Source organism: Halalkalibacterium halodurans, from assembly GCF_005671335.1.
In the GTDB taxonomy this organism is placed as follows: Bacteria; Bacillota; Bacilli; order Bacillales; family Bacillaceae_D; genus Halalkalibacterium; species Halalkalibacterium halodurans.
In genome coordinates, this window is record NZ_CP040441.1 from 3,688,312 (window position 1) to 3,745,982 (window position 57,671).

Annotated in this window: 55 protein-coding genes (2 of these 55 only partly in view); 3 read left to right on the forward strand and 52 right to left on the reverse strand. The window is 44.6% G+C overall.

The genetic code is table 11. From position 1 onward, the window contains the following. The 12 genes from smpB to rpoN form a co-directional block, all read right to left on the reverse strand. On the reverse strand, window positions 1-175 hold the start of the coding sequence (smpB, locus tag FED51_RS18075) for an SsrA-binding protein SmpB (protein WP_041820891.1). The gene continues 290 nt to the left of window position 1, outside the view; the window shows 175 of its 465 coding nt (coding positions 1-175); its start codon is at window positions 173-175; its stop codon lies off the left edge, out of view. 119 nt (window positions 176-294) lie between these two features. Beyond that, entirely contained in the window at window positions 295-2,610 is a 2,316-nt protein-coding gene (gene rnr, locus FED51_RS18080) for a ribonuclease R (RefSeq protein ID WP_053430312.1), read from the reverse strand. 63 nt (window positions 2,611-2,673) lie between these two features. Further along, window positions 2,674-3,420, reverse strand: a complete 747-nt coding sequence (locus FED51_RS18085; protein WP_053430311.1) for an alpha/beta hydrolase — start codon at window positions 3,418-3,420, stop codon at window positions 2,674-2,676. Between the two features lie 145 nt (window positions 3,421-3,565). After that, on the reverse strand, window positions 3,566-3,796 hold the full coding sequence (gene secG / locus FED51_RS18090; protein ID WP_010899684.1) for a preprotein translocase subunit SecG: 231 nt from the start codon (window positions 3,794-3,796) through the stop codon (window positions 3,566-3,568). Window positions 3,797-3,985: 189 nt separating this feature from the next. After that, on the reverse strand, window positions 3,986-5,275 hold the full coding sequence (eno, locus tag FED51_RS18095; RefSeq protein WP_053430310.1) for a phosphopyruvate hydratase: 1,290 nt from the start codon (window positions 5,273-5,275) through the stop codon (window positions 3,986-3,988). A gap of 94 nt (window positions 5,276-5,369) precedes the next feature. Further along, window positions 5,370-6,902 carry a 2,3-bisphosphoglycerate-independent phosphoglycerate mutase gene (gene gpmI, locus FED51_RS18100; RefSeq protein ID WP_053430309.1) on the reverse strand — a complete coding sequence of 511 codons (1,533 nt, stop codon included), beginning with the start codon at window positions 6,900-6,902 and terminating at the stop codon, window positions 5,370-5,372. Continuing rightward, on the reverse strand, window positions 6,899-7,654 hold the full coding sequence (tpiA, locus tag FED51_RS18105) for a triose-phosphate isomerase (protein ID WP_053430308.1): 756 nt from the start codon (window positions 7,652-7,654) through the stop codon (window positions 6,899-6,901). The genes gpmI and tpiA overlap by 4 nt, the downstream gene beginning before the upstream one ends. Window positions 7,655-7,675: 21 nt before the next feature. Next, window positions 7,676-8,860, reverse strand: coding sequence for a phosphoglycerate kinase (locus FED51_RS18110; RefSeq protein ID WP_053430307.1), 1,185 nt, complete (start codon window positions 8,858-8,860; stop codon window positions 7,676-7,678). A 107-nt stretch (window positions 8,861-8,967) separates the two neighbouring features. Further along, a complete protein-coding gene (gene gap, locus FED51_RS18115) occupies window positions 8,968-9,975 on the reverse strand; it encodes a type I glyceraldehyde-3-phosphate dehydrogenase (RefSeq protein ID WP_053430306.1) in 1,008 nt (335 codons plus the stop codon). Window positions 9,976-10,050: 75 nt separating this feature from the next. Continuing rightward, entirely contained in the window at window positions 10,051-11,070 is a 1,020-nt protein-coding gene (locus FED51_RS18120) for a sugar-binding domain-containing protein (RefSeq protein WP_053430305.1), read from the reverse strand. Window positions 11,071-11,224: 154 nt separating this feature from the next. Beyond that, the gene (locus FED51_RS18125) at window positions 11,225-11,470 is read right to left on the reverse strand and encodes a glutaredoxin family protein (protein WP_083445449.1); all 246 of its coding nucleotides are present in this window, start codon (window positions 11,468-11,470) and stop codon (window positions 11,225-11,227) included. Between the two features lie 14 nt (window positions 11,471-11,484). After that, on the reverse strand, window positions 11,485-12,822 hold the full coding sequence (gene rpoN, locus FED51_RS18130) for an RNA polymerase factor sigma-54 (RefSeq protein ID WP_010899692.1): 1,338 nt from the start codon (window positions 12,820-12,822) through the stop codon (window positions 11,485-11,487). Window positions 12,823-13,187: 365 nt separating this feature from the next. Between rpoN and clpP the strand changes: the two genes are divergently transcribed. Together clpP and FED51_RS18140 are read left to right on the forward strand one after the other, a co-directional pair. Further along, window positions 13,188-13,772: an ATP-dependent Clp endopeptidase proteolytic subunit ClpP gene (clpP, locus tag FED51_RS18135; protein WP_010899693.1), complete on the forward strand. Its 585-nt coding sequence runs from the start codon at window positions 13,188-13,190 to the stop codon at window positions 13,770-13,772. A 308-nt stretch (window positions 13,773-14,080) separates the two neighbouring features. Continuing rightward, on the forward strand, window positions 14,081-15,649 hold the full coding sequence (locus FED51_RS18140; protein WP_138090473.1) for an IS1182 family transposase: 1,569 nt from the start codon (window positions 14,081-14,083) through the stop codon (window positions 15,647-15,649). 121 nt (window positions 15,650-15,770) lie between these two features. Here FED51_RS18140 and FED51_RS18145 read toward each other — a convergent pair whose 3' ends face one another. The 30 genes from FED51_RS18145 to uvrB form a co-directional block, all read right to left on the reverse strand. Next, entirely contained in the window at window positions 15,771-16,025 is a 255-nt protein-coding gene (locus FED51_RS18145; protein WP_053430304.1) for an HPr family phosphocarrier protein, read from the reverse strand. Between the two features lie 40 nt (window positions 16,026-16,065). Continuing rightward, the gene (gene whiA / locus FED51_RS18150; protein WP_053430303.1) at window positions 16,066-17,028 is read right to left on the reverse strand and encodes a DNA-binding protein WhiA; all 963 of its coding nucleotides are present in this window, start codon (window positions 17,026-17,028) and stop codon (window positions 16,066-16,068) included. Between the two features lie 63 nt (window positions 17,029-17,091). Continuing rightward, entirely contained in the window at window positions 17,092-18,060 is a 969-nt protein-coding gene (locus FED51_RS18155; RefSeq protein WP_053430302.1) for a gluconeogenesis factor YvcK family protein, read from the reverse strand. A 1-nt stretch (window position 18,061) separates the two neighbouring features. After that, window positions 18,062-18,949, reverse strand: a complete 888-nt coding sequence (gene rapZ, locus FED51_RS18160; protein ID WP_053430301.1) for an RNase adapter RapZ — start codon at window positions 18,947-18,949, stop codon at window positions 18,062-18,064. Between the two features lie 3 nt (window positions 18,950-18,952). Beyond that, entirely contained in the window at window positions 18,953-19,432 is a 480-nt protein-coding gene (locus FED51_RS18165) for an 8-oxo-dGTP diphosphatase (protein ID WP_053430300.1), read from the reverse strand. A 199-nt stretch (window positions 19,433-19,631) separates the two neighbouring features. Beyond that, complete coding sequence (locus FED51_RS18170; protein ID WP_138090576.1) at window positions 19,632-20,849, reverse strand: ISL3-like element IS651 family transposase; 1,218 nt, start codon at window positions 20,847-20,849, stop codon at window positions 19,632-19,634. A 284-nt stretch (window positions 20,850-21,133) separates the two neighbouring features. Beyond that, window positions 21,134-22,081 (reverse strand): thioredoxin-disulfide reductase, encoded by a 948-nt coding sequence (gene trxB / locus FED51_RS18175; RefSeq protein WP_010899699.1) that lies wholly within the window; start codon window positions 22,079-22,081, stop codon window positions 21,134-21,136. 75 nt (window positions 22,082-22,156) lie between these two features. After that, the gene (locus FED51_RS18180; RefSeq protein WP_053430299.1) at window positions 22,157-23,233 is read right to left on the reverse strand and encodes a tetratricopeptide repeat protein; all 1,077 of its coding nucleotides are present in this window, start codon (window positions 23,231-23,233) and stop codon (window positions 22,157-22,159) included. Between the two features lie 248 nt (window positions 23,234-23,481). Beyond that, entirely contained in the window at window positions 23,482-24,537 is a 1,056-nt protein-coding gene (locus FED51_RS18185) for a DUF871 domain-containing protein (protein ID WP_053430298.1), read from the reverse strand. A gap of 17 nt (window positions 24,538-24,554) precedes the next feature. Further along, window positions 24,555-25,916 (reverse strand): PTS transporter subunit EIIC, encoded by a 1,362-nt coding sequence (locus FED51_RS18190; RefSeq protein ID WP_053430297.1) that lies wholly within the window; start codon window positions 25,914-25,916, stop codon window positions 24,555-24,557. A 21-nt stretch (window positions 25,917-25,937) separates the two neighbouring features. After that, entirely contained in the window at window positions 25,938-26,834 is an 897-nt protein-coding gene (murQ, locus tag FED51_RS18195; protein ID WP_010899703.1) for an N-acetylmuramic acid 6-phosphate etherase, read from the reverse strand. A gap of 976 nt (window positions 26,835-27,810) precedes the next feature. Next, window positions 27,811-28,665: a MurR/RpiR family transcriptional regulator gene (locus FED51_RS18200; protein WP_010899704.1), complete on the reverse strand. Its 855-nt coding sequence runs from the start codon at window positions 28,663-28,665 to the stop codon at window positions 27,811-27,813. Window positions 28,666-28,913: 248 nt separating this feature from the next. Beyond that, entirely contained in the window at window positions 28,914-29,549 is a 636-nt protein-coding gene (gene hisIE, locus FED51_RS18205; protein ID WP_053430296.1) for a bifunctional phosphoribosyl-AMP cyclohydrolase/phosphoribosyl-ATP diphosphatase HisIE, read from the reverse strand. After that, window positions 29,546-30,304 carry an imidazole glycerol phosphate synthase subunit HisF gene (hisF, locus tag FED51_RS18210; RefSeq protein ID WP_053430295.1) on the reverse strand — a complete coding sequence of 253 codons (759 nt, stop codon included), beginning with the start codon at window positions 30,302-30,304 and terminating at the stop codon, window positions 29,546-29,548. Before hisF ends, hisIE begins: the two co-directional genes overlap by 4 nt. After that, on the reverse strand, window positions 30,304-31,038 hold the full coding sequence (gene hisA, locus FED51_RS18215; protein ID WP_010899707.1) for a 1-(5-phosphoribosyl)-5-[(5-phosphoribosylamino)methylideneamino]imidazole-4-carboxamide isomerase: 735 nt from the start codon (window positions 31,036-31,038) through the stop codon (window positions 30,304-30,306). The genes hisF and hisA overlap by 1 nt, the downstream gene beginning before the upstream one ends. Continuing rightward, on the reverse strand, window positions 31,031-31,675 hold the full coding sequence (hisH, locus tag FED51_RS18220; RefSeq protein ID WP_010899708.1) for an imidazole glycerol phosphate synthase subunit HisH: 645 nt from the start codon (window positions 31,673-31,675) through the stop codon (window positions 31,031-31,033). The genes hisA and hisH overlap by 8 nt, the downstream gene beginning before the upstream one ends. After that, the gene (hisB, locus tag FED51_RS18225) at window positions 31,676-32,260 is read right to left on the reverse strand and encodes an imidazoleglycerol-phosphate dehydratase HisB (RefSeq protein ID WP_053430294.1); all 585 of its coding nucleotides are present in this window, start codon (window positions 32,258-32,260) and stop codon (window positions 31,676-31,678) included. Further along, window positions 32,257-33,531 carry a histidinol dehydrogenase gene (hisD, locus tag FED51_RS18230; protein WP_053430293.1) on the reverse strand — a complete coding sequence of 425 codons (1,275 nt, stop codon included), beginning with the start codon at window positions 33,529-33,531 and terminating at the stop codon, window positions 32,257-32,259. The genes hisB and hisD overlap by 4 nt, the downstream gene beginning before the upstream one ends. After that, the gene (gene hisG / locus FED51_RS18235; protein WP_010899711.1) at window positions 33,528-34,166 is read right to left on the reverse strand and encodes an ATP phosphoribosyltransferase; all 639 of its coding nucleotides are present in this window, start codon (window positions 34,164-34,166) and stop codon (window positions 33,528-33,530) included. Before hisG ends, hisD begins: the two co-directional genes overlap by 4 nt. Next, complete coding sequence (locus FED51_RS18240; protein WP_010899712.1) at window positions 34,163-35,356, reverse strand: ATP phosphoribosyltransferase regulatory subunit; 1,194 nt, start codon at window positions 35,354-35,356, stop codon at window positions 34,163-34,165. The genes hisG and FED51_RS18240 overlap by 4 nt, the downstream gene beginning before the upstream one ends. 224 nt (window positions 35,357-35,580) lie before the next feature. Continuing rightward, the gene (locus FED51_RS18245; protein WP_010899714.1) at window positions 35,581-36,081 is read right to left on the reverse strand and encodes an acyltransferase; all 501 of its coding nucleotides are present in this window, start codon (window positions 36,079-36,081) and stop codon (window positions 35,581-35,583) included. Continuing rightward, the gene (gene ppaX, locus FED51_RS18250; RefSeq protein WP_010899715.1) at window positions 36,078-36,725 is read right to left on the reverse strand and encodes a pyrophosphatase PpaX; all 648 of its coding nucleotides are present in this window, start codon (window positions 36,723-36,725) and stop codon (window positions 36,078-36,080) included. The genes FED51_RS18245 and ppaX overlap by 4 nt, the downstream gene beginning before the upstream one ends. After that, window positions 36,715-37,668 carry a nucleoside recognition domain-containing protein gene (locus FED51_RS18255; RefSeq protein WP_010899716.1) on the reverse strand — a complete coding sequence of 318 codons (954 nt, stop codon included), beginning with the start codon at window positions 37,666-37,668 and terminating at the stop codon, window positions 36,715-36,717. The genes ppaX and FED51_RS18255 overlap by 11 nt, the downstream gene beginning before the upstream one ends. 27 nt (window positions 37,669-37,695) lie before the next feature. Further along, entirely contained in the window at window positions 37,696-38,565 is an 870-nt protein-coding gene (gene lgt / locus FED51_RS18260) for a prolipoprotein diacylglyceryl transferase (RefSeq protein ID WP_053430292.1), read from the reverse strand. A 19-nt stretch (window positions 38,566-38,584) separates the two neighbouring features. Beyond that, complete coding sequence (hprK, locus tag FED51_RS18265; RefSeq protein WP_010899718.1) at window positions 38,585-39,517, reverse strand: HPr(Ser) kinase/phosphatase; 933 nt, start codon at window positions 39,515-39,517, stop codon at window positions 38,585-38,587. 264 nt (window positions 39,518-39,781) lie between these two features. Further along, window positions 39,782-40,141 carry a phage holin family protein gene (locus FED51_RS18270; protein WP_175414339.1) on the reverse strand — a complete coding sequence of 120 codons (360 nt, stop codon included), beginning with the start codon at window positions 40,139-40,141 and terminating at the stop codon, window positions 39,782-39,784. Window positions 40,142-40,143: 2 nt separating this feature from the next. Then, the gene (locus FED51_RS18275; protein WP_010899720.1) at window positions 40,144-40,341 is read right to left on the reverse strand and encodes a PspC domain-containing protein; all 198 of its coding nucleotides are present in this window, start codon (window positions 40,339-40,341) and stop codon (window positions 40,144-40,146) included. A 17-nt stretch (window positions 40,342-40,358) separates the two neighbouring features. Beyond that, entirely contained in the window at window positions 40,359-41,453 is a 1,095-nt protein-coding gene (locus tag FED51_RS18280) for a DUF4097 family beta strand repeat-containing protein (protein ID WP_053430290.1), read from the reverse strand. 92 nt (window positions 41,454-41,545) lie between these two features. Then, window positions 41,546-44,419, reverse strand: coding sequence for an excinuclease ABC subunit UvrA (gene uvrA, locus FED51_RS18285; RefSeq protein ID WP_053430289.1), 2,874 nt, complete (start codon window positions 44,417-44,419; stop codon window positions 41,546-41,548). Between the two features lie 6 nt (window positions 44,420-44,425). Further along, window positions 44,426-46,408, reverse strand: coding sequence for an excinuclease ABC subunit UvrB (gene uvrB, locus FED51_RS18290; protein ID WP_138090926.1), 1,983 nt, complete (start codon window positions 46,406-46,408; stop codon window positions 44,426-44,428). Between the two features lie 201 nt (window positions 46,409-46,609). On the opposite strand from uvrB, the gene FED51_RS18295 reads away from it, so the two are divergent. Next, window positions 46,610-47,173: a class D sortase gene (locus tag FED51_RS18295; RefSeq protein ID WP_010899724.1), complete on the forward strand. Its 564-nt coding sequence runs from the start codon at window positions 46,610-46,612 to the stop codon at window positions 47,171-47,173. A gap of 57 nt (window positions 47,174-47,230) precedes the next feature. On the opposite strand, the gene FED51_RS18300 is transcribed toward FED51_RS18295, so the two are convergent. The 10 genes from FED51_RS18300 to secA all read right to left on the reverse strand — a co-directional run. After that, a complete protein-coding gene (locus tag FED51_RS18300) occupies window positions 47,231-47,455 on the reverse strand; it encodes a DUF2198 family protein (RefSeq protein WP_010899725.1) in 225 nt (74 codons plus the stop codon). A gap of 58 nt (window positions 47,456-47,513) precedes the next feature. Continuing rightward, complete coding sequence (locus FED51_RS18305; protein WP_233443927.1) at window positions 47,514-48,704, reverse strand: PDZ domain-containing protein; 1,191 nt, start codon at window positions 48,702-48,704, stop codon at window positions 47,514-47,516. Window positions 48,705-48,932: 228 nt separating this feature from the next. Continuing rightward, window positions 48,933-50,381 carry a S41 family peptidase gene (locus FED51_RS18310; protein WP_459554161.1) on the reverse strand — a complete coding sequence of 483 codons (1,449 nt, stop codon included), beginning with the start codon at window positions 50,379-50,381 and terminating at the stop codon, window positions 48,933-48,935. 221 nt (window positions 50,382-50,602) lie between these two features. Beyond that, a complete protein-coding gene (locus tag FED51_RS18315; RefSeq protein WP_138090932.1) occupies window positions 50,603-51,943 on the reverse strand; it encodes a murein hydrolase activator EnvC family protein in 1,341 nt (446 codons plus the stop codon). A 33-nt stretch (window positions 51,944-51,976) separates the two neighbouring features. Continuing rightward, the gene (ftsX, locus tag FED51_RS18320; protein WP_138090935.1) at window positions 51,977-52,873 is read right to left on the reverse strand and encodes a permease-like cell division protein FtsX; all 897 of its coding nucleotides are present in this window, start codon (window positions 52,871-52,873) and stop codon (window positions 51,977-51,979) included. Further along, window positions 52,863-53,549: a cell division ATP-binding protein FtsE gene (gene ftsE, locus FED51_RS18325; protein WP_175414358.1), complete on the reverse strand. Its 687-nt coding sequence runs from the start codon at window positions 53,547-53,549 to the stop codon at window positions 52,863-52,865. The genes ftsX and ftsE overlap by 11 nt, the downstream gene beginning before the upstream one ends. A gap of 578 nt (window positions 53,550-54,127) precedes the next feature. After that, entirely contained in the window at window positions 54,128-54,463 is a 336-nt protein-coding gene (locus tag FED51_RS18330) for a c-type cytochrome (protein ID WP_134229436.1), read from the reverse strand. 61 nt (window positions 54,464-54,524) lie between these two features. Next, window positions 54,525-55,397: a YitT family protein gene (locus tag FED51_RS18335; protein WP_053431917.1), complete on the reverse strand. Its 873-nt coding sequence runs from the start codon at window positions 55,395-55,397 to the stop codon at window positions 54,525-54,527. A 386-nt stretch (window positions 55,398-55,783) separates the two neighbouring features. Beyond that, window positions 55,784-56,885, reverse strand: a protein-coding gene (gene prfB / locus FED51_RS18340) for a peptide chain release factor 2 (protein ID WP_138090938.1) whose coding sequence is annotated in 2 segments (ribosomal slippage) — window positions 55,784-56,812 and window positions 56,814-56,885 — 1,101 coding nt in all. Because the reading frame shifts where the segments join, the coding sequence is not laid out codon by codon here. 40 nt (window positions 56,886-56,925) lie between these two features. After that, window positions 56,926-57,671, reverse strand: partial view of a preprotein translocase subunit SecA gene (gene secA, locus FED51_RS18345; protein WP_053430283.1) — the end only. The gene runs 1,771 nt beyond the window's last position; only the last 746 of its 2,517 coding nucleotides appear in the window; the start codon falls outside the window, past its right edge — the gene reads right to left on this strand; its stop codon occupies window positions 56,926-56,928.

The following is a 57,671-nucleotide window of genomic DNA, read 5'->3' on the forward strand; positions in this document are numbered from 1 at the left end:
ACACTTCTCCGTTCGACACTCGTGCAAACGAGTCTTTTAAGTTCGCACGACCCGCACGAATGGACTTAATTTCCGTTCCTTGTAGCACCATGCCAGCTTCAAACGTTTCCTCAATGAAATAATCGTGGCGCGCCTTTTTATTTTGCGCGATTACTTTTCCTTCCGTTTCACCCATGACATTCACACCTTTTTGCCTTTCCATCTCATTACTTTATCATAGCAAGCGTGGGGGATGAAATCAACCAACAAGAGGTCAACAATGGCAGAACCGTCCGCCTGTCAACCTCTTGTTCTTTAGCGTTTGCGCTTTTTTCCTTTTTTCCGCTTGGCGCTTGGAGCATTTTCATAAAATGCTTTTTTCTTCTTTTTCTTTTTCGGCTTGCTGCCATCGAGAGCTAAGGCTCCTCGGTTCTCTTTTTTCTTACGCTTTCCGCCTTCGATGACTTTTGGACGACTTTTGTCAGGACGCTGTTTGCGCGGCTTCATGCCGACGATTTCAAAATCAATCGAGGCTTCCTCAACGTTGACATTAATGACACGGACCTCGATTTCATCCCCGATCCGAAACACATTGCCGGAACGTTCACCGATCATCGCATAATGCTTTTCATCGTAACGGTAATAATCATCGGTCAAATAGCTTACGTGAACGAGCCCTTCAATCGTATTTTCCAGCTCCACGAAAATTCCGAAATTCGTCACTCCGCTAATAATACCCGTAAAGGTTTCACCGATTTTATCTTCCATGAATTGCGCCTTTTTCACATCGTCTGTTTCTCGCTCAGCATCGACGGCTCGTCGTTCCATTTCTGAACAATGACGGGCAATCTCAGGAAGCCTTTCACGCCATTTCTCTTGCGTTTCTTCGTCCACATTCCCTTTGATTAAATATTCTCGGATGAGGCGATGGACGATCAAGTCAGGGTAACGGCGAATAGGCGACGTAAAGTGAGTATAAAACTCGGTTGAAAGTCCAAAATGGCCAAGGCTTGTCGGATCGTATTTTGCTTGCTGCATTGAGCGGAGCATGACTGTGCTAATGACTTGCTCCTCTGGTTCGCCGCGAACTTCTTCTAACAGCTTTTGCAGTGCCCGAGGGTGAACCGTATTTGCCGTTCCTCTGACAACATATCCGAAATTCGTAATGAACTCAAGGAAGCGCCCTAGCTTTTCGCTATCTGGATCTTCATGAATTCGATACATAAACGGCAGCTTGAGCCAATGGAAATGTTCAGCAACCGTCTCGTTTGCTGCAAGCATGAACTCTTCAATGAGCTTTTCCGCTACGCCGCGCTCTCTAATGACGACATCTGATGGTTTTCCTTCTTCATCCACTAGCACTTTTGCTTCTTTAAAGTCAAAATCGATCGCCCCACGGCCGAACCGCTTTTTACGTAAGATCGCGGCAAGCTCCTCCATGTCCTCAAACATAGGGACGAGCGGCTCGTAGCGGTTGCGAAGCTCCTCCTCTTTTTCAACGAGAATCTTGTTTACATCATGGTACGTCATTCGTTCATTTGTGCGAATCACGCTTTGAAATATTTCGTGATTGACGACTTGCCCATCACGGGTGATTTCCATCTCGCATGACAAGGTGAGACGATCGACCTGGGGATTTAAACTACAAATCCCGTTAGACAATCGGTGCGGAATCATCGGAATGACACGGTCCACAAGATAGACACTCGTCCCTCGCTCAGCCGCTTCTAGATCGATCGGTGACTTTTCTTTCACATAATAGCTCACATCGGCAATGTGAACACCTAGCTTAAAATTGCCGTTTTCTAACCGGCTCACATGAACAGCATCATCCAAATCTTTCGCATCAGCACCATCGATCGTCACAAGCGGCTCGTCACGTAAATCGCGGCGGTTTTTAATCTCATTCTCGTCAATTTCGTCAGGGATGTTTTGCGCTTGTTGTAGCACCTCTTCCGGGAATGCTTGCGGGATGCCATATTTATAAATGATCGATAAAATATCCATGCCAGGGTCATTTTTATGACCGAGAATGCTGATAACTTCCCCTTCGGCACTCATGCGCCCCTCTGGATATTTCGTAATCTTCACAATGACTTTGTGACCGTCCACAAGGCCTTGCGCTTCAGGGTTTACAATTAAAATGTCGTTCGGAATCCGTTTGTCGTCGGCTACGACAAGGCCGTACGTTTGGTGGTCAACATACGTACCGATCACTTCGCTTACGCCCCGCTCTAAAATGCGGATCACCTTTCCCTCAGGGCGGGTTCCTGTTGAATGAGGATGAAGGCGCACGATCACTCGGTCCCCATTCATGGCACTTTCTAAATCCACATGCGAGACGTAAACATCGGAGTGTCCTTCTTCTTCTGGGATGACGAACGCAAATCCTTTAGCATGCCCTTGGACGACTCCTCTAAGTAAATTCATCTTTTCAGGGACACCGTAGCGATTGCTCCTCGTTCGAACGAGGAGACCTTTTTCCTCCATTTCATTTAAAACCTGTACTAACTCTTTAAACTCTTGAGCGTCTTCTAAGTTTAACGCTTCTTCTAGCTCGTTGACAGATAGCGGCTTCTCAGCTTGTTCACGAAAGAACGTCAACAGTTGCTGCGCTTTTTGTTCATTCATAGCAAATCTCCTTTCTTTCTATAACAGCTTGATGTGAAGCTTCTTCTATCCGTCTATAGCCCTTTACTCGGACCAATTCAGCCCTTCTAAAAAGCGATACACATCTTCATGTAGCTGTTCTTTTTCTTTATCTAACGTAATTACATGCGTTGAGTCCTCATACCATTTGAGAGACTTCTCGTCCGATTCCACAGTATCGTGGATCACATTGGCGCTTTCAACATCGATCATTTCATCATGACGTGCTTGGACGACGAACACAGGGGCATAGATGTGATCGAGGTGATCTCTTACATCCTCAATGAGCTGCTTCAAGCCAAATAATGTCGTCTGGGGTGCTGACTTGAATCGCTGCATTTCCTCCTCAATTTGCTCATCGCTCTTTTTTTCCCGTCGTTTGTATTCCTCTGCATACTCAAGCACACCTTTATAGATAGCATCATCGGTTTTAGGTCGCATGGGAGCACACATTGGGACAATCCCCTTCACTGGTAGAGTGTATCCAATTTTCAATGAAAACACTCCACCAAGTGAAAGACCGCATACAGCAATTTCTTCATATCCTTGTTCCTTTAAGTGTTGGTAGCCTGCTTCAACATCTTTCCACCAATCATTAGGTCCGGTTTGAATGAGCTCTTCTGGTGGCACTCCATGTCCTTTATATAAAGGAGCATGACACGTGTAGCCTTTTTCTTGCAAATAGCGACCAAGCATGCGGACATCGGCGGTTGTGCCTGTAAATCCGTGCAATAAAAGGACGGCACGCGTTCCTCCTTCAAATGTAAATGGCTTTGGTGCGACGAGCTTCATCTCCATCTTCCTTTCTCTATTCTCAGATGTCATTGTTTATTAGGTTTCCACAAAAGACCGTCGGTAAAACGTGGTCCATGTACCCTATTTTACCTGTACAAAATCCATGAAGAAAGCAGTAGGCTTAGCAACCTACTGCTTTAAATTACATAAAGTATGCAACTGCAATGGTTAGCACGAAAAACAACACCGCTAGCACGACCGTAGCACGAGCAAGAAATGCATCAATCCCGCGTGCCTTCTGTTTCCCTACTAATTGCTCTGCTCCCCCGGAAATGGCGCCAGATAATCCGGCACTTCTTCCTGACTGCAACAACACTACAGCAATTAGTGAGATCGAGACAATAATCAATAAAACAAACGCGACCGTTTGCACCTTTTACACACCTCCACAAGCACATATGCGCTTCTATAAATGTACCACAAAGGGTTAGAATTGACAAACAGCTTCTTTACATGAGTCAAAACTGACGGTAAGCCAGCGGTGAGACACCTTGACCAAAAGGGCGAGAGTCAAACGAAAAACCACCCGCTTTGTGGCAGATGGTTCTCGCTTTAAACGTTATTACTTTTTCAGGTTGTAGAACGATTGAAGACCGTTAAATTGTGCTAAATTGCCAAGCTCATCTTCAATGCGTAGAAGTTGATTGTACTTCGCCACACGGTCTGTACGGGACGGAGCACCTGTTTTGATTTGGCCTGCGTTTGTCGCAACAGCAATGTCAGCGATCGTGCTATCTTCTGTTTCACCAGAGCGGTGAGAGATAACAGCTGTGTAGCCCGCGCGTTTTGCCATTTCAATCGCATCGAACGTTTCCGTTAATGTACCGATTTGGTTCACTTTGATTAGGATCGAGTTGCCGACCCCTTGCTCGATTCCTTGGGCAAGCTTTTTCGTGTTTGTTACGAACAAGTCGTCACCGACAAGCTGGACTTTGTCGCCAAGACGGTCTGTAAGCATTTTATGTCCTTCCCAATCGTTCTCATCAAGGCCGTCTTCGATGGAGATGATTGGATATTTAGCAACAAGCTCTTCATAGAAGGCAACCATTTCTTCAGAAGAAAGAACTTTTCCTTCGCCAGAAAGGTGGTACTTTCCATCTTCTTTGTTGTAAAGCTCAGAAGAGGCAACGTCCATTGCAAGCTTCACTTGCTCTCCTGGAGTGTAACCAGCTTGCTCGATCGCTTCGATGATCGTTTGCAACGCTTCTTCATTCGAAGAAAGGTTTGGCGCGAAACCACCTTCGTCACCAACAGCTGTGTTGTAGCCTTTTGACTTAAGAACTTTTTTCAAGCTGTGGAAAATTTCCGTCCCTGTACGAAGCGCTTCTTTAAAGCTTTCCGCACCGACTGGCATGATCATAAATTCTTGAATATCGACGTTGTTATCTGCGTGCTCTCCACCATTGATGATGTTCATCATTGGCACAGGAAGCTGTTTTGCGTTAAATCCGCCGAGGTATACATAAAGCGGAAGGTCGAGAGCATTCGCTGCCGCACGAGCAACCGCCATGGATACTCCAAGAATGGCATTCGCGCCAAGTTTTCCTTTATTTTCTGTTCCATCAAGCTCAATCATATGTTGATCGATCCCGATTTGATCAAGAGCGTCGAAGCCAATAAGTTCAGGTGCAATGACCTCGTTCACGTTCTCAACGGCTTTTAAGACACCTTTTCCTAAAAAGCGCTCTCCACCATCGCGAAGCTCAACAGCTTCGTACTCACCAGTCGAAGCACCACTTGGGACAAGGGCACGTCCCATTGCACCAGATTCTAAGTAAACCTCCACTTCAACCGTCGGGTTTCCACGGGAATCTAATACTTCACGAGCGTATACATCAGTAATGATTGTCATCTCAAATCCATCTCCTTTTTGCTATTCTTCTTTATTAATCATACAAGGTTACGGGATGGAAACCCTGCCCCTTGATCGAACCTTAAACAAACGTTTACTTAATTAATGTTTTTCCTGTCATTTCGGCTGGTTGTTTTCCGCCAAGGAGGTGGAGAACCGTGGGAGAAAGATCGGCTAAAATCCCATCTTCACGCAAGTTCAATCCTTCCTCTGTTACGATGACCGGCACTTTGTTGGTCGTGTGCGCCGTCATGGGCTTCCCTTCCAATGTGACGACCTCGTCTGCGTTTCCGTGATCAGCGGTAATGACAGCTGCACCACCTTTAGCTAGAATCGCGTCCACGACCTTCCCTAAGCACTCATCGACTGCTTCTACCGCTTTAATTGTCGGCTCAAGCATACCAGAATGTCCAACCATATCAGGATTCGCAAAGTTTAAAATGATTACATCGTGCTTGTCCGCCTCAATTTCGTTTAACAAAGCGTCCGTCACTTCATAGGCACTCATTTCCGGTTTTAAGTCATAGGTTGCCACTTTCGGAGAATCGATTAAAATTCGCTCTTCTCCTGGGAACGGCTCCTCTCGTCCACCGCTAAAGAAGAAGGTGACGTGCGGATATTTTTCCGTTTCCGCAATCCGCAGTTGTTTGTAATTTTGCTGGGCCAACACTTCACCAAGCGTATTATCCAAGTTGGTCGGCTTAAATGCCACGTCTCCTTGAACCGTCTCGCTGAAATGAGTCAGACATACATAGTATACATTTTGCGGAAGTTTTTCACCACGATCAAATCCACGGAAATCTTTATTCGTAAACACTTGTGACATTTGGATGGCCCGGTCTGGACGAAAGTTGAAGAAAATAATTGCATCATCATCTTCAATCGTCGCTACTGGAGAGCCATCTTCGTTCGTAATGACAGAAGGGATAACAAACTCATCGTGAATCGAGTTTTCATAGCTGTCCTTAATGACGTCAAGAGCTGATGAATAAGCTGGTCCTTCGCCATATACCATCGCCCGATACGATTTTTCCACACGATCCCAGCGCTTGTCGCGATCCATCGCATAATAACGGCCATGTAGAGTGGCAAGCTCACCGACACCGAGCTCCTTCATTTTCGCTTCTAGGTCAACGAGATACGTTTCTGCTGAGGTTGGACCAACATCACGACCATCTAAGAAACCATGGATGTACACCCGTTCCACCTGCTCTCTTTTCGCAAGTTCAAGCAGTGCATATAAATGGTTAATGTGACTATGAATGCCTCCATCTGACACAAGGCCATAAATGTGAAGACTAGACCCTTTTTCCTTCACGTGGTTCATCGCATTTAAAAACGTTTCATTTTCGAAAAATTCGCCTTCGCGGATGGAAAGGTTGACACGAGTTAAGCTTTGGTAAACAATCCGGCCGGCACCGATGTTTAAGTGACCGACTTCGGAGTTCCCCATTTGCCCTTCCGGTAAGCCGACCGCTTCACCATCGGCCTTTAATAATGCGTGTGGATACTGATTCCAATAGCGATCAAAGTTCGGCTTATTCGCTTGAGCCACCGCGTTTCCTTTCGCCTCGTCGCGCATCGCAAAGCCATCTAAAATGATCAATGCAACGGGTTTCTTGCTCATTTTACAGCCTCCAACAGTTGAAGGAATGATTGCGGGTCTAAGCTAGCACCACCTACAAGGGCGCCATCAATATCTGATTGGGCCATGTATTCAGCAATGTTTGCTGGTTTTACACTTCCTCCGTATTGAATGCGAACTGCGTCAGCGGCTTCTTGGGAGAACTTCTCTGTCACAACTTTACGAATGTACGAGCAAACATCATTTGCATCCTCAGCGGAAGACGACTTTCCTGTTCCGATCGCCCAAACAGGCTCATATGCGATCACAGTTGCTTTTACTTGCTCGTCTGTTAAGCCTTCCAAGCCTTTTTCCACTTGGGTTTTTACGACATCATATGTTTGATTCGCCTCGCGCTCTTCTAGCGTCTCACCAACACATACGATCGGCGTTAAGCCATGGGCAAACGCAGCATGCGTCTTTTTATTTACGAGCTCATCCGTTTCAGCAAACATGTCACGACGCTCGGAATGTCCAAGAATCACATAGTCTACTTTCATGTCAGATAGGGCGACAGGGCTAATTTCGCCAGTAAACGCTCCACTTTCTTCAAAATGCATGTTTTGCGCACCGATGCGAAGCTCTGTTCCTTCTGCTTTTTGTACAAGTCCTTCGAGGAATAAAGCTGGTGAACAAACGACGGAATCGACTTTATCGCTTGAAGGGATCGCCCCTTTTACTTCTTCCACGAATGCTTTTGCCTCACCTACGGTTTTATTCATCTTCCAGTTTCCTGCAATGATCGGTTTTCTCATTGTGGCTCACCTCTCGTCCCTTTATTTATCGTTTAACGCTACAACGCCAGGTAAAGCTTTCCCTTCCATAAACTCAAGAGATGCTCCACCACCTGTTGAGATATGGCTCATCTGGTTAGCTAAACCGAACTTTTCTACAGCGGCCGCCGAATCTCCACCGCCGATGACAGAATACGTATCGTTTGCATCAGCAAGCGCTTCAGCAACAGCTTTCGTGCCACCAGCAAAAGCATCCAGCTCAAATACACCCATTGGCCCGTTCCAAATGACGAGCTTTGAGGATTGAATGACATTGCGGTAGGTCTCGCGCGTTTTTGGACCGATATCGAGCGCTTCCCAATCGGCTGGGATTCGATCAATGTCCACCGCTTTCGTATTCGCATCATTCGAGAAATCATCGGCTACAATCGCATCTTGTGGTACGTAGAAGTTGACTCCTTTTTCTTTCGCCTTTTCCATGAAGGAAAGAGCCAAATCCATTTTGTCTGCTTCTAAAAGAGATTTGCCGATCTCATGTCCTTGCGCTTTGATGAATGTGTACGCAAGTCCGCCGCCAATAATTAAGTTATCAACTTTATCTAAAAGGTTTTCAATGACACCAATTTTATCTTTCACTTTTGCTCCACCAATGATCGCTGTAAATGGGCGCTCAGGGTTGGAAAGAGCCTTGCCAAGCACCTCAAGCTCCTTTTCCATGAGCAAGCCTGCAACAGCCGTAACATGGTGTGCAATACCTTCCGTTGACGCGTGGGCACGGTGTGCTGCACCGAAGGCGTCGTTCACATAGACATCCGCTAAAGACGCAAAAGCTTTTGCTAGCTCTGGATCATTTTTTTCTTCCCCAGGGTAAAAACGAACATTTTCAAGCAAAAGCACATCGCCATCTTTCAGTTCGTTCGCCGCTTGCTCTGCCTCTGGTCCGTGGGCGACATTGACTTTCGCTACAGGCTTTCCAAGAAGCTCTTGCAGTCTAGCAGCAACTGGATCGAGTCTAAGTTCCTCTACAACTTCTCCTTTCGGACGACCGAGATGGCTTGCGAGAATGATGCGTGCGCCTTTTTCTGCTAACAATTGAATCGTTGGTAACGCGGCACGAATTCTCGTATCATCTGTCACGACCCCATCTTTCATCGGCACGTTAAAATCAACGCGACAAAACACTTTTTTCCCTTGTAATTCCACATCACGAACAGATTGTTTGTTCATTGTGAGCCTCCTTTATACGCACCGTAATATCCGATATGTAGACAATCGAAAGAGGAGAAAAGATCGTTTTCTCTTCCTCCTCTTTCACGTTGTCAAACGCAACTCTATTATAGGCCTTGTTTTGCGATATAATCAACGAGATCTACAACACGGTGAGAGTAACCAGACTCGTTATCATACCAAGAAATGACTTTGACCATGTTGCCTTCCATCACCATCGTTGAAAGGGCATCAATTGTAGAAGACGCAGGGTTTCCGTTGTAGTCGCCAGAAACAAGCGGCTCCTCGCTGTATGCAAGAATTCCTTTAAGATCGCCTTCAGCTGCTTCTTTAAGAGCTGCGTTTACTTCTTCAGCTGTTACCTCTTTATCAAGCTCAGCTACTAGGTCGACTAAAGATACGTTAGGTGTTGGTACGCGCATCGCTCCACCGTTAAGTTTCCCTTTTAATTCAGGTAGGACGAGGGCAACGGCTTTTGCTGCTCCTGTTGTCGTTGGAATGATATTTTCAGCAGCCGCACGAGCACGACGGTAATCTTTGTGTGGTAAATCAAGAATTTGCTGATCGTTTGTATAAGAGTGAACAGTCGTCATCATTCCGCGACGAATGCCGAATTTATCGTTAAGTACTTTTGCAAATGGTGCTAAGCAGTTTGTTGTACAAGAAGCATTTGAAAGGACATGATGGTTCGCTGGGTCATATTTATTTTCGTTAACACCCATAACGACGGTAATGTCTTCATCTTTCGCAGGAGCAGAGATAATGACCTTCTTCGCACCAGCTTCTAGATGCTTCGCTGCATCTTCACGGTTTGTGAAACGGCCTGTTGATTCTACAACAACCTCTACGCCAAGATCTCCCCAACCTAGTTGTGCTGGGTCGCGCTCTGCTTTAACTTTTACAGAATGACCGTTAATAACAAGGCTATCTCCATCCACTTTCACTTCAGCGTCAAGCTTGCCATGAACAGAATCGTACTTGAGAAGATGTGCAAGCATGTTTGCATCTGTTAAGTCGTTGATTGCCACGACTTCCACATTTGGGTTATTAAGTGCTGCACGGAACACGTTACGACCGATACGTCCAAAACCGTTAATTCCAATCTTTGTAGCCATAAAAAACTCCTCCTCGTGTTTGGTGAAAAAATGTTTTATAGTTACTTAGCAAAAAATACTAAGTGACTTGAACCATTACATTGAGAGCAACCGTTTGGCAGCTTCCTCATCTGTGATTAACACATCGCTTGGGCGATAATTCATGTAAGCGGAAATGGCCTCTGCTTTTGACGCCCCACCAGCCACTGAAATCACCAGCTTCGAATCATCTAGCGTGTCGAGCTGAAGTCCGATCGTGCGCTGCTTATAACGGACAGTTCCCTTTTTATCAAAATAATAACCAAAAGCCTCAGCCACTACTTGCTCCTCTGTAAGCTTGTGTAAGAACTCTTCACTAGAACCTCGACGCAAAGCCATAGTATTAGCTTCCCCAATTCCATGAATCACCATGCTCGCTGACTTGATTTTTTCAAGAATATCTCGCACACCTGGTTCGGCGATGAGTGAAGCGTACGTTTCTTCACTGAGCTGGTCTGGAACGTGAAGCAACTTATAATTGGCCCCAGCTTTCCCAGCCATTTGCGCGCTAATGGTGTTCGCCTGGTTTTCTACTTGCTCGCCAAGGCCCCCTCTTGCCGGGACAAACGTGACCGTTTCCATGTTCGGATCGGGCGTCATCATTTCCGCTACCGCCGCCAGAGTCGTCCCCCCCATTACAGCAATGACATCATGAGGCTTGACCGCTTCCTTCATACGGGCGATACACGCTCGTCCTAACTCGCGCTTCACCCAAGTAAAGGCATCACTATCTCCTGGAACGACAATCGCTTCTTTTACACCTAGACGTGACCTTAAATTCGCTTCTAGATCGCGTAAACCGAGCAGCTCCTTCATCACCCCTTCTAGCTGTTCATAGAGCTTCTCGCCTTCCGCTGTCACATACATGCCCGTCGGTGCAAACATGAGTAACCCTTGATCCTTCAGAAACGTTACTTCCCCGCGTAACACTCGCTCAGAAATCGCTAAACTTGAAGATAAGCTTCGCCGGCCAATCGGTTGCATGAGTCGTATGTATTGCAAGATTCGATAGCGCTTGATCATGATGTCTAGAACGTCTGGCGCTAGCTTACGTTGGATGTCAATTAGTTGATCCATAACAACAAACTCTCCTTTGTACGCAAACCCAACCTATCCGGGACGTTTTTTGACCCTCATAGACATTTTACGTCCCGATTAAGCCAAAAAATAAAGACCATATCCTTATCTTCATTTTTATTCTATCAAGGATACGGTCACTTCACAAGCGATATTAGTTTATTTTTTCAAGAAACCACGTTTTCACTTTTTGTTCGTCAATCATTCCGTAATCAACCTGTTCACCGTTAATGGCCACGACAGGGATCATAAGCTGATATTTTTCAAGCAATTCATCATCTTCGTAAATATCAACAACTTCTAGATCAAACGAAAATTCGTCTTTTAATCGTTTCATTTTAGCTAGCCCTTTATCACATAAAGGGCACTGCTCCTTTGAATAGAACGTCACCTTCAACATTATCGCTATCCTCTCTATCCATAACGTTTTCGCTTTGTGGACGATGGGATCCCAAGCTCATCACGGTATTTTGCGATCACTCGTCTTGAAGCCTCAACGTTGTATTGATCCTTTAAAAGATGGGCAATCTTTTGGTCTGATAATGGCTTCGCTTTGTTCTCCTCTTCAACTAGTTTTCGAACAAGCTTCTTCACTGAGTCACTAGAAGGCCCCTTTTCACCAAACCGACTCGAAATCGACGAGACGAAAAAGCTTTTTAATTCCAGAAGCCCTCGTGGTGTTTGCGCATACTTATTGGTCGTTGCTCGGCTGACCGTAGACTCATGGACGCCAATTTCTTCTGCCACCTCACGCAAGGTGAGCGGCTGAAGAGCACCTTCTTTCTCTTCAAAGAACGCTCGCTGCTTACGCAAGATCGCTTCTGTTACCTTTAAAAGCGTCTGCTGGCGCTGCTGAATGCTTTTCACGAGCCATTGCATCTGATGATACTTTTCCTTCGCATATTGCGCCGCTTCCCCTTCTCCATCCGTTAACAACGTCTGGTATTGCCGGTTCAGCGTAATTTTCGGTAAATAGTCATCCTGCAATAAAATCGTTAGCTCACCTTCAACCCAATCGATCGTCACATCTGGAACAAGGTAGTTTGTCGGCTCTCCCCCTATTTGACTGCCCGGTCTCGGGTCAAGCTGCTGAATGCAATCATACACACGCTGCACATCTGCTAATGAAATTTGTAAGTCATCAGCAATCATCTTCCACCTTTTCTCCGCTAATAGTTCCATATAATGTTCGACGATCGTCTCAGCCAATGGGTCTCGCTGCTTTTTCCGTTGAAGTTGAAGCAGAAGGCATTCTTGAAGAGACCTAGCTCCGATCCCAGCAGGCTCTAAATGTTGTAAATGATACAGTGTTTTTTCCGCCTCTTGATCGGTTAGACCAAGATCCGCTTGAAGGCTATGAAGACTTCTCGATAAATAGCCGTCATCACGCAAACTATAAATAAAATAACAAAGCCATTCAAACTCATTTTTATTTAAAGGCAAATCTCTCGCTTGTTGAATTAAATAGTCACTTAAATTCAGTCGTTCAACATGTAAATAGTCAAAAGGAGATGATTGGCTCCAATCTAATGTCCCTTCTCCTTCTGGGCGCTCTTCCCTCATCATTCTGATATGTTCAGATAGGACACGATCTGACCGATCTTTTAGCTCGATTAACGGGTTTTCAAGAGCTTGTTCCTCAATAAACGCTGCCAAGTCTACTGTTGAATATTGTAATAAGGAGATCGCCTGACGTAATTCATTTGTCATGACAAGACTTGTCGTCTGCTGTTGGAAAAGACCAAATTCCATGTCGATCCTCCTCACTTGTTTTCATCATAGCATATAAACGTCTAACCGCTGACGATTGTAAGCGCTTACGGTAAAATTTATTTTGGCAGATCTTTTAACACTCTACTACATATTATACATGAGGATCGAGATCATGCACTAATAGAAAAACTTTACTTACCTTCAACTTGTCCTGAATAAATGTTTAATTCATTTCAAAAAAGGTAACGATGGTAAGCAGGGATTTATCCGAAGGAAGGTGAATATGAATTTATCCAGGTTAAGACTTTTCATTTGACCTTCTTTGACCTTTTAGGTAATATGTACATAGAAGCGATGAGTAAGGCTTCATCATCTGAGTTAAAAAAATAAAGGAGGCAGTATCTATGAATTTAATTCCTACTGTCATTGAACAAACAAACCGCGGCGAACGCGCGTATGACATTTATTCTCGACTACTGAAAGACCGGATTATTATGCTCGGTACTGCGATTGACGACAATGTAGCCAATTCCATTGTCGCCCAATTGCTGTTCTTACAAGCGGAAGACCCTGATAAAGATATCTCTCTTTATATTAACAGCCCAGGTGGCTCAATTACTGCGGGAATGGCAATCTACGACACGATGCAGTACATTAAACCAAACGTCTCAACCATTTGCATCGGGATGGCCGCTTCAATGGGAGCCTTCTTACTTGCGGCTGGTGCAAAAGGGAAACGGTTTGCTTTACCTAACAGTGAAGTGATGATTCATCAACCGCTTGGCGGAACACGTGGGCAAGCATCCGATATCGAAATCCATACACGCCGAATTCTTGAAATGCGTGAAACATTGAATCGCATTTTAGCAGAGCGCACAGGCCAACCGCTTGAGCAAATCGCGAAGGATACTGACCGCGACAATTTCATGACAGCCGAAAAAGCTCGCGAGTATGGGCTCATCGACAAAGTGATTGAAACAACAAAATAAAAAGAGGCTGGGACAAAACCCGGTAAATAAAAAATAGAGAGGCACTCATCCCAATAAGTTTGGGTGGGTGTCTCTCTTTCCTTTTTATGCTCTGCTAAACTTTGTTGTTGATTTTCGCTACAGGATGCTCGCTTGCCTCGGGCATTGCCTCAGCTTCCTCGGGAAAACCGCCCTGCGGGATCTTCGCCGAATGCTTTTCCCGAAGGCGTCTCGCTCCTTTCGCTACAATCAACTAATTTGTTGAAACCTAAAGGACACCTTCTGGTAAAATTAAAGTAACCACACAATAACTTACCGGGGGTGTCCTTATGTTTAAATATTATAACATGGATCAAGTGATTTTGCCGTTAGATTTAGAAGTAAAGCTTCAGGAAAAGGATATTGCCTACACTGTAAATGACCTCGTGGAACAGATTCCTGATGAAGCCTTCGCCAGTTTTTTGCGTGACACGGGCAGCCCTGCTTACCATCCACGAATGATGATGAAAGTGATTTTATGTGCTTACACACAATCTGTTTTCTCCGGAAGAAAAATGGAAGCATTACTCAAGGATAGTATTCGTATGATGTGGCTGGCTCAAGGATACGAACCGAGTTACCGTACCATCAATCGCTTTCGTGTCCACGAAGACGTAAAAGAACTACTACGTCAGTGCTTCGTCCAATTTCGTTGCCAGCTTGTGCAGGAAAAATTGATAGAGGAAGAAGCTATCTTTATTGACGGGACGAAGATCGAAGCGAACGCCAATAAATTTACGTTTGTTTGGCGCAAAGCGACGGAAAAATACAGTGCAGCTTTGGTGGAGAAATCCAATCAAATGTATGATGAATTGCTGGAAAAGGAAATTATTCCGGTAATAGAACGGGAAGATCAGGAAGAACTATCTCCTAAAGAACTCCACGAGGTCGTGCAAAAGCTTGACGAGAAAGTGGAGGAATTTGATAAAAAAATTAAAGAAAGTGCAGAAGTAGAGGAACGTAAACAACTACGTTCGGAACGCAAAAGATCGAAACAGTACCTCAAACAGTTCAAAGATTTTTTGGCCCGCAAACAAAAATACCAAAACGACATGTCCATATTCGGAGAGCGTAACAGTTATTCCAAGACGGATCCGGATGCCACTTTTATGCGAATGAAAGATGATTACATGAAGAACGGCCAGCTAAAAGCAGGATATAATGTGCAAATTGCGACAGAAGGGCAATATACGCTTGCATTTGATGTCTTCGCAAATCCAACAGATACACGCACGCTTATTCCTTTTCTGGATAAGATTGAGGAACACTTCTTTAAGCTGCCCCAGTACATTGTCGCTGATGCAGGGTATGGTAGTGAACAGAATTATGAAGATGTAATGAATCGGGAGTGCACTCCACTTATCACGTATAATATGTACCGTAAGGAGAAGAAAAAAAGATATAAAAATAACGACTTTCACTCTGCCAATTGGGAATATGACGAGGAAACAGATTCTTTTACATGTCCAAACGGGCAAAAGTTGACGTTCCGTTACCTATCGAATCGGAAAGATAAAAGTGGTTTTACACGAGCATTTAAAGTCTACGAGTGTGAGGATTGTTCAGGTTGCCCATTCCGTTCCCAATGCACCAAGGCTAAAGAAGGCCATAATCGAAAAATACACTACAATGAAAAATGGGAACAGCAAAAGGAATCCATCAGACAAAAGCTTTCAGAAGAGAAAACGGGCGAAATCTACGGTAAACGTAAGATTGATGTGGAACCAGTCTTCGGATTTTTGAAGGCTAATTTGGGTTTCACTCGTATGTCAGTGAGAGGAAAAGAGAAGGTAAAAAATGAATTAGGTTTTGCATTCATGGCGGTGAACTTGAGAAAGTACACCGCCATGAGCAGTTAATAGGACAACAGATGACCAAAAATACAACTAAAAAGGGTCCAAACATCTTATTTTGATGGTCGGCCCTTTCTACAATTACTTCTTAGTTAGATTTGTCCCAGCCTCTTTTTATTTACGTACGTTATTCCTTTTCGATGAATGCGATAAGAGCCTCCATCGCTTCCTGTTCATCATTTCCTTCTGTGATCAATGTGATCGTTGATCCGGAGCCAATGGCCAAGCTCATGAGACCCATGATGCTTTTGGCATTTACTTTCTTTCCATCCTTCTCAATGAAGATTTCTGAGATGAAGCGATTCGCTTCCTGAACAAAGAGAGCAGCAGGGCGAGCTTGTAATCCTGTTTTCAGCTTCACTTCTACTTGTTTTTCAACCAATCCAATCTCCTCCAATCTAATTAAACTAAAATGGTATGTGTCATCGGGACGATGATGATTCAGCAGGAACACCAGCACGTAGTTTTTCAGCGAGTTCGTCGATTTTTCGCAGTCGGTGATTCACACCCGATTTGCTCACTTTCCCACTTTCGACCATTTCCCCGAGTTCCTTTAAGGTGACGTCTTGGTGTTTTAAACGTAATTCGGCAATTTCTCGAAGTTTTGTCGGTAGAGCATCTAACCCAATTTCTTGATCAAGAAACTTTATGTTCTCGACTTGACGTAAGGCGGCTCCCACTGTTTTATTTAAGTTGGCCGTCTCACAGTTCACCAGGCGATTGACTGAATTCCGCATATCCTTCATAATGCGAACGTCTTCAAAATAGAGCAGCGCTTGGTGGGCACCAATAATATTTAAAAACTCAGTGATCTTTTCACTTTCCTTAATATACGTAATAAACCCTTTTTTACGTTCCAATTTTTTTGCGTTTAATTGAAAAGAGTTCATTAATTCACAAAGAGACTCGTTATGTTCCTCATATAGTGAGAATATCTCAAGGTGGTACGAAGAGGTTTCAGGGTGGTTAATCGAACCTCCAGCGAGAAACGCTCCCCGCAAATAGGCTCGACGACAGCATGTGGCGCTAACAATGTCAGTGGAGATCGTCCGGTGGATTTGAAATCCTTCTCCGATAATTTTTAGTTCTTTGAGCAATGTCTCCGTTTCCTGCTTCAAGCGGACAAGATAGACATTGTTTTTCTTCAATCTCATTTTTTTTCGCACAAGAAGTTCAACGAACATCATCGGAAATACTTTTTTAATGAGTGTGTAGATCCGTCTCGCAATCGCTGCATTTTCTGTCGTCACATCAAGCCCTAATTGTTTATTTACAAAGGAAAGGGATCCGTTCATGCGAATGAGAGCGGCAAGCTCTGCCTTTGAACAACATAAATCCGTTTCCAACTGGGTTAACTCTTTCTTTGTCGTGGCTGCGAAAGACACGCACCTCACCCCTTTATATGTTACGTGTAGCCTGTCGCAACCTTGATTTCGCTTTCACTACACTCATTGAATAGATGACGAGGTTCTTGGCTTTCCCTCAAGAATCGCCTCTGAAACTTTACTAGCATTATGACGGAGAACATCATCTTGTTCAAGTACAAAGTAATCACTTATCGTTCCTACGCCTAATGCCTTTAATTTATGTTCATCGACGATGACAGGCTCTGCTTTCTCTTTTGCATACTTTGCTTTAACCGTATCAGAAATTGGCTCGCCATGCACGAGAATATCATCGACAATTCCCACACCGCAATGATCAATTATCGCTTGCAAATGGTCACTTGCCGTATAGCCATCGGTCTCTCCATTTTGTGTCATAACATTGCATATATATACTTTTCGTGCGCTTGATTGCTTAATCGCCTCACAAATGCCCGGAACGAGCAAATTGGGCAGAACACTCGTATAAAGACTTCCAGGTCCGATGACAATCACATCTGCCTTTCGAATGGCTTCGAGCCCCTCTCGCAACGGCTTCGTATCTTTTGGCGTTAAAAATACACGTTTAATCTTTTTTCCTGCTTTCGGAATGGACGATTCGCCTGTTACGATCGTCCCATCCTCCATCTCTCCATGCAAAATAATACTCCGGTTCGAAGCGGGTAACACTTTCCCTCGAACATTAAGGACCTTACTCATTTCAGAAATACCACGGGCAAAGTCGCCTGTAATCGATGTCATTCCTGCAAGAAGTAAATTTCCCAGCGAATGTCCAGACAGCCCATTGCCATTTTCAAACCGGTGCTGAAACAATTGCTCGAGTAACGGTTCGACTTCTGATAGCGCGACAAGCACATTGCGCACATCGCCTGGCGGTGGAATGTCTAGCTCTTTCCGAAGACGACCGGAGCTCCCCCCATCATCTGCTACGGTAACGATCGCCGTGATGGAAACAGGAAAGGTTTTCAACCCTCGCAACAGGACTGATAACCCTGTTCCCCCACCAAAGACGACTACATTCTTTTTTCTCACGTTAACGTTCCTTCCCCTTTTCCACGTCTCGATGGCTGACGTGCATCATGTATTCATTAGCAAACACCTTGGCAAAATGTTCTGCTAATGTGACGGAGCGGTGTTTTCCTCCTGTACAACCGATTCCAATCACAACCTGGCTTTTCCCTTCCCGCTTATACTGTGGGAGCATGAAGGAAAGTAAATCTTCCAGCTTCTCGATAAACTGCTGTGTTTCCGTCCATTTTAAAACATAGGAGGACACTTCTTCCTCCAGCCCTGTTTTCGGGCGCAAGTGATCGACATAATGGGGATTCGGTAAAAACCGAACATCAAATACTAAATCTGCGTCAATCGGTATCCCATACTTAAACCCAAATGACATCATATTTACGGTGAATGAATGATGCTCTTCACATGAAAAACGTTGAATAATTTTCTCCCGCAATTGGATGGGCTTTAAGTCGGTTGTATCAATAATTTGTTGTGCTCGCCCTTTTAAATCCTCTAATAGTTCTCTTTCCTTTTTTATGCCATCGAGAGGCAAACCGTGCTTCGCAAGCGGATGAGACCTGCGTGTCTCTTTATAGCGTTGAACAAGCTTGGCATCCTTTGCATCCAAGAATAAAATTTGAATGTTATACTTTGACAGTGATGATTGGTCAAGAAGATCAATCGACTCAAACAGCTGATCGAAAAACGTTTGTCCACGTAGGTCGATCACAAGGGCCAGCTTATTCATTTTCCCGCTAGAACTTTCAATTAACTCAATAAACTTAGGAATGAGCGCTGGGGGCAGATTATCTACACAGAAGTATCCTAAATCTTCGAGGCTTTGTACGGCAACGGTTTTCCCTGCTCCAGACATTCCTGTAATAATGACAATATCGATTTCTTCCTTTACGTTCATCTTTCAGACCCCCTTTTTCATTTGTGGTTCTGGGTCTAACCGATACGATAATAGCTCAAAATCTGGTGTATAGTGAAAGGTGCCATACAAGAGGCGATCAGAATGAAGGACATGCTTAAAAATCCATTTATCCCCTGCAGCCATTGGGAGTTCAAGAACCTCATCCTTCTTTTTCCACTCGAGCTTTCCTTCCGGAGATTGTTTAAGCATTTCGCCCTCATACTTAGTTGCCTTAAACGTAAAGAGCATCCATTCGGAAACAATCTTCCCTTCATCGAAGATCACCATTGAAAAAATCCCCTTCAATTCAGGGTTTTTAACGGTAATGCCCGTTTCCTCCCAATATTCACGCTTGACTGTCTCAAGAATGGATTCTCCTGCCTCCATTTTCCCTCCAGGAGCGACCCACCAGCCACGTCTAGGTTTTTGCAATAATAATACTTGATCATGATCAACGACAATACAATTAGTTACACGTTGCAACGACTTCACCTCACGTTCTCGTCCACTTCCATTATACCTTCATTTATAAGGCGTCACAATTGTTCTGATGTAAACAGCAAAGGATGTTACAACGCTTTTTGTCATCGCATAGGGAACGGTGTTGATCACTTGATGAGGATCGTGTCGATTAATCGGTTCTTAGTCAAATGTTGGGGTGGCATAGGAGGGCGAGCCCCTCTTATCCTACCCCGAATGTTTGATGTTTGAATTGATGATGCAAGAGAATACGGTTTCGCAAGCGATCATAACGCCGAAAACCAAAGGCATTTCTCTTAATCACCTTCGTTTGATTATTCAGTCCTTCAATAAAACCATTGTTTAAGCCAAACGCGAGGCTATTCAAGATCTCGGTCTGCCAGTTCTTCAGCGTCTGAATGGCTCGGTGGAACTCCTTTAACGGGCTCGCCTCCACTCTTCGGTAAAAGGCGTAGAGCCCTTGTTTCACCTCGCTCATTCGTCCTTCCCTTCCTTGCATCTTCGCTTCTTGATACCACTGACGAAAATGTTCTTTTAGCTCATACGCTTCCCTTAAATCAGGGGATAGCTCTAAGTACCGCTCCACCTTCTTCTTTTGCTTATCATCCAGTCCTTCTCTCTCTTTCTGAAACAGATGTTTGATCCGTTTACATCGTTTTCGATGATACGGATGGAACGCTTTTTGCACTCGGCGGCGAACCCCTTCCAGAGCCCAGTAGATGTAACGACAGAAATGGAACGGATCCCCAATGATGAGCGGGTGGCCTAAGGCCTTTTGAACAGCCGACTTGAAGGTATAACTTAGATCCATCACGACTGTTTTCACATGATGACCCTTCTCTTGAAGATATCGTTTAAGCGTATCGGCTTTACGATCCGGTAAGATATCCAGTGGCTTCCGTGTATCTGCATCCGCAATGATCACTTGATATTTCCCCGCATTCGTATCCCCTTTGTAATCATCAATCGCAATCCGAGGAGGAAGGTGATCCACCTTCTTCACGAGGGGGGCCGCCAATTGATCAAACCGGCGCATGGCAGTTGTCACGGACGTTTGGAATTGATTCGCTGTGTCCGTAAAGTTCTTCCCTTGAATGAGCCGTAAGCGAAACGCTTGATTCCATTCCACTGTCTGACGCTGATATCGCTCTACAAAACAGGCTTTCTCCGCAAACCGCTTCCCGCATCTGCACGCGTACCGGCGCTTTCGATAGAATAGATACACCCACCGTTCAAAGAGCTTGAGATGTTGAACTTTTTGGATGCGGTAATCATGGATTCTCTCGGTTCTCTCCCCGCAGGATGGGCAACGATGAGGCGTTCGCGGCATTTCTACATGGAGCGCGATAAAGCCCTCTCGTTCCTCCATCTTTGTGACCTTCACACCTTTTAATCCGGGCAAATCCATGGTAAAATTCATCGTACACGCAGCTCCTATCCTTTCTTTGTTTCTCGACAATTCAAGGATAATGGATAAAGGAGCCTGCGTGCATTTTTTTTGCCCTCTTTTGTGCAAAAACCCCAACATTTATTGTAGAGCCGATTAATCTGATTGTGAATAGATAAAAAAAGGGCACGGACACAAGGTCCGTGCAAAAAATATATAAAAAAGGGGGTCAATTACTTACCTTTATCATACGCTCTCTTTATTTCACAGCTGTTACAACCGGATTAAAATGGAGTTACGTTTTCCATTATTCACTATTAATTTTTTACTTTTTCAGCCAACTCTTCAATGTAGTGTTGTACATTTTGCGCCGCTAAGCTCCCGTCCCCCGTTGCTGTAACAATTTGTCGAAGCGATTTTTCGCGAACATCACCAGCAGCGAAAATACCTGGTACGCTCGTTTCCATCTCTTCGTTTGTCACAATGTACCCTTCGTCATTCAAAATGTTTAAGTTTTTAACCGCTTCATTTAACGGAAGCATTCCAATGTAAATGAACACACCATCTGTTTTAAAATCTTGCTGTTCCCCTGTTTTCGCATGCTCGATCGTTACGCTGCTCACTTTTCCGTCCGTCCCGTTGATTTGTTTGACGACATGATCCCAAATAAACTCAATCTTGTCATTGTCAAACGCCCGTTGCTGTAATATCTTTTGCGCTCGCAATTGATCGCGACGGTGAATGATCGTAACCTTTGACGCAAAACGGGTGAGGTAGACCGCCTCTTCAACCGCAGAGTCACCACCACCAACGACGACAAGCTCTTTACCTTTGAAAAAAGCACCGTCACAAACCGCACAGTAAGAAACACCGCGCCCGCTTAATTCTTTTTCTCCTGGGACACCTAGCTTTTTATACTCAGCTCCTGTTGCCACGATGACCGCACGAGCTTTATATTCCTTATTTCCTGCTTTCACTAGCTTCAAATCGCCTTGATCGATAATTTCTTTAATATCACCATATGCATATTCTGCACCGAATTTTTTCGCATGCTCAAACATTTTTGTTGAAAGCTCCGGTCCTAAAATATGGTCGAAGCCGGGATAGTTTTCTACATCTTCCGTGTTGGCCATTTGCCCCCCTGGGACTCCACGTTCAACCATGACGGTGCTTAAATTAGCCCGTGACGTATAAACAGCGGCTGTCATCCCTGCTGGACCAGCCCCGGCAATCACCACATCGTATACTTTTTGTTCTTCACCCATTCCTATACACTCTCCTTATCGTAATCCCATGCCCTTAGTATGATCAGTGCTTCCTCTGTTTATCGTAAAAAATGATCAGCTGTTCTGTCTACTTTTTTGCTTCACATGCCACCCTTCATACGTAACGTCCTCTTTTTGCAAAATATCGACGATACTCATGGCATAATAGTCAGCTGCTTGTTGGACACCAAGAGTGGCTGCTTTTTTCCAATATCGAAGCGCTATTTCTTCTTGGCCAAGGTGATACGCTGCAACACCAATACAAAAATGCCACTCAGGGTCACTACTAATCGACGTCCACTCTAATTCCTTTAAACGATCATAGGCTTGTTCATACGCACCGACAGCGCACAAAACTTGCGCCACTTTAAAACGATGGGCTCGGTCCATTGGATGAACCGCAGATAAGGCTTGAATCAGTGATTCCGCTTGTTGTTGCTGACCTTGTTTCTTATAAAATAACGCCATGTTGCAAAGGGCAAACAGGTTTCCCTGATCTTCTTCAAGGATGTGCTCGCACACCTCAAATGCCTTTTCAACATTCCCTAAGCGAAACAACGCTTGGGCGTATTGATTGTAAGCTGTCCAATAGGAAGGCTCTTCATCCATTAACTTTTCAAGGAGGACAATGGCCTCTTTCAGCTGCCCCTCTTCAAGAAGTTGACAGGCCTTTTCATGTTCTAACAAAAATTGATCGGTTGGTGTGAGCTCATTTTCCCACTCATCCCCTTCCTCCTCCTTTTCAAAACGAAGAAGGTCCAACAAATCATGAGCATCCTTGGCAAACTCACCGTCAGGCTGATCACTTAAATAAGCTATCGCACAATGCTCTGCTTTTTCGAACAGTCCTAAATAAGCATAGTTATTAGCCATAAAAAAATGGCACTCACTATGGCCTGGATCTAAGTTTTGCACAACCGATTCGAGAATGTCATTGGAGCGTTCGTAGTGACCTAGCTCTGAAAGGACTGCAGCTAGCTGTATATGAAAAACAGGCTCCTGTTCTGTTAATTTAACCGCCCGTTCTAACAGCTTTACAGCGCGAGACAAATGATTTTTGCGAAAAGCAATCACACCGCGACGAAAGAAGTAATCTCCACTTTGAATAAAGGGGATGATCTTCTTTTTTCCTGATTCTATCGATACATCCATGAAGTTCGATTCCCTCCAACCCTCTCAAACATCTCCTTGCATTATACAACATTTTTCGTCATAGTGGTGGGAGATTTTAGGTAAATTGTCGGAAGTCCGCGAATAAAAGAGAAAATCGCTAGAAGAATGAAGAAAAAGTAAGAGAAATGAAGAAAACCGAGGATTTCTCTTATAGAACCATCATGTGTTAAGAAATAGCAAGGAGAAACAAGGTTTTCCCCTTGCTTCTCCGGATAAGCTGCCTATCATTACTCATCGGTGACCAATCGAAACGGTTCTCCAGGACGAAGGATGTCTAGTAGAATCATATCTTCCTCCCTCACGTTGGCGACAACATTTACTTTTTCATCAAAAGGCAATTCTTTTTTCATAATCTGAAGTTCCCCTTCATAGCGACCATATGTTTCATTATCAATTGTCACCGTACCCTTCAGTCGAGAGCTAGGCGTCTGGGTCTCTTTCGCACGGATAGCAAATTCCCCTTTGCGAGCGTACGGCCTCGATGTCTCTGAGCGAATGACATCTCTTGCAGGGTCAAAGCGTTGCCGATGGGGAAGCTGTAATAATGCTAACTCAGCTTCTTGAATATCTTCCCGTACACTTACGCGGAGCCGCGCCTCATTTTCACGAAATGTCATAAGGGAATAAGGAGAGAGATCCTGATCCCCAATGACGATGGCATCCGTGTGTAACTGATCATGCAAATCCCTCGCAGCACCATAAGGAGAAACCTCTCGATGGGCTTCAGCGGTCGGCAACCCTCGGTAGAGCGGACCACGTTTTTGCCCATCCCCACTAACAAAGGCAACGGTTTTTAAGCCTTGGGTGTGAAGCCATTGATTCCTACGTTTGATCCATTCCAAGCTAAGCCCTGTCTCTGGTCTAGGGTAATAATTGTGCCACGCCTCCACGTTTTTCAACGAGAGTCCTTGATTGACAAGTTCATGTAAAAACGTTTCTGTCAACGTGCTTGCATTGAAAGCGATCTGATACGTTTTTGCCAACTCCATGATCGCCTCTGCTGAAAAACCATAATCCAACCTTAGGCCATCTACGGACTCGTCAAGAGAGGCCACATAAGGTAAAGAAGAAGGGGACACATCGACGATTACACGCAATCCACACCTATGCGCCTCTCTTACAAGTTGATCGAGTCGCTCTACATAGAGGGCGGCATCCTCCTCTGGAATATGAAGAGACGTAAACACGAAGGTAAACCGAGCCTCGCTCATTCTACGTATATATTGTGTCTGATCTGTACGGTATCCACTGTTTCCTAAAAACAGAGAGAAGCCTCGTTCCATTACCGTTCACCTTCCATTTAACCGATATTTTCTGCCATTTCTTCTTTGTATCCAAACAAATACGTAAACAAAAATCCGAACGTGTACGAAACGACCAATCCTAAGAAATAAATGAAATATTTATTTTCAGCAATGAGTGGAATTAAGGAGAGACCGGATACACCAATACCGACTGCCGCTGTTGACATGACCGCTTGGAAGGCTCCACCGACTGCCGCACCACAACATGCTGTAATAAATGGACGCCCGAGTGGGAGTGTTACCCCGTAAAGTAGCGGTTCTCCAATGCCAAGGAAACCAACAGGCAATGCCCCTTTTACAGTATTTTTCAAACGCTGATTTTTTGTTTTGACGAAGACGGCAATCGCGGCGCCTACTTGACCTGCCCCTGCCATCGCTAAAATCGTTAAAAGCGGGGTCACCCCTTGACTATTAATAAACTCGAGGTGAATCGGGGTTAGCCCGTGATGCATCCCGACCATGACAAGAGGTAGGAACGTTCCTGCTAAAATCGCTCCTGCCACTGCCCCCCCAATGTCGAGGACTCCGTTAATTCCTGCTGTCACTCCTTCTGCAATCCAGCCACCAACAGGCTGAAGAACGACGATTGTACTTACACCGACGATAAGAACCGTTAAAAATGGGGTCAAAATGATATCAACAGCTGAAGGGACACCTTTTCGTATTTGCTTTTCAACGACGGCCATAAGCCAACCGGCTAACAAGACAGCAAAGATCCCACCTCGACCTGGGACGAGCTGCTCACCAAAAAGGGTCACGTTTTCCAACGCAGGGTTAATGATTAAAATACCAGCTATCGCGCCAAGGGCTGGTGTGCCGCCAAACTCTTTCGCCGTATTCCAGCCGACGAGAATCGCTAGGAAGGTGAAAATTCCACTACCAATGACGAGCAATATTTGTAGCCATGTCGTGTCAGGGGAGACGCCTGCATTTTGAGCAAAGTTCGCTCCGCCATTAATTAATCCTGAAGCAACGAGCGCTGGAATAAGCGGAATAAAGATACTCCCTATTCGCTTCAAAAAGTTTTTAATCGGCGTATTGTTTTTCTTTTTAATCGCTTGCTTCGTATCCTCTGCGACATGGTCGGGGTCGTCTACTTCATTTAACGATAACCCTGTTTGCTCACACATCTTGGCTGCTACTCTATTGACCGTTCCTGGACCGACAACAATTTGTAGCGTGTCATCCTCCACAACGCCCATCACACCATCAATGTTTTTTAATTGCGCGATGTCTACCAGCTTATCATCGTGAAGGTCTAAACGAATTCGCGTCATACAATGAGCTAATCGTTTAATGTTTTCCACGCCGCCTACGTGTTCTAATATCTCTTTGGCCAGCCTTTCTTCTTTTTTCATGTTGATCCCCCTTTTTATCCGTTAATTAAGCTCGTGAACCGCTTTTCGGATAAAACCACCGTTGCGGTCAAGCGTCATTTGTGCCTGGTCTACCGAACAACCAGTTAATATCGTGATAATCGCAACTTTGACAACACCACCTGCTTCCCGTAAATGCTTCTCAGCAACTGCAGCTTCCACGTCAGTCGCTTCCATAATGATGCGCTTTGAGCGCTCACGAAGCTTTTCATTCGTGGGCTTTAAATCTACCATTAAGTTTTTATATGCTTTTCCTAAACCAATCATCACCGTCGTTGAAATCATATTGAGAACGAGTTTTTGCGCTGTTCCCGCCTTCAATCTGGTCGAACCCGTTAATACTTCACTTCCTGTTTCCACCTCAATTGGATAAGTCGCTATTCTTGAGATTGCCGCTCCTCGGTTACAAGCTAAACTTCCAGTCACCGCACCAACTTGATTCGCATACTTCAGTGCACCAATGACATAAGGTGTTCGGCCACTTGCAGCTATGCCAACAACCACATCCCGAACGGTCAGTTGGATCTTTTTCAGGTCCGCCTCTCCTAGACCTTCATCATCCTCAGCTCCCTCTTTCGCTTCAATAAAAGCTTTTTCCCCGCCAGCAATTAAGCCAATCACTCGATCTGGTGCGACCCCAAACGTCGGCGGACATTCTGCCGCATCTAAGACGCCTAGTCTCCCACTCGTTCCTGCCCCTACATAGATAAGCCGTCCTCCTTGCTTCATTGCTTTGATTGTTTCTTCTACAAGCGGGGCGATCGCCGGAAGAGCTTGTGCAATTTGCTGCGGAACGCGGTGATCCTCTTCGTTCATTGCTGTTAAGATTTCAATCGTATTCATCTCATCAAGATTCATCGTCTTTTCGTTGCGCAATTCCGTAGTTAGTTTATCTAGCATGACGTTTCAGTCCTTTCGCCTCCTTTTGTATTCGCTTTCATTATACTAGATTATAAAATTAAAAATCAACCTATTAATAGTTTTATATGAAATTTAGTTTCATTTTATGTCAATAAGAATCCGCTTCATTCTCAAGAACACAAAATAATGTCCCGTGCTCCTTTATTAGATACCAATTGGCGGATGCGATCATTTTTTATTCTTCCATCCTTTATCGACGTTTTAAGTGCTTAGAAAAATGCCATGAAAGGTGGCTAGAACATAGTTAATAAGAGTGCACTCACCGCCGGAGTACCACTCTTATTTTTCAGCTGTTATTTTATACAGGGTTGATTGTTTCAAAAACACTCGCTTGCTGCGGGCAAGGATTCAGCTAATCGAGGTCCTGATTTTACATCCGAAGGTCTAGTGTTTTTGTGCTTTTATATTAAATGGAGTTATTCGTCTAGATAATTTGAAGCATAAATAGAGAACAAGATAGATAAGAACAATAGATAAAAAATAATATACCAGATTGATTTCTGTTTTTAAAAACTCAGTTGGCGTAAATAATAAAAGCTTATTCGACACAAACCCATCAAAATCTCTATACCAGATAAAGTGAAAAGGAAATCCCATAGCATACTCTGAAATACCTGTTGAACTTATTCTACTTGGTGGAAAAAAAACGACATGTAACAAAGGGATAATCATGCTCATTCCAATGATCTTTTTATTGACCCTTCCCAAAGCAATCACCTCTTTTAAATTTATTATATAATACAATACATACTCTGGACTCTACTAAGAATACAGCCTACTTGGTTTAAAAGTAATAGGATATACAATAGGGGCTAGAATCAATAATACTTGGAATGCTTCACTAGTATTAAAATGATTCAGGGTTTACGTTTATACATGAATGAACAGAAAAAAGTTCTGACCATTTTATTTTGATGATCCGAACTTTTTTCGTCTGGCTAGTTTTGTCCCAGCCTCACTTTCGTTTTTCTTCTGTTTTCTTTCGCGATGCATCAAACGCATCAAGAAGGTCGCTTCCGATTCGGTGGAAAACAGAAACGTAGAGAGCGTCGATCACATTTAATTGGCTCGTCCTTGAAGCAATGCTTCCGATCCGCTGCTGTACTTCAATATCAGGGATGAGTAATGAAACAGCCGCTTTACGGGTAAGAGCAGAACGGGATGACGCTGTAATTCCAATAAGCTTAACGTTTCGCTCCTTTGCATAGTCTGCTATGTCGAGTACTTCCTTCGTATTTCCAGACGTACTCATACAGATCACCACATCCTGCTCATCCATCATCGTAATAAATGGGATCATCTGATGATAGTCACCTGAGGCAAGTGAGTGAAAGCCTAAACGCATAAATTTATACTGACCGTCGATACATGACGTAAATGAGCCACCAACACCAAAAAAGGCTATTTTTTTGGCTTTCACCATTTGCTCAACCGCTTCCGTAAATGCCTGTTCATTCATCGCTTTTGTTGCCATATCTAAAGCCATTTGATTCAACGACGAGACCTTTTGAAATAAGATCGGTGGGGAATCATCGGTTTCTAAAAGGGAGGCACTGTTAATGTAAGCTTCTTTTCGGGTTAGTTCTTTCGCTAGCGCCAGCTTCAGTTTCGGGAAGCTTTCTAAACCTAAGCGCTTACAAAATCGGACAATGCTTGATTGGCTGGCATTGGCTTGCTCCGCCAACTGCTTTGTCGTCATCGTTGGGACAAGCTCCGGATGTTTCAGGACATAGTTTGCAACCTTCGTCTCCGCCGCTGGAAAAGAAGCTAATTCCTGTTCTATTTTCGCAAGTAACATCGTTTGTGGCACAAAATCACACCGTTTCTCATAAATTGTTCCTTTTCTATCATCGTCGTTTTTTTATTGAAAATCAAGTCTTCATTTAAGCAAAATGACCTTCTACGATTTGTTTCAACAAGCTTGATTTGACCATTAAGTTTTAATGTGAGAGAGTCTTGGCTTGTTGCCAGTCCTACAGGGGAGTCATTGTTTATTTATCCCTGTCCCTTACAAAAGAAAACGACCTTGCACGAGCTAAGCAAAGTCGTTCACATCCGTCACTCCTCTTTTGGGCGATGCCTTTCTTCAAGTACGGCTAGCACCTCATCGAGGGGAAGCTTCTGTTCACGAAGAAGGACGAGCAAATGATAAAGCAAGTCAGCCACTTCCCACTTCAGCTCTTCGGCATCGCGATTTTTTGCAGCAATGACTACTTCTGTTGCCTCTTCTCCGACCTTTTTCAATATTTTGTCTACACCTTTTTCAAATAAATAGGTCGTATAGGCCCCTTCAGGCATTTCAGCTTCTCGCTCAGCAATAAGTGCTTCAAGCGTTGCTATGATTCCAAATCGATCGCTAGCTCCATATATTTTTTTGCCGAAAACCGATTCAAAAAAGCAGGAATACTTCCCTGTATGACATGCTGGCCCTTTCAGTTCGACTAGAACGACTAATGCATCGCCGTCGCAATCGTAACGAATGTCGACCACTTTTTGTGTATGACCAGACGTTGCCCCTTTATGCCAAAGCTCTTGTCGCGATCTGCTGTAAAACCAAGTTTCTCCTGTTTCCACCGTTTTTTCGAACGATTCACGATTCATATAAGCGAGCGTTACAACTTCCTTGCTTTGCGCATCTTGGACAACAGCCGGAATGAGCCCCTTGTCGTCAAATGTTAGATCATCCACGTTCATCGTACCGCCACCCCTTCTTCACGCAAATGCGTTTTCACTTCAGCAACTGATGTTTCTTTATAATGGAAAATGGAAGCGGCCAAAGCGGCATCCGCATAAGCATTCATAAAAACGTCCACAAAATCTTCCTTTGCTCCGGCACCACCTGAGGCAATCACTGGAACGCTCACGGCTTCACTCACCTTGGTCGTCAAGGCAAGGTCAAAGCCCGTCTTCGCACCATCTTGATCCATGCTTGTGAGCAAAATTTCCCCAGCTCCGCGACGGACTGCTTCTCTCGCCCAGTCACACACTTCCCATTCTGTCGGTGTCCGTCCTCCATGGGTGTAAATACGCCAAGATCCAAGGGCTACATCGAATTTTGCATCAATCGCAACGACGATACACTGGGAGCCAAAATAGTCGGCACCTTCAGTAATAAGCTCTGGACGCGTAACCGCTGCTGTATTTAACGATACTTTATCTGCTCCTGCACGCAGCACGCGCTTCATGTCCTCCAGGGAGTTGATCCCTCCTCCAACGGTAAACGGAATCGCCAGCGTTCCTGCCACTTTTTCGACCACATCAATCATCGTCTCACGCCCTTCGTGGGAGGCTGAAATATCAAGAAATACCAGTTCATCTGCTCCTTGTTCATCGTAAAAGGCAGCAAGCTCTACAGGGTCACCAGCATCACGTAAGTCAACGAATTGCACCCCTTTGACGACCCGGCCATCCTTCACATCTAAGCATGGAATGATCCGCTTTGTGAGCATTAGCTCTCCTCCTTTAACGCATCTTCCAGCGTAAATTGATTCGTGTACAAGGCTTTACCGACAATAGCCCCTGCGATTCCGTTCTGCTTTTCGTTTCTGAGAGCATCGAGGTCTTGTAAGGAGCTAACCCCTCCTGATGCGATCACCTGTTTTCCTGTCGCCTTCGCTAGCTGAACAATCGCCTCCGTATTCGGGCCCGACAGCATGCCATCGCGAGAAATATCAGTAAAAATAAAGACTTCTGCCCCATGCCGGGCGAGCTCTTGCCCAAGCGTTTCCGCTTTTACCGAGGACGTTTCCAGCCAGCCTTCCGTTGCCACGTACCCGTCGCGCGCATCTAAGCCGATGGCGATTTTTTCTCCGCCATATTTCTGCAACATTTCTTTCGTAAACGCAGGATTGTTCACGGCCACACTCCCTAAAATCACCCGACTGATTCCCCGGTCTAGGTAATACGCGATGTCCTCTGCCGTTCGGATTCCGCCCCCAACTTGAACGTTCACATCGAGCTCTGTTGCGACCTTAACGACGTGCTCGTGGTTCATACGTTCTTTTGCCTTAGCTCCATCTAAATCGACCATATGAATCCATTCAGCACCTTGTTCGGCAAACGACTTTGCCATGGTAAACGGAGAATCCCCATAAACGGTCTCTTGATTGTAGTCGCCTTGGACGAGACGAACACATTTGCCGTCGCGCATATCAATCGCCGGGTAAATGATAAACTTAGCCACGCGCCTTCACTCCCTTTTCCACCATTGCTCCGTAATTGCGTAAAATACTCATCCCAACGTTGCTGCTTTTCTCTGGATGAAATTGAGTCCCAAGAATGTTCCCACGCCCAACGACCGCTGGCACCGTTTCATAATAATGACTCGTCGCAAGCAGAACATCGTCCGCATCCGTCTTTACGACATAAGAGTGAACAAAATAAACATGCCCCTCTTCAACATCCGTTAATAACGGGTGGTTCGGCTTTCGAAAGGTTAACTGATTCCACCCCATATGCGGCACTTTATACGTTGAACCGTCCGTTGCAACACCTGGAAAGCGTATGACGCGACCTGGCAGCAACGACAACCCTTTCGTCCGTTTATTTTCTTCACTCTCTTCAAACAACAGCTGCATCCCTAGGCAAATGCCTAACAGCGGTTTTCCTTCGTCTACCCAATCTTTTATAAAGGCCGTAAGCCCCGTCTCATTTAAAATGGACATCGCGTCATGAAACGACCCTACTCCTGGCAAAATTAAGCCGTCTGCCTTTTGCAATTCCTCAGGCTGTTCGGAGACGATATACGACCATGATAATCGTTCAAGTGCTTTACTGACGCTGTGCAAGTTTCCCATACCATAATCAATGATGCCGAGCATTTATAACATTCCTTTCGTAGAAGGTACACCTTTGACACGTGGATCGATCGTCGTGGCTTCATCGAGGGCGCGAGCAAGCGCCTTAAAAATCGCCTCAATGATATGGTGTGTGTTTTCGCCATAGTGCACGATGACATGAAGATTCATTCTCGCCTCAAGCGCTAGCTTCCATAAAAATTCGTGCACGAGCTCTGTATCGAATGTGCCCACTTTCTCACTCGGCATGTCCGCACGAAACTCTAGATGGGGACGGTTACTTAAATCGACAACGACTTGAGCAAGCGTTTCGTCCATTGGGACAAAAGCGCTACCGTACCGACGAATCCCTTTTTTATCAGCGAGTGCCTCCTTAAGCGCTAGACCAAGGCAAATGCCAAGATCCTCGGTTGTATGGTGGTCATCCACTTCGGTATCTCCTTTTGCATCGATCGTCAAATTGAAATGACCGTGCTTCGTAAACAAATCGAGCATATGGGTCATGAATGGAACTCCAGTTGTTAGATTCGATTGGCCTTCGCCGTCAACCGCAAATATGAGTGAAATTTGCGTCTCTCCAGTCTTTCGCTCAATTGTTGCCTTTCTCATCGTTCATCCTCCAATCGAATGTCAATTGCTCGAGCGTGAGCTTCCAGTCCTTCTAGCCGGGCAAGTGCAGAAATTTTTGCACCGTTCTCCAATAGAGCTGCTTTGCTATAGGAAATAATGCTTGATTTTTTCACGAAATCGTCCACATTTAATGGACTTGAAAACCGAGCCGTCCCATTCGTTGGAAGTACGTGATTCGGTCCGGCAAAGTAATCACCTACAGGCTCCGAGCTGTATGGACCTAAAAAGATCGCCCCTGCATGCCGGATTTTTCCCAAGAAGGACATTGGCTCTTCTGCTAAAATTTCTAGATGCTCTGGCGCAAGCTCATTTACAACAGATACGGCTTCCTCCAACGTTTCCGTTACGTAGATTGCCCCGTAATCACGAATGGAAGCAGCCGCAATTTCCCGCTTCGGTAAAGTTGTGAGCTGTTGATCCACTTCTACTGCCACCTCTTCGGCTAACGCTCTTGATGGCGTGACGAGAATGGCGGAGGCACGTTCATCATGCTCGGCCTGAGACAATAAATCAGCTGCAATGTAGCGCGGATTCGCTCGTTCGTCAGCCAACACAACAATCTCCGATGGACCTGCGATCATGTCAATGTCCACATGACCAAAAACAGCCCGTTTTGCTAAAGCGACATAAATGTTACCAGGGCCCGTAATTTTATCAACGGCAGGGACTGATTCAGTACCATAGGCTAAGGCAGCGATCGCCTGAGCACCCCCAACTTTTAAAATCGTCTTAACTCCTAACTCAGCCGCAGTTACAAGAACACCGGCCGGGATGGAGCCATCTTTTTGCGGTGGTGAAACGATCACAATGTTTTGTACTCCCGCCACTTGGGCTGGGATGACATTCATCATGATCGAAGATGGATAGGCTGCTTTACCACCTGGAACGTAAAGACCGACAGAATCAAGGGGGGTTATTTTTTGTCCGAGAATCGTTCCGTCCGGCTTTGTCGTCATCCATGAATTTCTTTTTTGCCGTTCATGAAAATCGCGAATGTTTTCAATCGCCTCGCCGATCGCTTGAAGTACAGGCTCCTCCATTTCTCGGTACGCTGCTTCGATCTCGGCTTGCTGCACACGTAAAGTTGTCAAGTCGGCACCATCAAATTGCTTGGTTAATGTAAAAAGGGCTTGATCTCCCTGTTCGCGTACTTGGGCAATAATTGAATGGACGGCATCTTGCTGCATATCCGTCCCCGTATCTAAATCTCGTTTTAAGCTAACCGAATCATTTATTGTTACGATCTTCATGCGCCATCCCCCTCTACTACTTGCAACAATCGTTCAACCATTTCATCTATGCGCTCATCCTTCATGCGATAACTTACCGGGTTGACGATGAGACGCGAGGTGATCGTCATCATTTTTTCTAGTTCCACAAGTCCATTTTCCCGCAACGTTCGACCTGTCGACACAATGTCAACGATTCGATCGGCTAGACCAATCAGTGGGGCAAGCTCAATCGAACCATTGAGCTTAATGATTTCCACCTGCTCTCCTTGCTCCTTAAAATAACGGGTCGCCAAATGAGGATATTTCGACGCCACTTTTGGATTCAGATCGTGCTTTTTCTCATAATTCGGTAACCCGGCAACCGCTAAGTAGCATTCACTAATCTTCAAGTCAAGCACTTCATAAACATCCCGTTCTTCTTCAAGCATCACGTCTTTTCCTGCAACCCCTACGTCAGCAACCCCGTGCTCGACATAGGTTGGAACATCCATCGGTTTGGCTAAGATGAAGCGCATATTCTCCTCAGGAACGTCGACAATGAGCTTTCGCGAAGCCTCGAACTCAGCTGGCAAGTTGTAGCCTGCTTTTCTCAATAACCCGACAGCTTCATCGAAAATTCGCCCTTTCGGCATCGCTACCGTTAACATGCTCATGCGTCCTCGCCCCCTCTACCTGCTGTTCCAATACAGTAAATCACATCTTGATAGTTTGACGACATTGCATCTACATCTGTCACGCCAGCTAAATCTTGTAGGACGACCGCTTCTCCGTTTGCTCGCTTCTTTCTCGCCAGTTCAATTGCTTCAAACCGACGCTCATTACTAAACAAAATACATGTTTGCTCATGTCCATTTGATATGATTTCTCCATTCAATGCTTCCACCAGTAAATCGATGCGCACACCGAATCCAGTTGCCTGAGCTGGACGATGGAATTTCGATAACAACTCATCATACCGGCCGCCACTACATAACGGCACACCGAGCCGGTTGCCATATCCTTCAAACACGACGCCCGTATAGTAGCTCATATGGAGAACGAGGGTTAGATCAAATTTTACATATTCGCTCGCACCGTAACTCTCCAACACCTCATAAAGTTTCGTCATTTCCGCAAGGGCCGTTTTTCCTTTTTCCGTTTGGATCAGCCCTCTCGCCTCTTCGATCGCAGCCCGCCCCCCGCGTAATGACAGTAAGTTCATGAGTCTGCTTTTATCAATAGTGGACAGGTTTAAACTTTTCACATGCTCACGGTAGCCTACATAATTTTTCTCATATAAAAACCGACGCAAACGATCCGCCCGTTGCTCATTACCGACCACATCCATCAGCAAAGCATTCACATAACCTACATGGCCAATCGCCACCTTAAATTCGGATAGACCCGCCCGTTTTAATGCGGCGATCATGAGAGCGATCACTTCCCCATCAGCACTCGCCGTCCCGTCACCAATTAATTCAACACCTAATTGCTCAAATTCTGCTGGCTTGCCCCCTTCGTTTTGTTGCGCTCGGTAAACATTGGACTGATAGGCAAGTCGTAATGGATACGCCCGATCTTTTAAGCTGGAGGCAACAAGGCGCGCAATTGGAGCGGTCATGTCAGGTCTGAGCACAAGGGTATTCCCTTGTTGATCCAACAGCTTAAACAACTGCTGATCTAAAATGGCCGATACAACTCCCACCGTCTCATAATACTCAAGCGTTGGTGTTTCTATCATATCGTAACCCCAAAGGTTGATTTCTTCGGTCATTTGATCACAAATATTCTTTTTCGTCTTATACCATTCAGGAAGGGTATCCCGCATGCCAAATGGTTTCTCAAACATAAACGGCTTTGACATTCTCCACACTCCTAGCTTTAGGATCAACAAACAGATACTTTAGTTCGCTAATATACTAACAAGATAAAGGATTAGTAGTAGTTTACCGAGTTTTTTGAATTTCGTCAACAATTAGGTGCGCATCTTTTCTATCGTATCCTTACACTAAATCCTCAGCTTGATGCGAAACTTCATGGACAAACAGGGGCAAAAATCAAAAAGACTAGCCCTTCCAATAGCAAAGGCTAGTCTTTATCGTCACGATTTTGTTTAATGACCTGCATCGGGTTCCCACCAACAAATGCACCTGGTGGGACATTTTTGTGAACAACAGTTCCAGCAGCGATAATGGCACGGTCGCCGATCGTTACCCCAGGTAAAATCGTTGTATTTGCGCCAACCATCACTTCATCGCCAATGATCACATCACCGAGGCGATATTCCTCAATTAAATATTCATGGGCAAGAATCGTCGTGTTGTAGCCGATGATGGAATTACGTCCAACAGAGATGCGCTCTGGAAACATAATATCAGGCATAACCATAAGAGCAAAGGCTGTTTTTTCTCCTACATCCATTTTTAGAAACGTGCGATACAGCCAATTTTTCACGCTGACAAACGGCGTATAGCGAGCGAGTTGGATCACCACGAAGTTTTTAACCACTTTCCAAAACGGAACGGTTTTATAAATTTGCCAGAGCGAATTGGCGTGTTTCACCGGATAACGCTCTGTGTCTCGACTCATCTTGCTTTCACTCCAACGATGTCGAGCAAGTCGGGCATTGAGCGCAGGACATAATCCGGATCAAATTGACGAACATAGTCTTCCCCTCGAATCGCGTAGCCGACGACCGCTGTTTTGACACCAGCATTTTTACCGCCTAGGATATCGTGAGAGTTATCTCCGACCATGATCGTTTCTTCTTTTTTTGCCCCGAGGGCGTTCATCGCTTTTTCGAGTGGTTCAGGGTTAGGCTTTACGTTCTCCACATCGTCCAAGGCGACGATTACATCGAAAAACTCATCTAAGCCAAACAATTTGAGTCCTTTCATCGCCGTTTCCCGAATTTTCGTTGTAACGATCGCAAGCTTAAAGCCTTGCTCATGCAATGTTTTGACTGTTTCGTACACCCCTTCATAAGGTTCAACAAGCTTGTCGTGATGAGCATGATTATGCTTGCGATACGTAGCGACCATCTCTTCGACTCGTTCAGGGTCTAGACGCTTGAAGCTGTCCGTTAACGGAGGACCGATGCATTCAATCGCATCTTTTCTGCCATATTTCCCTGGATAATACGTCTCGAAGGTGTGTAAAAACGACGAAATGATCAGCTCATTTGTGTTGATTAACGTTCCGTCTAAATCAAATAGCACTGTATTAATTTCCATATGTTGCTTCCTTTCGTTTCAAGGCTTCCTGCTTCTCCAGACGATTCCAAATATAAGCGACTGCAATTGTGAGAAGTACAGCGGTTACAACCCGAATGATCAGCAATGGCCATACCGGGATGCCGAGCGGAATGAAAATGAGCGTATCTTCAATAACCGCATGGCATGCGACGAGAAAAATGAACACAAGGTACAGATCCTTTTTCTTGACACCGTCCTCTTTGATTGCCTGTATCATGACGCCTGCACCGAATGCCAGTCCGAATAGGAGTCCAGAGGCGAGCGTCGTCGATGTATTTTCACGAATGCCTAGCACTTTTGTAAAGGGTGACATCCATTTTGAAAACGTCTGAAGCCAATTTAAGTCTTTCATCACCTGTACCAAAATCATGAGCGGAATGACGATCAGTGCCAACTGAGCAACCCCAGCAGCAGCTGTCCATAATCCGTCGCCCACCATGTTTAGCCAGCCGTGTATTTCCGGTCCTGCGGAACTGGAAACAAAACCATATTGAGCGATCTCTTGACCACCAGACCAAAACAAGTGAATCAAAAAGGCCGAACCGAAAGCAAGTCCGAGACGGACGGCGAGAATAACGGACATGCGAATCCCCACCTTCGTCGCCACCGCTGACTCGATAAACAAGTTATGGGAGAAGGATAGCATCACCGCAAGGATAAACACTTCCTTGACCGTTAGTTCCATCGTTAAAATCGCACCGATTCCTGCGTATAAATTCAAGGCATTTCCTAACACGAGAGGAATGGCGGCTTCCCCGCGTAGGCCAATATAGCCCATCGCCGGTGCAAGGAAGGCCGCAAGCCAATCAAGGACAGGTGTATGTCCAAGAATCGTGACAATTAACGTAACAGGAAAAATGACTTTCCCTAATGTCCACGTCGTCTGTAGTCCGACGAGGAGCCCTTTTTTCAGCGTATTCATTCCTTTCTCTCCTTCCCCAAATCCAGACTACTTTTTCTTTTTCTTCTTTGTCTTTTTCTTGTTACCATTCGTCCGGGCTGGTTGATGGGGGTCTAAATACCGCTCTGTCGCAAGACCCTTTGCTCGCCGATACCACCATAATAACAGGGCACCGACAATGAGTAGGATCGAAACAATTTGCGCCGTTCGAAGCGAATCGCCGATCATTAAATTATCTAAGCGCATCCCTTCAATGAAAAACCGTCCGATCGAGTACCAAATGAGATAGGAGAAAAATAATTCCCCTCGGCGCAAATTAACTCGTCGCAACAAGAGTAAAACCACGACACCGATAAAGTTCCAAATAGACTCATACAAAAAGGTCGGATGGTAATACGTTCCGTTAATGTACATTTGGTTAATAATAAATTCGGGTAGCATGAGCCCTTCAAGGAACTCGCGTGTGACCGGTCCACCGTATACTTCTTGGTTCATGAAGTTTCCCCAACGGCCGATCGCTTGCCCGATTAATATACTTGGTGCAGCCACATCCATAAGCTGCCAAAACGAGAGCTGGCGCTTTTTCGTTAAGATATACGCCGTTAAGACCCCACCAATTAGAGCTCCATGAATGGCAAGACCGCCTTCCCAAATATAAAAGACTCGAATCGGATCATCAGCAAATTGTTCCCAACGGAAAATCACATAGTAAAGCCGCGCGAAGATAATCGCCACTGGAATGACGTACATGACAAAGTCAGAGAATGTATCTTTTGGCATTCCTCGTCTCACCGATTCCCGCGACGCCATCACATACCCAATAATGACCCCAAGGCCAATAAGGACTCCGTACCAATAAATTGTAAACGGACCGAGCTGTAAAAAAACACGATCAAGTGGTTCAATCATTTCCTCCATGGTTTCACCTCAAAGCCTATTAAAATTCTTGCTCTCCTTCTTCAATCACATCATTTAAGCGATCAGAAAATTGCTGTGCTGCATTTATGCCTAAACGTTTTAACCGGAAATTCATCGCCGCTACTTCGATAATAACCGCTAAGTTCCGACCTGGTCGGACCGGGATGGTCAACTTCGGAATATCAACATTCATAATTCGCAAGTAATCTTCACTTAATCCGAGGCGATCATAAACTTTCTTCTGATCCCACAGCTCAAGGTTGACGCAGAGGGCAATTCGTTTAAAAGGTCGAACAGCACCTGCCCCAAATAGAGTCATAACATTGATAATCCCTAGACCGCGGATCTCAAGTAAATGTTGGATTAATTCAGGTGAACGCCCAACGAGTGTGTCTTCATGCTCACGTCTAATTTCGACCGAATCATCCGCCACTAACCGATGTCCACGTCGAACGAGATCGAGAGCCGTTTCACTTTTACCGACCCCGCTGCTTCCTGTAATGAGCACGCCAATTCCATAAATATCGACAAGGACACCGTGAACGGCGGTTGTCGGGGCAAGCTGACTCTCTAAGAAGTTCGTTAACATACTACTTAGCCGCGTGGTCGTGATGTTGGAACGCAGGACAGGAACGCCCACTTTTTCCGACGCCTTCAATAATTCAGGTGGAACCTCAAGTCCACGCGAAATAATAATCCCAGGTGTATCATACGTACAAAGCTTCGACATTCGCTCTTCTTTATCTACTGGTGACAGCTGCTTATAAAAAGAAAGCTCTGTTCTCCCTAACAACTGAAGACGCTTCGCCGGATAATACGTAAAAAAACCAGCCATTTCAATCCCAGGTCGTGAGATATCACTCGTCGTAATCGAGCGATGAATACCTTCTTCTCCTGAAAGCAATTCAAGTTGAAACCGTTCAAGCAAGTCGTTTGCTGTTACTTTTGCCATTTCTCAAAACCCCCATCTCATCTTACCATACTCTCTATTTCAAAACATGAATCTCACACTCACCTTTCCATTTTACCACGTTTCTACATAAATCCATTCATTCGTTTGCTATATTAAATAGGATAGGATAGAAAGAAAACAAATTGAACGAAATAAAACCTCACCGATTTGCGAGGTTTCAGACGATGGGAGATCCCTTCCCAATAGTAATCTTCGTATTTCCCTATTAAAAACAGATAAGGACGACCCTTATCTGTTTACGGATTAACGTTTTTCTTGAAGCGGCTTAATGACGAATGTTTGAATAAGCGCATTTAAAATGGCGATTAAGACAGCTGCAAGGAGGGCCATGCCAAACCCATCAATTTGGAACGCATTCCCCATGAGACCTGCTGCTAGCATTAACGTAATCGCATTAATGACGAACATGAAGAGGCCAAGGGTTAAAATCGTTACAGGTAATGTTAAAAGAATGAGGATGGGGCGAACGATAATGTTTAGCACCGATAAAATGATACTAGCGATGACCGCGGCCCCTATACCAGATAAATAAAACCCTTGAAAATAGCCAGCTATCACCACCAATACGATGGTGTTAACGAGAATTCCTGCGAGCCAGCCCATAATTAATCTAGATCCTCCTCATTTGGGACGATAGCTGCGGCAATGATGTAGCCAATCAGCACAGGGAAAAAAGCTGTTACTAACGCAAGAACGACGACACCGATACGTACGAGCGTCGGGTCAATATTAAAGTATTGGCCAATTCCTCCACAGACACCAGCAAGCTGGCGATCATATTGGGCTCGAAATAACCGTCTCATTATTCATCACCTCTTTCTTACCGGTCTTTCACCACAACAGACCCTGTGTTCGTGAGTGCTGTGATTTTTAAGCGCGGCGATTGTTCCTGATTGCCTACAAAGCTCATGACTTTATGGGCAAAGTCTTTCCGCTCCTCAAGGATCTCAAAGGAAGAAAGCCTGCAAGAATATCCGCCAACGTTCGTCTTAAGCTTTCCTTCAACGCGCAGGCTTGTAGGTACGGATACTTCAATGCTTCCGGTAGTCGCCTTGAGCTCAGCAAATCCCGATTCGTTTAGTTTTTCTAGTTCATAGACGATCGACCCGTTCACCGTTTCAGCATCTAAGTCTTGCATCGCGCCCGTTACGGTTATGCCGCCATTAATGGTCTTCATATCTACAACATCAGCAGAAAGTCCTCGTAATTCAATGCCTCCATTGACCGTTTCCGCCATTAGTTTTTTCGCCTCTGCTTTTTCAAATGTAATCGGTCCATTGAGAGTGTTCATATCAAGCGTATCCGCCTTTACTGGATCTCCCTTGATTTCGCCATTAAAGGAGTAAATCTTTACCGTTTCAAATGAACGCTTTGGCACAAAGACCTTTGTCTCTACTTTGATCGTCTTTACTCTCGTATGGAACAACAACTTCCGTTCATCGACTCGGAAGGTTGCCTCTTGCAAGAAGAGCTTTCTTGCTTCTTCCGTATCCTTTACCCGATAGACCTTGGCATTACACTCAATTCGAACGTCGGGCTCATCCCATGGAATCAAGGTTACAGGCCCGTTTTCAAGTGAGATATCCAGAGAAGCAGGGGACACATTTCGGTGTTGGAAAATGTGGTCAACCGTTACAAAGGAGCCAAAGTTAAAGTCAAGGTCAAAGTCTTTAATTTTCTGGATCGCTGACTCGACAAACTCTGTTAACTTGCTTGGGTTAAACCCCCACTCACGCTCCCGCTCCTTCCGTCTTTCCTGCTTCTGTTCACTATGATCCCAATCAACCGACGTGGAAACGGCTGTAGATGCCTTTTCCTCCTCCTTCGTGCCCATCGCCTCTAACAGCTTAACGCCTTCTTCTGCGGTAATCTTGCCCTCTTCGATCATTTTTAAAATCATTTTCCGCTCTTCCATCGTTTTGACTCCTCCTTGCGATTTTTTGCACTACTGGAGTTTACGTTCATACCGAGAAAAAGTTTCATTCTATTTTATTGTAGGGCAGTTTGTCAACTACGCTGCAATTCATGCTCGCGAATACGAGAGTCCATCCGCTTACGATCTCGCTCTAAAATCGGACGCAAATACTTACCTGTATAGGACCCTTCTACTTCAACTACTTCTTCAGGGGTTCCTTGAGCAACAATCGTTCCCCCTTTGTCGCCACCTTCCGGACCAAGATCAATAATATGATCAACCGTTTTAATCACATCTAGATTATGTTCGATGACAAGCACGGTGTCACCATTATCTACAATTCGTTGCAATACTTTAAGGAGCCGGTCAATATCATCCACATGGAGCCCTGTCGTCGGTTCATCTAAAATGTAGAGAGTTTTCCCTGTTGCTCGCTTATGAAGCTGAGAAGCAAGCTTCACGCGCTGCGCCTCACCTCCAGAAAGGGTGGTGGCAGGTTGACCAAGCTTAATATACCCTAAACCGACATCGACTAACGTTTGAATTTTTCGCTTGATCCGCGGGATGTTCGTGAAAAATTCTAATGCTTCCTCCACCGTCATGTCTAAAACATCGGCAATCGTTTTTCCTTTATACGTAATGTCAAGCGTTTCCCGGTTGTAACGTTTTCCATGACACACTTCACAAGGAACATAGACGTCTGGTAAAAAGTGCATCTCGATCTTGATGATGCCATCACCGCGACAAGCCTCACACCGACCACCTTTAACGTTAAAGGAGAAGCGCCCTTTTTTATAGCCGCGGACCTTCGCTTCATTTGTCATCGCAAACACATCGCGGATGTCGTCAAACACCCCTGTGTACGTTGCTGGATTGGAGCGTGGCGTCCGACCGATCGGCGATTGATCAATATCAATTACTTTGTCCACATGCTCAATACCGACGATCTCTTTATGTTTTCCTGGCTTGTCTTTCGCTCTGTGTAACTTTTGCGCAAGGGCTTTATGGACGATTTCGTTAATAAGCGTACTTTTCCCCGATCCTGACACCCCAGTTACAGCAATAAACACACCGAGGGGAAATTCCACATTCACTTGTTTTAAGTTGTTCTCACTCGCTCCCTTGACGGTAAATGAATTTCCGTTCGGCTGGCGACGCTCACTTGGAATCGGGATAAACTTTTTCCCCGACAAATACTGCCCGGTAAGCGACTCGGCATCATTCATAATTTCCTCAGGACTACCTGCAGCTGTGACTTGACCGCCATGAACACCAGCTCCTGGTCCAATATCGATAATATAGTCAGCCGCTAGCATCGTATCTTCGTCATGTTCCACGACAATCAACGTGTTCCCTAAGTCACGCATATGAGCAAGAGTCGAAATGAGTCGGTCGTTATCCCGCTGATGAAGGCCAATGGACGGCTCGTCTAAGATGTAGAGAACGCCCATGAGCGAAGATCCGATTTGTGTCGCGAGGCGAATGCGCTGGGCTTCTCCTCCAGATAAAGTGCCAGCAGAGCGGCTTAACGTTAAATAATCCAGACCGACATTCATAAGAAAGCCAAGGCGGTCATTTATTTCTTTTAAGATTAACCTCGCAATCGAAAAATCTTTTTTGGACAGCTCTAACGACTCAAAAAATGTTTTAGCTTCTTTTATCGATAGCTTCGTCACTTCTCCTAAATGTTTACCGCCAATTAAAACAGCTAACGCTTCTTTTTTCAAGCGATGACCTTTACACGTTGGACAAGCCTTTTGCGCCATATACGCTTCAAGTTGATCGCGAATGTAATCCGATGACGTTTCGTGATAACGACGTTTCACATTCGGGATGACCCCTTCAAAAAGGATCTCATTTTCCCGCACTTGCCCTAGGTCATTTTCATACCGGAAAAAGATTTTTTCATGGCCACTGCCATACAAAATTTTCTCAAGCTGATGGTCGGGTAGCTGTTCCACTGGTGTATCCATATCAATTCCGTAATGGTTGCAAACCGCTTCCAGCATTTGCGGATAGTATTGCGAGCTAATCGGCTCCCACGGTGCAATGGCGTTCTCACTTAACGTTCGAGATCGATCAGGAATTACAAGTTCAAGGTCAACCTCTAGCTTTACCCCTAGCCCATCACACGTCGGACAAGCGCCAAAAGGGCTGTTAAAAGAGAACATTCGCGGCTCAAGCTCAGGAATAGAGAAGCCACATTGGGGGCACGCATGGTGCTGGCTAAACAGCAATTCCTCTTTGCCAATAATATCGACAACAACTCGCCCATCGGCCAATTGCAACGCTGTTTCAAGAGAATCCGCTAAACGAGTTTCAATGCCTTCTTTTACGACAATTCGGTCAATCACGACTTCAATCGTATGCTTCTTGTTTTTGTCTAGCTCTATTTCTTCCGCTACCTCACGCATTTCCCCATCTATGCGCACCCGAACAAACCCTTGCTTTTTAATATCCTCTAGTACTTTCACGTGTGTCCCTTTTCGTCCAGATACAAGAGGGGCGAGAATTTGCAGCTTTGTCCGTTCTTCATAAAAAAGTATCCGATCCACCATTTGCTGTACTGTTTGCGAGGAAATTTCAATTCCATGCTTCGGACAGACAGGTTTTCCGATACGCGCATAGAGAAGGCGCAAATAATCAAAAATCTCTGTCACCGTTCCTACAGTTGAACGGGGATTTCGACTTGTCGTTTTTTGATCGATTGAAATGGCCGGCGACAAGCCTTCAATCGAGTCCACATCAGGCTTATCCATTTGTCCGAGGAACTGACGTGCATAAGCAGAAAGGGACTCTACATATCGCCGCTGTCCTTCAGCATAAATCGTATCAAAAGCCAAAGATGACTTCCCAGAGCCCGAAAGCCCGGTTAACACGACGAGCTTATCTCGAGGAATGGTTACATCTATGTTTTTTAAGTTGTGGGAGCGTGCTCCTTTTACAACAATGTTATCTAACCCCATTTTTTTTCACCCTTCCGCTTTCAACTCAAGAATGAGATCTCTTAGCTCAGCAGCCCGTTCAAAGTTGAGCGTTTTTGCAGCTTCTTTCATTTCCGCTTCCATCCGCTCGATGACCGCTTCTCGTTCTTTTTTGCTCATTTTTTGTTTTGGTGCATGACTCGTATATTCTTCTCCGTCTTCTGCCACCATCGCCGTTGCTTTAATCACATCTGGAATCCGCTTTTCGATCGTCTTCGGCGTAATGCCATGCTTTCGGTTGTACTCTTCTTGGATCGAGCGTCTCCGCTTTGTTTCATCAATGGCAATCTGCATCGACTTCGTCATACGATCCGCATACATAATGACGTAGCCATTGGCGTTCCGCGCTGCCCGTCCGATCGTCTGAATTAAAGAGCGCTCAGCACGTAAAAAACCTTCCTTGTCTGCGTCTAAAATAGCCACTAGTGAGACCTCAGGTATGTCTAATCCCTCACGAAGTAAGTTAATCCCTACAAGAACATTAAACGTACCAAGCCGTAACTGCCGGATGATTTCGATTCGCTCTAACGTCTTCACTTCAGAATGGAGGTAGCGAACTTTAATGCCAACTTCTTTTAAGTAATCGGTTAAATCCTCGGCCATTTTTTTCGTCAATGTTGTCACAAGCACCCGCTCGTTTTTCGCCACTCGCTCGTTGATTTCTCCAATTAAATCATCAATTTGACCTTCGATTGGCCGAACCTCTATCACCGGATCAAGCAAGCCAGTCGGTCGGATGATTTGTTCAACCATTTCTGGGGTGTGCTCAAGTTCATATGGACCAGGAGTAGCCGAAACAAATACCGCTTGATGAACTTTATGTTCAAACTCCTCAAACTTAAGGGGACGGTTGTCTAACGCTGATGGCAAGCGAAATCCATGATCCACAAGAACACCTTTTCGCGCTTGGTCCCCGTTATACATGGCACGGATTTGTGGAATCGTCACGTGCGACTCGTCGATGATGATAAGAAAATCATCGGGAAAAAAGTCGAGCAACGTATAAGGAGTTTCTCCCGCTTTACGTAACGTTAAATGGCGGGAGTAGTTTTCGATCCCTGAACAGAATCCCATCTCGTGAATCATTTCTAGGTCATAGCGGGTCCGTTGCTCAAGCCGCTGAGCTTCCAACAATTTTCCTTGATCATGTAGTTCTTTCAGCCGCTCTTCCAATTCTGCCTCAATTGACTTGGTCGCTCGCTTTAATTTTTCTTCGCGGGTAACGAAGTGAGAAGCTGGAAAGATGGCGACATGGTTCCGCTCACCTTTAATTTCACCTGTCAGAGCGTCAACTTCCGTGATGCGATCAATTTCATCACCAAAAAACTCCACACGGATGCATTGCTCGTCCCGTGAAGCTGGGAAAATTTCGACAACGTCTCCTCGAACACGGAACGTCCCACGGGTAAAGTTCACATCGTTACGATCATATTGAATGTCTACGAGCTGGCGCAATAAATCATTGCGTTCAATCTCCATGCCCGTCCGTAATGAACAGACGAGTTCTTTATATTCTTCAGGTGAACCTAAACCATAAATACAAGAAACGCTCGCTACGATAATAACATCGTTTCGTTCAAATAAAGCACTTGTCGCTGAATGTCTAAGCTTATCTATTTCATCGTTGATACTTGCATCTTTTTCGATATACGTATCGGACTGGGGCACATACGCTTCCGGTTGATAATAATCATAGTAACTCACAAAATACTCGACAGCATTGTTCGGGAAAAACTCCTTAAATTCACTATAAAGTTGTCCCGCCAACGTCTTGTTATGTGCAATCACAAGTGTCGGCTTATTGACTTGCTGGATGACATTAGACATCGTAAACGTTTTCCCAGTACCTGTTGCACCAAGCAACGTCTGATGTTTTTTTCCTTCATTAATCCCTGCTACAAGCTGCCGAATGGCGTTCGGTTGATCTCCTTGGGGCTTGTATTGAGAGACAAGTTCAAATGACTGACTCACAGTGACAGGACCTCCTCTACGATCATTTCAAGTGTGAACATTATATCATAGTTTTACTGGAAACACACAAATTTTACGAACATTTGTTTTGTTATTTACGTTTTGATCATGGAAAAACATTTAAGAAACCGTTAGTGAATATTTGATGGTATAATTTTGTTATTCAGAACTTGTAGTAGGATCGAATTAGAGGAGGAAACCATGGGAAAAAAGCTCGCTATTTTCATTATGTTCATCGGGTTAGCTTGCCTCATCTATGGAGGATGGCAACTATTTTTAACATCGTCTCTACAGAAGCAATCGTTGACAGAGGCGCGAGAGATTACCGGGGAACAGGTTAGCAGCCCAGAAGATTTTCAAGCCAACATGGGAGATGTGATTGGAATACTGGAGATCACGAAGCTAGAGGCAGAGCTACCGATCGTTTCCGGAACCGATGAAGACGAACTCGATCGGGGGGTCGGTCATTATACAAGCACCGTCCTGCCAGGGCAAAACGACCAGATCTTACTATCAGGTCATCGCGATACCGTTTTTCGCGATATGGGAAAATTGGAAATAGGGGATGACTTGACCGTCCATATGCCTTACGGAAGTTACACGTATCGGATTGTTGATACGGAGATTGTCGATGCTAATGATACATCGGTTATACGTTCGACGGCCCCAGACGAAGTGCTGACCCTCTCGACATGCTACCCTTTCAATTTCATAGGGAGTGCGCCCGAACGATATATTATTTACGCCGAGCCGTACAATCAGTAATCAGGAAATATCACATTACGTTAACCACGAGAAAGGAGCCGCAGCTGCGGCTCCTTTCTACATTCCTGGTTTTTTTTTCAATACTCGTTTACCGAAATGCCAGCCTGCAAGCAGTGAGATCAGGGCAATGGCAATAACATACCATGGCTTTTCATGCAAACGAAACCACGCAAACAAAACCATAAAGGATACAATCGTTGCTCCTAGTAGGTGAAACGTTACTCGTGTCACACCGACCATAAGGAGGATTGGCAAAACGAGTGCAAGGAAAACATCCATCATCTATATGTAATCTCCTTTTAATGCAAATACGATAGTGGACAAAAGTTACAAGTTGACGTTAAATAACGGAATCTTGTAACTCATGATCTTCTTTTACTAATAGTACACCAAGCTGATGATGTTCTCCATCATAAAGCGCTCCTTGGGCAAAACGGACTTCCCCTGCTTTATCGATAACCTCAAGTCGACAAAATGCAGAATTCTCTTGAAGCGCCTCATAAAACGAATACTCGTTATTAACCATTTTCCCATTCACTCGTAAAATCGTCTCTCCTATTTTTATCCCCATTTTCTCAGCCGGGCTACCAGGTAAAATACCAAGTACTTTACAACCTGTCCCTTGATTGGTAAACAGGCTTGTACTTGAGCGATCCTTTATTTTTGCCATTAAATGAATACCTTCTCGTCCGACAATCGCCACAATGGCAAAAAGAACAGATAGCCAAGGAACATACCAAGTAATACATACGATCAGCGCAAGGGTAAGGGCTAACCCTAGAACTTGATTACCTACCTTTCGTGAAACCACTTTTGGCAATGAAGACCAAATCTTAAAATCAGTACCGATTAAAAACGGAACCACTAGCGGCTGAAGTGATACTCCTGCAACCGTTAATATAGGCCAAAAGGAAAAGGTCGGGATCGCTCCCTCCGGAATGAACAAGACGACAGGCAAAAGCCACAGCCTTTTCACCCGGTGGAAACCGACCCACTTGCCGCGTTTGCTCCTCACAACAACTGGAGACGAAAAGCTACCACCTCGTTTCGCGATCAGCATCCCTTCAGCTGAAAGCAACAGCACGGTCAAGTACATGATCACTAAAACAGGGATCTGACTTGCCGATTGAAGTCGTTCGTCAAACCACGGCCAACCGGTTGTAACAAAAGGTGCCAATAAAACAACACCAATCATGAATGCCCCTACATAGGCAGGACTAATCCAACGAATATTCATTGTCACGATAGTTAAAAGATAAACAATCAATAACAGCCATAGCCAATCAATTGAAACCGTTAAGCCAATGACTATGGTTACAAGGGAAAGAAGACTCCCTGCGATCAACCCTGGAAGAAATGGGACCACGTAGTCCGCACGTATGCGAAGCACTCTCGTGTGGAAATGTTCTCGTTCCCGTCGGACTCGCTGCCAACCGATAAGGCCCATCAAGGCTAGTCCGATGTATAGTAAAGGATGGATAAAAAAAGCAGCAATTCCTATGATGATGCTTAGTATGATTGCTCCAACCATCGACAAATGCTCCCCCTTCGCTCAACTCTCTCTTACTATCTTATCGTGAAATTATCGTTTCGTCATGGACCTTTTGGGTATTTCCTTTAATTCTTGCCCAATAGTGAAAGTTGAAGACTCACTCGTTGCAATGCTTTGCGGTCCACATCTCTCTCATACGAAAGAAGGAGTACACTGTTTGTGCACTCCTCTCAGATTCGACGCGCTTTACATGATTCCTTCTTTTAATCATTGAGCCTGCTCTACAATTAAATCTAAGGCGACACGCAATTGTTGATCATTTTCTTGATCACGAACTAAGTCAACAATGCTTTGTTGTAAAGCTATTGCTGTTTCTTCATCCAAGACACCTGTTGTCTCAAGCTCCTGAGAATCTTGGAAGGCACGAACAGCTTTTTCCGTCTGTTCTCCAAAGTAGCCATCTGTTCGCCCAGGTTCAAATCCTAATCCCTTCAGCATCATTTGTGCATGTTCGATTTGGTCGTTCAACATATCAAGCTCTAATGGTTCTTCCACGCTTAAGGGTGCAGTGTAAAAATAGTCAGGTTGCAAGACTTCAACTGTCGGCTCCACTCCGACACCATTAATATCATTTCCATCAGACGTTAACCAGCGAAACAGAGATAGCTTAATCTCGCTACCATCCCCTAGCTCTATTGACTGTTGTACAGTCCCTTTACCGAACGTCGTTTCCCCGACCACATCATAATGACCTGCCTCCTTGAGTGCGGCGGCTAGTATTTCTGAAGCTGATGCACTTCCTCGATCAGTCAATCCGACAATTGGGTATGGCTTTTCCTCTTTTAGCGTGGATAAGTAGCGCATTTTCTCCCCGTCTCGGTTTTGAATCTGCACAATCGGTTCCCCTTCTGGAATAATGAGACTACCGATATCTTCCACGGCGTTTAAATAACCACCAGGATTTCCTCTAACATCAATAATTAACCCGTCGATCCCTTCGCCTTCTAACTGGGCAAGACCTTCTTCAAAACGATCAGCTGTATCTTCTGAGAAAGAGGTAATTTCAAGCATTCCAATGGTCAGTCCGTTTCGTTCAAAGCGATGAACATGAACTGTTTCAATTGGAATTTCGTCCCGCTCTACTGTTATATTAACGACATTTGACGCACCAGGACGTTCGATCGTCAAATCAACTGTCGTCCCTTTTTCTCCCCTGATTTTAAGAACCGCTTCATAAAGAGAAAGGCCTTCGGTCGATTCTCCATCAATTTCTAAAATCCGGTCATTTGGCTGTAGTCCCGCTTTTTCTGCTGGAGATTCGCGAAATGGAGCCACGATTGTGACATATCCATTGGTCATACTTACCTCAGCGCCAATCCCTTCGAAATGGGAGTCTAAAGACTGGACAAATTCTGCTGCCGTTTCTGGATCCATATAAACAGAGTAAGGATCATCCAATGTGCCTAACATTCCTTCAATCGCGCCTTGTAGGAGCTTTTCCTCATCCACTTCATCTACGTAACGATCCTGAATGAGCTGGAACGCTTGCTGAAACTTGGCAAAAGCCTCCTCATCCGATAACGTTGCGGGAGGGCTTGATTCAGAACTAGCCGTTTCCTCTTGGGGTGAGCTAACGTTATCACCGGCCAACCCAAAGTTTGATAAGTAAGCGACCGCTCCAACAATGGCTGCAATCACAACAACCATAACGAGCATACGATTTCCTTTCACGTTGTTCCACCTCTTTCAACATCCTGCATCACCTAATCATACTCCTCTTCTTAGTTTAACGTTTTACTGCCTATTCGTCATCCACCGTTTCCCCTAATTCCGAAAAAGAATCTCTATCGAACTTCCCCACTAGGAAAAAGAAAGAAAAGAAGACATTGCATATCATAGCAATGCCTCCTTTATAAGGTTATGAGATTGTCTTACATTTAATTAATATAATTCATTGGGTTTACAGCACTAGAACTTCCTCTATAAGACCCTTCATGAACTTCAAAATGAAGGTGTGGTCCTGTTGAGAGCCCTGTGTTCCCCATAATTCCAATCGTTTGTCCTTTGGATACGCGCTGTCCAGCAGAAACGCTGCGAGTCTCAAGGTGTGCATACAAAGTTGTCACTTGTCTTCCGTTGTAGCTGTGGGCAATGATGACCATGTTTCCATATCCACCACTACTGTAAGTCGATTGAACGACCGTCCCATCATAGGCAGCAACAACAGGGACATTACTTCTATTACCTCTACGAATATCAATACCAGCATGAAGTTTTCTTTGTCCGGTAACCGGATGTGTACGATAACCAAATGGAGATGAGATATCTCCAGTGGCTGGTCTCATAAATCCAGAGCCGGACGAGGATGGCATAGAACCTGTTTCTCCACCACCCCCGCCACTGCTACCGCCATTAGAGCGTGAAGTTGTACCAGAATTTGAGCCTTCTGATGAAGAAGACTGCTGAACTGCCGCTTTTTCGGCAGCTTTACGTTCTTCTTCTTGCTTTTTCCAAAGCTCATACTCTTCTTGCAATGCTTTTTCTTGTTGACGTAGAAGCGCTTCATCGTTTTCAAGTGACTCTAAATCATCATGCAGATCGCCTTCACGGCTTGCAAGCTCAGCCATCACCGCTTCTTTTTCTTTTTGTTGCTCTTCTAGCTGAGCCATAAGATTTTCCAGCTCGACCAAGTGACCTTCTAGCGTCTCTAATTTTTCTTCTACTTGCGCCTTCGCTTCTTCTAGTAGGCGATGATCTTCAATATGTGCCTCTAGAATGCTACGATCTTGTTCAGCAATAACCGATAGGGCACTCACTCGGTCAAGAAAATCTCCGAAGCTTTTCGCTCCTAAAATAACCTCTAAATAGTCAACGGAACCACCGTTTTGATACATGGCGCGAGCCCGTTCCTTTAACAGTTCATCCCGCTCAGCGATTCGCTCTTCTAAAATCTCAATTTGCTCTTTTAACTCTTCAATCTCAGCTTGTACTTCTTCAATTTCTTCGCGCTTGTCACGAATCTTTCTGCTCGTTTCTTCTACCTCTTTATCGAGGCGCTCAATCTCGGCATTTACTTCGCCAAGTTCCTTTTCAACTTCCTTAAGCTCAGCTTCCGTCTTTTGTTTTTGCTGTTGTTTTTCTTGACGTTCCTTTTGGACATCAGAAATTTGATTTTGAAGAGATGAATTTGCCTTTGCATCTTCAATACTAGATTGAGAGAATAAGATACTAAATGTGAGTAATCCTGCGGCCGCTACTAGACTGATTTTACGGTTCATGAACTCCCTTTCCTCCTCATAAGCACTTGTTCTTTAAACTTTAAGAAACTTGCGAACAGACATAATGCTTCCCCACATTCCGATAAACGCCCCAACAGCGATCAATACCACAGCTACTTGCAAGATCGATGGTGTTACAGGGGTCATCGAGAACAAAAAGCTTTGAACTTGTCCACCAAAATTGTTGTACACATAGTAGTATCCGCCCCATAGTATCGCAATCGGTATGAGAGCTCCGATGACACCGAGTAAAATTCCTTCGATAAAAAATGGCCAGCGGATGAAACCATTTGTGGCTCCAACGAGTTTCATAATTTGAATCTCTCGTTTTCTAGCAAAGATGGTTAACTTGATCGTGTTCGAAATCAGAAACATCGCTGTGAGCATCATTCCAATGATCAAGACGAGCCCACCTGTGCGAACAAAGTTCGTGATCGTAAAGAGTCGGTTGACCACATCACGTCCGAAATGAACAGATTCAACATGGTTCATCGCTTCGATTTGATCGGCAATTTGCTCCGTTAATTGCGGATTAGTCGCACGGACAACAAACTTGTCATTTAACGGGTTTTCCTCACGGAGAGACTCAAATACTGGAGCAGTCTCCTCATCTAAACTACCAATGAGTTGATCCAACCCTTCATCACGAGAAACGTATGTAACACTCTCAATGTTAGGGATTGTTTGAATTTCGGCTTCAAGAGCTTCCTGTTGTGTTTTATCAGCTGTTAGCTCTATGTATACATTTATCTCTACATCGTCCTCGACCGTGGTTGCCACTTGGTTCATATTCATGATCATGAGAATAAAGGCACCAACCACAAACAACATAACAGCAACGGCGCTGATCGAAGCGAATGTCATCCAACCATTTCGCCCTAGGTTTTTTGTTCCTTCGCGAACGTGACGAGACAGGGTTCTAAATTTCATACCCATAGTTCCCCCTTGCTTCATCCCGAACGACTCGTCCATTTTCAATTGCAATGACTCTTCTCTTAATCGTGTTAACGATCTCCTTATTGTGAGTTGCCATAACAACAGTCGTGCCGAGACGGTTAATTTCTTCTAAGGTGTCCATGATTCCCCACGCTGTGTCGGGGTCTAAATTCCCAGTTGGCTCGTCCGCAATCAACACATCCGGCTGATTAACGATAGCTCGTGCAATCGCTACACGCTGCTGTTCTCCCCCTGAGAGTTCACTCGGTAAAAAGCGTGCCTTGTTCTTCAAGCGGACAATGTCAAGAACATCCATTACTTTTTTCTTAATCGCCTCAGGGGATTCTTCAATAACCTCTAAAGCGAAGGCAACATTCTCGTAAACAGATTGTGAGGTTAATAGTTTAAAATCTTGGAAAACGACACCAATGTTTCGTCGGAGGTATGGTATTTGCCGTTCCTTTAAGGAGGAAAGATTTGTATTGTTGATGACAATCTCCCCTTTAGTAGGTCTTTCCTCACGATAAATCATTTTAATGAATGTTGATTTCCCAGCACCACTAGGTCCAACGATATAAACGAACTCACCTTTTTCGATATTTATATTGATTCCATTAATCGCTTTAACACCGTTCGGATAAGCCTTCCAAACATCTTTCATTTTAATCAAATTCAATCACTTCCCCATGTTCTTGCGCAGATTCATTCTCTCCCGCTAGAACTTCCTGAAAAACATGTCGATAGACACAAAATCCTATCAACTTATGTCGGTTGTTCCACCCAACACATTATAACATCAATTGTTTAACGGTGATATTACAATTTAATTTCAAAGCTTGTCATATTCTACTACCATTCTGAAACCCCCTGTAAACTAGCGGTTTTCCGACCCGTCTCTCATTTGATATGTAAAAAAGAATTATAGGAAATTACTTTTTATACCATGTAACAGGTCTCATTTTCCTATTATGGTTACATTCCCTTCTGAATCTATATCATTATAGTATAAACCAATAAAATCCAATTCTCTTCACATTTATTCCTTTTTTTCATTAGAAAAACTCGGCGTTCCGCCAAGTTTATTAAGAGAAGTTTTTTCCTTTAGTCCTTTATAAAAAATAATCACTTTTAAAAAGGACAAAAAGCTCTAGATGCCTTCACACTAGAGCTTGGGTAAATAGATGATACGTCCTTTTTGAGTAGAAGAGCCTCTTTCACACTCCACGACTCCACTAATGTTATTTGCGATCACTGTGCCTCAATCCACTTTGCTAAGTTTTCCGCTTCTTCTTGGTCTACATTTTGTGGAGGCATTGCCCCTTTACCGTGTTCAATCGCATGGATAATTTCTTCATAAGAATAGGCACCATCAGTCAATTGCGGACCTGCGCCTCCTTCAAGATTTCCTCCATGACAAGCGATACAAGCTGCTTCGTATGTTTCACGGGCCATCGTCGCATCAAAATCTCCAACTACTTCTTCCGTATCTGCTGGTGTTTCTTCCACATCTTCACCAGCTCCACCACATGCCACCAGAGAACCTAAGACCATAAGACCACTTAGGGCAAACAAACATTTTTTCATTGCAATTCCTCCTTGAAGTCATGAAATAGTGTTCGTTCACAATAGCTCTAGTTTTTCAAGGCTACGCACGCTTAAACCCTTCTCCAAGGACTTCTGTTGCACTTGTTACAATTACAAAAGCCTGGGGATCAATGGATTGCACGATTTGCTTCAACTTGGTGACTTCACTTTGTCCTACGACACACATGAGAACTGGACGTTCTTGGTTTGTGTACCCACCATAGCCGACCAACTTGGTAACACCACGATCAATGTCTTGGAGAATGCCTTTACGCACTTCTTCTTGCTGATTTGAGATAATTAGAGCTACCTTCGCATATCCTACCCCAATCTGAACAAGATCAATCGTCTTTCCTGTTACAAAAAGAGCAATTAATGCGTAAAGCGCATATTCTATGCCAAACAAAAAGGCCGCGGACATGACGATCAGACCGTCGATCATAAACACGCACATGCCGACAGATAGGCCTGTGTACTTATGGACAATTTGAGCGGCTAAATCCGTTCCGCCTGTACTTGCCCGCGCTCGAAAAACAATCCCTAATCCTAAACCGACGCCCATTCCTCCAAAAATAGCACCGAGCAAAGGGTCTAATGTTGCAGGGGGCAGATCTTTCGTCAACAGGACAACCAATGGAAGAAAGGAGGTTCCGATTAACGCTTTGATCCCATACTTCAATCCTCCCAATAGCCATACCCCTAACAGAAAAAGCGGAATGTTAAACGCCCATTGAACATAGGCTGGTTCAAGACCTAATGTATAATTAATGAGGATACTAATCCCGCTTACGCCTCCAGATGCCACTTGGTTCGGTAATAAAAACAAATTAAATGCTAACGCTACAAAAGCTGATCCAATCAGCACATATGTATAATCAATGACCCCTTGCCTAACAGGGGAATGTGGTTGTCTACGGTGTTTTACTGTACGCAACTGATTCACGCTCCCTCTCCCATATTCTATCTTATTTTCGTGCGTTCAATCCACTGGAAGAGTATATCACCGGCTAAGACGACTGTAAATGCAAACTAAGTAACGTAATGCCGCAGTAAAGTACACTATTTATCCACATATAAAAAGAACAATCCACAATATACACATACTTATTCACAGATGTTTTTAATATATCAACAATTATCATCATTTTTATCCACATACGTGAACAAGTGTGCGTGTTTTTCGTTCTTTTTTTGATTTCTTTTGTGGATAAAGCATTTGGAACATCATTTGCTCCGGTTATTAACTTACTGCCCATCCTTAATGGTAAGCGCAGAAAAAGCCCTTCCCCACATTGTGGAAAAAGGCTTTTTTGCTTTTCATTATGAGACATTCCAGCGAAGGTAAGCGTCGATGAAGGAATCAATCTCTCCATCCATCACCGCATTCGTATTCCCAACTTCCACATTCGTACGGTGATCTTTTACCATACTATATGGATGGAATACGTATGAACGAATTTGACTTCCCCAACCGATTTCTTTTTGTTCCCCGCGGATTTCAGCCAACTCTTTTTGCTGCTCCTCCAGCTTTAACTGCAACAATTTGGCCTGTAACATTTTCATCGCTCGTTCGCGGTTTTTAATCTGTGAACGTTCACTTTGGCATGTGACAACCGTATTTGTCGGAAGGTGGGTAATTCTCACAGCTGAATCAGTCGTATTGACATGCTGCCCACCGGCACCGCTAGAACGATACGTATCAATTTTTAAATCTTCCGTTGAGATTTCAATCTCGACACTACCGTCAAGCTCCGGCATTACTTCACATGAAACAAACGACGTATGTCGCCGTCCGGACGAATCAAAAGGAGAGATCCGCACAAGACGATGTACACCTTTCTCCGCTTTCAAATAGCCATAAGCGTTATGTCCTTTAATTAATAACGTAACACTTTTGACCCCAGCTTCATCCCCCGGTAAATAATCCAATGTCTCCACTTTATAGCCTTTGTTTTCTGCCCAACGGGTGTACATTCTTAACAGCATGGAAGCCCAGTCTTGAGATTCTGTTCCTCCCGCACCTGGGTGAAGCTCTAAAATGGCATTGTTTTTATCGTAAGGCTCATTTAACAGCAACTGCAATTCAAACTCATTTAATTCTTTCACTAAATCTTTTAGACCTTGCTCTAATTCCTGTTGTAAGTCTGCATCCGTTTCTTCCTTACAAAGCTCATAGGAGACTTCCAAGTCCTCATAAGTCTCTTCAATCCTTAAAAATGTATGGACGGTATCCTTTAGAGCGTTTGCCTCATCAATGACTTTTTGCGCAGCTGCTTGATCATTCCAAAAATCAGCTGCTGTCATTTTTTCTTCTAACTCAGCAATTCGCGCTTGCTTTGTTTCGAGGTCAAAGAGACCCCCTAAAGTCCGCTAATCGCTTAGCCATCGTTGTTAATTCTTGCTTTACTTCCACTAATTCCATACCATCACCTCAAGGAGATTGTTCCTCATTACTACGGACATTATTGCCCACAGCAATTTTTGTATTTTTTCCCGCTACCACATGGGCACGGCTCGTTTCTACCAACCGTTTCTTTTTTTCGAACCGGCTGACGCTTGGCCTTAGAGTCACCGTCTGTTGGCCTCGGTTGAACCGCTTGTCCCTCTGCTACCTTTTCACGTTGAAGGTTTTGCTGAACTTGTGCTTTCATCACATACATCGCCACTTCTTCTTCAATCGAGGCGACCATGGCTTCAAACATTTCAAACCCTTCAAAGCGATATTCCCTTAGCGGATCGTTTTGCCCATAGGCACGTAGATGAATCCCTTGGCGCAGCTGATCCATTTGATCAATGTGGTTCATCCACTTACGATCAACGGTCCGCAACATAATTACTTTTTCGAACTCACGCATATGCTCTGGTGTGAATTCCTCTTCTTTTTTATTGTATCTCTCGATTACTTTGTCATAAATGATCTCGACAATTTCCTCTGGGTCTTTACCCCAGATGTCTTTTTCTGTTAGATCGTCTTCATTTAAAAGATTGGCTTTCATGAAGTTAACAATCGCACCGTAATCCCAATCCTCTGGTACTTCGCTCTCCGGTGTATGGAGCTGGACGTTCCGTTCGATTACAGATAAAATCATTTTCTCCACAATCTCACGTAAATTATCGGATTCTAACACTTCCATCCGCTGTTTATAAATAATCTCCCGTTGCTCACGCATGACATCGTCATATTGTAAAATTTGCTTCCGGGCATCGA

Bases quoted from the DNA above. Each gene is read 5' to 3' on its own strand.
- FED51_RS18240 (WP_010899712.1), bottom strand. From the start codon at position 35,356: ATGTCAAAGCCGTTTATGTTTGAGAAACCATTTGGCATGCGGGATACC.
- eno (WP_053430310.1), bottom strand. From the start codon at position 5,275: ATGACAATCATTACTGATGTATACGCTCGTGAAGTATTAGATTCCCGT.
- hisF (WP_053430295.1), bottom strand. From the start codon at position 30,304: ATGCTCACAAAGCGGATCATTCCATGCTTAGATGTGAAGGATGGCCGG.
- hisB (WP_053430294.1), bottom strand. From the start codon at position 32,260: ATGAGAAAGGCAACAATTGAGCGAAAGACTGGAGAGACGCAAATTTCA.
- FED51_RS18085 (WP_053430311.1), bottom strand. From the start codon at position 3,420: ATGAAGCTCGTCGCACCAAAGCCATTTACATTTGAAGGAGGAACGCGT.
- FED51_RS18310 (WP_459554161.1), bottom strand. From the start codon at position 50,381: ATGCTCGTTATGGTTGTTGTGATTGCAGCCATTGTTGGAGCGGTCGCT.
- hisD (WP_053430293.1), bottom strand. From the start codon at position 33,531: ATGAAGATCGTAACAATAAATGATTCGGTTAGCTTAAAACGAGATTTA.
- ftsX (WP_138090935.1), bottom strand. From the start codon at position 52,873: ATGAAATTTAGAACCCTGTCTCGTCACGTTCGCGAAGGAACAAAAAAC.
- ppaX (WP_010899715.1), bottom strand. From the start codon at position 36,725: ATGGAAATTAATACAGTGCTATTTGATTTAGACGGAACGTTAATCAAC.
- FED51_RS18255 (WP_010899716.1), bottom strand. From the start codon at position 37,668: ATGAATACGCTGAAAAAAGGGCTCCTCGTCGGACTACAGACGACGTGG.
- FED51_RS18180 (WP_053430299.1), bottom strand. From the start codon at position 23,233: ATGGATGTATCGATAGAATCAGGAAAAAAGAAGATCATCCCCTTTATT.
- hisG (WP_010899711.1), bottom strand. From the start codon at position 34,166: ATGAGCATGTTAACGGTAGCGATGCCGAAAGGGCGAATTTTCGATGAA.
- FED51_RS18270 (WP_175414339.1), bottom strand. From the start codon at position 40,141: ATGGGCTGGCTCGCAGGAATTCTCGTTAACACCATCGTATTGGTGGTG.
- FED51_RS18280 (WP_053430290.1), bottom strand. From the start codon at position 41,453: ATGGAAGAGCGGAAAATGATTTTAAAAATGATCGAAGAGGGCAAGATT.
- lgt (WP_053430292.1), bottom strand. From the start codon at position 38,565: ATGGAGGAAATGATTGAACCACTTGATCGTGTTTTTTTACAGCTCGGT.
- FED51_RS18110 (WP_053430307.1), bottom strand. From the start codon at position 8,860: ATGAACAAACAATCTGTTCGTGATGTGGAATTACAAGGGAAAAAAGTG.
- gap (WP_053430306.1), bottom strand. From the start codon at position 9,975: ATGGCTACAAAGATTGGAATTAACGGTTTTGGACGTATCGGTCGTAAC.
- FED51_RS18275 (WP_010899720.1), bottom strand. From the start codon at position 40,341: ATGAGACGGTTATTTCGAGCCCAATATGATCGCCAGCTTGCTGGTGTC.
- FED51_RS18315 (WP_138090932.1), bottom strand. From the start codon at position 51,943: ATGAACCGTAAAATCAGTCTAGTAGCGGCCGCAGGATTACTCACATTT.
- rnr (WP_053430312.1), bottom strand. From the start codon at position 2,610: ATGAATGAACAAAAAGCGCAGCAACTGTTGACGTTCTTTCGTGAACAA.
- rapZ (WP_053430301.1), bottom strand. From the start codon at position 18,949: ATGAACGTAAAGGAAGAAATCGATATTGTCATTATTACAGGAATGTCT.
- hprK (WP_010899718.1), bottom strand. From the start codon at position 39,517: ATGGCAAAAGTAACAGCAAACGACTTGCTTGAACGGTTTCAACTTGAA.
- FED51_RS18190 (WP_053430297.1), bottom strand. From the start codon at position 25,916: ATGAAAAAAGAAGAAAGGCTGGCCAAAGAGATATTAGAACACGTAGGC.
- FED51_RS18300 (WP_010899725.1), bottom strand. From the start codon at position 47,455: ATGATGGATGTTTTCCTTGCACTCGTTTTGCCAATCCTCCTTATGGTC.
- FED51_RS18140 (WP_138090473.1), top strand. From the start codon at position 14,081: ATGTTTAAATATTATAACATGGATCAAGTGATTTTGCCGTTAGATTTA.
- uvrA (WP_053430289.1), bottom strand. From the start codon at position 44,419: ATGGGGTTAGATAACATTGTTGTAAAAGGAGCACGCTCCCACAACTTA.
- FED51_RS18330 (WP_134229436.1), bottom strand. From the start codon at position 54,463: ATGAAAAAATGTTTGTTTGCCCTAAGTGGTCTTATGGTCTTAGGTTCT.
- FED51_RS18170 (WP_138090576.1), bottom strand. From the start codon at position 20,849: ATGAATTTTACCATGGATTTGCCCGGATTAAAAGGTGTGAAGGTCACA.
- rpoN (WP_010899692.1), bottom strand. From the start codon at position 12,822: ATGGAATTTGGTCTTTTCCAACAGCAGACGACAAGTCTTGTCATGACA.
- FED51_RS18305 (WP_233443927.1), bottom strand. From the start codon at position 48,704: ATGGTTGGAGCAATCATACTAAGCATCATCATAGGAATTGCTGCTTTT.
- tpiA (WP_053430308.1), bottom strand. From the start codon at position 7,654: ATGAGAAAACCGATCATTGCAGGAAACTGGAAGATGAATAAAACCGTA.
- murQ (WP_010899703.1), bottom strand. From the start codon at position 26,834: ATGCTAGATAAACTAACTACGGAATTGCGCAACGAAAAGACGATGAAT.
- hisH (WP_010899708.1), bottom strand. From the start codon at position 31,675: ATGCTCGGCATCATTGATTATGGTATGGGAAACTTGCACAGCGTCAGT.
- FED51_RS18245 (WP_010899714.1), bottom strand. From the start codon at position 36,081: ATGAGTCGAGACACAGAGCGTTATCCGGTGAAACACGCCAATTCGCTC.
- gpmI (WP_053430309.1), bottom strand. From the start codon at position 6,902: ATGAGCAAGAAACCCGTTGCATTGATCATTTTAGATGGCTTTGCGATG.
- clpP (WP_010899693.1), top strand. From the start codon at position 13,188: ATGAATTTAATTCCTACTGTCATTGAACAAACAAACCGCGGCGAACGC.
- FED51_RS18125 (WP_083445449.1), bottom strand. From the start codon at position 11,470: ATGTTGAAGGTGACGTTCTATTCAAAGGAGCAGTGCCCTTTATGTGAT.
- trxB (WP_010899699.1), bottom strand. From the start codon at position 22,081: ATGGGTGAAGAACAAAAAGTATACGATGTGGTGATTGCCGGGGCTGGT.
- hisIE (WP_053430296.1), bottom strand. From the start codon at position 29,549: ATGAACGTGGATGATCTAACATTTGACGACAAGGGGCTCATTCCGGCT.
- FED51_RS18295 (WP_010899724.1), top strand. From the start codon at position 46,610: ATGGGAAAAAAGCTCGCTATTTTCATTATGTTCATCGGGTTAGCTTGC.
- FED51_RS18120 (WP_053430305.1), bottom strand. From the start codon at position 11,070: ATGGATCAACTAATTGACATCCAACGTAAGCTAGCGCCAGACGTTCTA.
- FED51_RS18185 (WP_053430298.1), bottom strand. From the start codon at position 24,537: ATGGAACGAGGCTTCTCTCTGTTTTTAGGAAACAGTGGATACCGTACA.